The 57,671-nt window shown below is 64.6% G+C and carries 47 protein-coding genes and 2 pseudogenes (2 of these 49 running past the window's edge); 15 read left to right on the top strand and 34 right to left on the bottom strand.

The genetic code is table 11. The features are described from left to right. The 3 genes from CFB39_RS02320 to CFB39_RS02310 form a co-directional block, all read right to left on the bottom strand. Positions 1–17, bottom strand: partial view of an SAM-dependent methyltransferase gene (locus tag CFB39_RS02320; RefSeq protein ID WP_089424408.1) — the start only. Its footprint begins 874 nt before the window's first position; the window shows 17 of its 891 coding nt (coding positions 1–17); it begins with the start codon at positions 15–17; its stop codon lies beyond the left edge, outside the window. An 89-nt stretch (positions 18–106) separates the two neighbouring features. Continuing rightward, positions 107–1,240, bottom strand: a complete 1,134-nt coding sequence (locus CFB39_RS02315; protein ID WP_089472060.1) for a class I SAM-dependent methyltransferase — start codon at positions 1,238–1,240, stop codon at positions 107–109. 137 nt (positions 1,241–1,377) lie between these two features. Further along, entirely contained in the window at positions 1,378–1,872 is a 495-nt protein-coding gene (locus CFB39_RS02310; protein WP_089424371.1) for an LEA type 2 family protein, read from the bottom strand. A 643-nt stretch (positions 1,873–2,515) separates the two neighbouring features. Between CFB39_RS02310 and CFB39_RS02300 the strand changes: the two genes are divergently transcribed. After that, positions 2,516–4,684: a M1 family metallopeptidase gene (locus CFB39_RS02300; protein WP_089472059.1), complete on the top strand. Its 2,169-nt coding sequence runs from the start codon at positions 2,516–2,518 to the stop codon at positions 4,682–4,684. A 123-nt stretch (positions 4,685–4,807) separates the two neighbouring features. Here the strand turns inward: CFB39_RS02300 and CFB39_RS02295 are convergent, their stop codons facing one another. Beyond that, on the bottom strand, positions 4,808–5,728 hold the full coding sequence (locus CFB39_RS02295) for a LysR family transcriptional regulator (protein ID WP_089472058.1): 921 nt from the start codon (positions 5,726–5,728) through the stop codon (positions 4,808–4,810). Between the two features lie 162 nt (positions 5,729–5,890). On the opposite strand from CFB39_RS02295, the gene CFB39_RS02290 reads away from it, so the two are divergent. Then, complete coding sequence (locus CFB39_RS02290) at positions 5,891–6,868, top strand: zinc-binding alcohol dehydrogenase family protein (protein ID WP_089472057.1); 978 nt, start codon at positions 5,891–5,893, stop codon at positions 6,866–6,868. 27 nt (positions 6,869–6,895) lie between these two features. Then, positions 6,896–7,045: a DUF1427 family protein gene (locus CFB39_RS02285; protein ID WP_241026249.1), complete on the top strand. Its 150-nt coding sequence runs from the start codon at positions 6,896–6,898 to the stop codon at positions 7,043–7,045. Positions 7,046–7,069: 24 nt separating this feature from the next. Here the strand turns inward: CFB39_RS02285 and CFB39_RS02280 are convergent, their stop codons facing one another. Next, positions 7,070–8,095, bottom strand: a complete 1,026-nt coding sequence (locus CFB39_RS02280; protein ID WP_089472097.1) for a transporter — start codon at positions 8,093–8,095, stop codon at positions 7,070–7,072. Positions 8,096–8,303: 208 nt separating this feature from the next. After that, a complete protein-coding gene (locus tag CFB39_RS02275) occupies positions 8,304–9,275 on the bottom strand; it encodes a phage tail protein (RefSeq protein WP_089472055.1) in 972 nt (323 codons plus the stop codon). Between the two features lie 121 nt (positions 9,276–9,396). Here CFB39_RS02275 and CFB39_RS02270 point away from each other — a divergent pair, with 121 nt between their 5' ends. From CFB39_RS02270 to CFB39_RS02255, 4 genes are all read left to right on the top strand, one after another. Then, entirely contained in the window at positions 9,397–10,242 is an 846-nt protein-coding gene (locus CFB39_RS02270) for a M15 family metallopeptidase (RefSeq protein ID WP_069247001.1), read from the top strand. Positions 10,243–10,543: 301 nt separating this feature from the next. Next, a complete protein-coding gene (gene tssM, locus CFB39_RS02265) occupies positions 10,544–14,488 on the top strand; it encodes a type VI secretion system membrane subunit TssM (protein WP_089424365.1) in 3,945 nt (1,314 codons plus the stop codon). After that, positions 14,485–15,474 carry a type VI secretion system-associated protein TagF gene (gene tagF, locus CFB39_RS02260; protein WP_069246999.1) on the top strand — a complete coding sequence of 330 codons (990 nt, stop codon included), beginning with the start codon at positions 14,485–14,487 and terminating at the stop codon, positions 15,472–15,474. Before tssM ends, tagF begins: the two co-directional genes overlap by 4 nt. 4 nt (positions 15,475–15,478) lie before the next feature. Next, positions 15,479–16,441 (top strand): OmpA family protein, encoded by a 963-nt coding sequence (locus CFB39_RS02255; protein ID WP_089472054.1) that lies wholly within the window; start codon positions 15,479–15,481, stop codon positions 16,439–16,441. Positions 16,442–16,546: 105 nt separating this feature from the next. On the opposite strand, the gene CFB39_RS02250 is transcribed toward CFB39_RS02255, so the two are convergent. The 15 genes and pseudogenes from CFB39_RS02250 to CFB39_RS02185 form a co-directional block, all read right to left on the bottom strand. Further along, entirely contained in the window at positions 16,547–18,841 is a 2,295-nt protein-coding gene (locus tag CFB39_RS02250; protein WP_089472053.1) for a DUF2235 domain-containing protein, read from the bottom strand. Then, positions 18,834–19,685 (bottom strand): DUF3304 domain-containing protein, encoded by an 852-nt coding sequence (locus tag CFB39_RS02245; protein ID WP_089472052.1) that lies wholly within the window; start codon positions 19,683–19,685, stop codon positions 18,834–18,836. Before CFB39_RS02245 ends, CFB39_RS02250 begins: the two co-directional genes overlap by 8 nt. Positions 19,686–19,843: 158 nt before the next feature. After that, positions 19,844–20,674, bottom strand: coding sequence for a hypothetical protein (locus tag CFB39_RS02240; protein ID WP_179257637.1), 831 nt, complete (start codon positions 20,672–20,674; stop codon positions 19,844–19,846). 360 nt (positions 20,675–21,034) lie between these two features. After that, positions 21,035–21,238, bottom strand: a complete 204-nt coding sequence (locus tag CFB39_RS41240; RefSeq protein ID WP_373452717.1) for a hypothetical protein — start codon at positions 21,236–21,238, stop codon at positions 21,035–21,037. Then, positions 21,213–21,548: pseudogene (locus tag CFB39_RS41235) on the bottom strand (DUF4123 domain-containing protein); the annotation flags it as partial. The pseudogene CFB39_RS41235 and the gene CFB39_RS41240, both read right to left, overlap by 26 nt. Before the next feature lie 161 nt (positions 21,549–21,709). Next, positions 21,710–24,268, bottom strand: a complete 2,559-nt coding sequence (locus tag CFB39_RS02230; protein ID WP_089472049.1) for a type VI secretion system Vgr family protein — start codon at positions 24,266–24,268, stop codon at positions 21,710–21,712. 122 nt (positions 24,269–24,390) lie between these two features. Further along, positions 24,391–25,512 (bottom strand): type VI secretion system protein TssA, encoded by a 1,122-nt coding sequence (tssA, locus tag CFB39_RS02225; RefSeq protein ID WP_089472048.1) that lies wholly within the window; start codon positions 25,510–25,512, stop codon positions 24,391–24,393. Positions 25,513–25,554: 42 nt separating this feature from the next. Then, complete coding sequence (gene tssH / locus CFB39_RS02220; RefSeq protein ID WP_089472047.1) at positions 25,555–28,224, bottom strand: type VI secretion system ATPase TssH; 2,670 nt, start codon at positions 28,222–28,224, stop codon at positions 25,555–25,557. A gap of 44 nt (positions 28,225–28,268) precedes the next feature. Next, positions 28,269–29,369 carry a type VI secretion system baseplate subunit TssG gene (gene tssG, locus CFB39_RS02215; protein WP_089424358.1) on the bottom strand — a complete coding sequence of 367 codons (1,101 nt, stop codon included), beginning with the start codon at positions 29,367–29,369 and terminating at the stop codon, positions 28,269–28,271. Further along, complete coding sequence (gene tssF, locus CFB39_RS02210; protein WP_089472046.1) at positions 29,333–31,168, bottom strand: type VI secretion system baseplate subunit TssF; 1,836 nt, start codon at positions 31,166–31,168, stop codon at positions 29,333–29,335. Before tssF ends, tssG begins: the two co-directional genes overlap by 37 nt. Before the next feature lie 77 nt (positions 31,169–31,245). Then, a complete protein-coding gene (tssE, locus tag CFB39_RS02205; RefSeq protein WP_021161818.1) occupies positions 31,246–31,731 on the bottom strand; it encodes a type VI secretion system baseplate subunit TssE in 486 nt (161 codons plus the stop codon). A gap of 63 nt (positions 31,732–31,794) precedes the next feature. Next, positions 31,795–32,298, bottom strand: coding sequence for a type VI secretion system tube protein Hcp (locus tag CFB39_RS02200; RefSeq protein ID WP_006477093.1), 504 nt, complete (start codon positions 32,296–32,298; stop codon positions 31,795–31,797). 70 nt (positions 32,299–32,368) lie between these two features. Further along, positions 32,369–33,859 (bottom strand): type VI secretion system contractile sheath large subunit, encoded by a 1,491-nt coding sequence (gene tssC, locus CFB39_RS02195; RefSeq protein WP_011350759.1) that lies wholly within the window; start codon positions 33,857–33,859, stop codon positions 32,369–32,371. A gap of 15 nt (positions 33,860–33,874) precedes the next feature. Continuing rightward, positions 33,875–34,390, bottom strand: coding sequence for a type VI secretion system contractile sheath small subunit (gene tssB, locus CFB39_RS02190; RefSeq protein ID WP_006484395.1), 516 nt, complete (start codon positions 34,388–34,390; stop codon positions 33,875–33,877). A gap of 46 nt (positions 34,391–34,436) precedes the next feature. After that, entirely contained in the window at positions 34,437–35,066 is a 630-nt protein-coding gene (locus CFB39_RS02185; protein WP_089472045.1) for a M48 family metallopeptidase, read from the bottom strand. A gap of 374 nt (positions 35,067–35,440) precedes the next feature. On the opposite strand from CFB39_RS02185, the gene tssJ reads away from it, so the two are divergent. The 3 genes from tssJ to icmH all read left to right on the top strand — a co-directional run bounded on the left by tssJ (position 35,441) and on the right by icmH (position 38,281). Further along, the gene (gene tssJ / locus CFB39_RS02180) at positions 35,441–36,052 is read left to right on the top strand and encodes a type VI secretion system lipoprotein TssJ (RefSeq protein ID WP_089424355.1); all 612 of its coding nucleotides are present in this window, start codon (positions 35,441–35,443) and stop codon (positions 36,050–36,052) included. Between the two features lie 103 nt (positions 36,053–36,155). Continuing rightward, positions 36,156–37,502 (top strand): type VI secretion system baseplate subunit TssK, encoded by a 1,347-nt coding sequence (tssK, locus tag CFB39_RS02175; protein ID WP_039352024.1) that lies wholly within the window; start codon positions 36,156–36,158, stop codon positions 37,500–37,502. After that, complete coding sequence (icmH, locus tag CFB39_RS02170; protein ID WP_089424354.1) at positions 37,499–38,281, top strand: type IVB secretion system protein IcmH/DotU; 783 nt, start codon at positions 37,499–37,501, stop codon at positions 38,279–38,281. The genes tssK and icmH overlap by 4 nt, the downstream gene beginning before the upstream one ends. 89 nt (positions 38,282–38,370) lie before the next feature. Here icmH and CFB39_RS02165 read toward each other — a convergent pair whose 3' ends face one another. From CFB39_RS02165 to tssI, 8 genes are all read right to left on the bottom strand, one after another. Continuing rightward, on the bottom strand, positions 38,371–38,688 hold the full coding sequence (locus CFB39_RS02165; RefSeq protein WP_089472044.1) for a hypothetical protein: 318 nt from the start codon (positions 38,686–38,688) through the stop codon (positions 38,371–38,373). A 66-nt stretch (positions 38,689–38,754) separates the two neighbouring features. Further along, the gene (locus CFB39_RS40090; RefSeq protein ID WP_157644956.1) at positions 38,755–38,907 is read right to left on the bottom strand and encodes a hypothetical protein; all 153 of its coding nucleotides are present in this window, start codon (positions 38,905–38,907) and stop codon (positions 38,755–38,757) included. 77 nt (positions 38,908–38,984) lie between these two features. Beyond that, a complete protein-coding gene (locus CFB39_RS40685; protein WP_256991348.1) occupies positions 38,985–39,707 on the bottom strand; it encodes a hypothetical protein in 723 nt (240 codons plus the stop codon). Positions 39,708–40,416: 709 nt separating this feature from the next. Then, a complete protein-coding gene (locus CFB39_RS02155) occupies positions 40,417–40,758 on the bottom strand; it encodes a hypothetical protein (RefSeq protein WP_256991347.1) in 342 nt (113 codons plus the stop codon). A 58-nt stretch (positions 40,759–40,816) separates the two neighbouring features. Further along, the gene (locus CFB39_RS39180; protein WP_144030225.1) at positions 40,817–41,146 is read right to left on the bottom strand and encodes a hypothetical protein; all 330 of its coding nucleotides are present in this window, start codon (positions 41,144–41,146) and stop codon (positions 40,817–40,819) included. A gap of 185 nt (positions 41,147–41,331) precedes the next feature. Continuing rightward, a complete protein-coding gene (locus CFB39_RS02150) occupies positions 41,332–41,703 on the bottom strand; it encodes a hypothetical protein (RefSeq protein WP_089472043.1) in 372 nt (123 codons plus the stop codon). 4 nt (positions 41,704–41,707) lie between these two features. After that, the gene (locus CFB39_RS02145; RefSeq protein WP_218829801.1) at positions 41,708–46,375 is read right to left on the bottom strand and encodes an RHS repeat-associated core domain-containing protein; all 4,668 of its coding nucleotides are present in this window, start codon (positions 46,373–46,375) and stop codon (positions 41,708–41,710) included. 56 nt (positions 46,376–46,431) lie between these two features. Beyond that, positions 46,432–49,611 carry a type VI secretion system Vgr family protein gene (gene tssI, locus CFB39_RS02140; RefSeq protein WP_089472042.1) on the bottom strand — a complete coding sequence of 1,060 codons (3,180 nt, stop codon included), beginning with the start codon at positions 49,609–49,611 and terminating at the stop codon, positions 46,432–46,434. A gap of 320 nt (positions 49,612–49,931) precedes the next feature. Here tssI and CFB39_RS02135 point away from each other — a divergent pair, with 320 nt between their 5' ends. Then, on the top strand, positions 49,932–50,732 hold the full coding sequence (locus tag CFB39_RS02135) for a transporter substrate-binding domain-containing protein (RefSeq protein ID WP_089455481.1): 801 nt from the start codon (positions 49,932–49,934) through the stop codon (positions 50,730–50,732). A 59-nt stretch (positions 50,733–50,791) separates the two neighbouring features. Here the strand turns inward: CFB39_RS02135 and CFB39_RS02130 are convergent, their stop codons facing one another. Then, positions 50,792–50,995, bottom strand: coding sequence for a hypothetical protein (locus CFB39_RS02130; RefSeq protein WP_011350748.1), 204 nt, complete (start codon positions 50,993–50,995; stop codon positions 50,792–50,794). A 355-nt stretch (positions 50,996–51,350) separates the two neighbouring features. After that, a complete protein-coding gene (locus tag CFB39_RS02125) occupies positions 51,351–51,893 on the bottom strand; it encodes a hypothetical protein (protein WP_089472041.1) in 543 nt (180 codons plus the stop codon). A 460-nt stretch (positions 51,894–52,353) separates the two neighbouring features. On the opposite strand from CFB39_RS02125, the gene CFB39_RS02120 reads away from it, so the two are divergent. Together CFB39_RS02120 and CFB39_RS02115 are read left to right on the top strand one after the other, a co-directional pair. Continuing rightward, a complete protein-coding gene (locus CFB39_RS02120) occupies positions 52,354–53,376 on the top strand; it encodes a sensor histidine kinase (RefSeq protein ID WP_373452716.1) in 1,023 nt (340 codons plus the stop codon). 1 nt (position 53,377) lies between these two features. Further along, a complete protein-coding gene (locus CFB39_RS02115) occupies positions 53,378–54,112 on the top strand; it encodes a LytTR family DNA-binding domain-containing protein (protein ID WP_089472039.1) in 735 nt (244 codons plus the stop codon). A 69-nt stretch (positions 54,113–54,181) separates the two neighbouring features. Here CFB39_RS02115 and CFB39_RS02110 read toward each other — a convergent pair whose 3' ends face one another. From CFB39_RS02110 to CFB39_RS02100, 3 genes are read right to left on the bottom strand one after another with little or no spacing between them, the layout of a single operon-like run. Next, complete coding sequence (locus CFB39_RS02110; protein ID WP_089472038.1) at positions 54,182–54,772, bottom strand: hypothetical protein; 591 nt, start codon at positions 54,770–54,772, stop codon at positions 54,182–54,184. Beyond that, on the bottom strand, positions 54,720–56,618 hold the full coding sequence (locus tag CFB39_RS02105; protein ID WP_089472037.1) for a TIGR02594 family protein: 1,899 nt from the start codon (positions 56,616–56,618) through the stop codon (positions 54,720–54,722). The genes CFB39_RS02110 and CFB39_RS02105 overlap by 53 nt, the downstream gene beginning before the upstream one ends. Positions 56,619–56,642: 24 nt before the next feature. Next, complete coding sequence (locus CFB39_RS02100) at positions 56,643–57,017, bottom strand: hypothetical protein (protein WP_179257636.1); 375 nt, start codon at positions 57,015–57,017, stop codon at positions 56,643–56,645. 13 nt (positions 57,018–57,030) lie between these two features. On the opposite strand from CFB39_RS02100, the pseudogene CFB39_RS39175 reads away from it, so the two are divergent. Then, positions 57,031–57,129: pseudogene (locus CFB39_RS39175) on the top strand (IS5/IS1182 family transposase); the annotation flags it as partial. 196 nt (positions 57,130–57,325) lie between these two features. Then, positions 57,326–57,671 carry the 5' portion of a hypothetical protein gene (locus CFB39_RS39170; RefSeq protein WP_144030224.1) on the top strand. It continues 128 nt past the right edge of the window, so only the first 346 of its 474 coding nucleotides appear in the window; it begins with the start codon at positions 57,326–57,328; the stop codon falls past the right edge of the window.

The raw sequence follows: 57,671 nt of genomic DNA, 5'->3' as shown, positions 1-57,671 counted from the left end.
TGGGTCTTGTTCGACATCGTGATGCGGCGCCGGGCCACGGTCGGTCGACCACGGCCCGGCGGCGGGAATTCGTGAGGAATGGCGACAGTTTACCGAAAATGCGCGGTCAGGCTCGTGCGCCGAGCCGCCAGAGCGACGTGACCTCGGCCTGGCGGGCCGCGTGCAGCGGATCGTCGGCATCCATCGCCTTCGGGTGAGCGGGACGGATGTCGTCGCGGCCAAGCACGACGAGGCCGGCTTCGTCGATCCATTGCAGCAGCGTGTCGCGCGGCCGCAGGCCGAGATGCTCGGCGAAATCGGACAGGATCAGCCAGCCTTCGCCGCCCGGTTCGAGGTGCGCGGCAAGCCCCGCGAGGAAACCGCGCAGCATGCGGCTGTCCGGATCGTAGACCGCGTATTCGATCGGCGCGCTCGGCCGGGCCGGCACCCACGGCGGGTTGCAGACCACGAGCGGCGCACGGCCGGCCGGGAACAGATCCGCCTCGACGACTTCGACGCGATCCGCGTGGCCCAGCCGTTCGACGTTCTCGCGCGCACAGGCGAGCGCCCGTGCGTCCTGGTCGGTCGCGACGACACGCTCGACGCCGCGCGACGCCAGCACGGCCGCCAGCACGCCGGTGCCGGTGCCGATGTCGAACGCGAGCGACGTCGCCGGCAGCGGCGCGCGCGCGACGAGTTCGACGTATTCGCCGCGCACCGGCGAGAACACGCCGTAGTGCGGATGGATCGGCGCGCCGCCGAGCGCCGGGATCGGCACCCCTTTCTTGCGCCATTCGTGCGCACCGACGAGGCCGAGCAGTTCGCGCAGCGACACGACCGACGGCGCGCCGCCGGGCCCGTACGCCTCTTCGCATGCGGCACGCACGTCGGGCGCGCGGCGCAGCGGAATCGTGTAGTCGGCCTCGAGCGGGATCAGCAGCATGCCGAGCGTGCGGGCGCGCTGCGACTGCGCGAGACGATGCAGGTTGAACGCGTCGACGCCGGCCGCGGCTTTCGCCTTCTTCGGCTTGCGCTCGACACGGCGCGCCATCGCCTGCACGAGCTGGCGCGCATTCTGGAAATCGCCCTGCCAGACGAGCGCGGTGCCCTCGCAGGCGAGACGGTAGGCCGCGTCGGCGGTGAGGCGGTCGTCGGCAGGCACCGCGCGCTTCGGCGGTTGCACGCCGGCTTCGGAGCGCCAGCGCACGGCATGTTCGGCGCCGTCGGCGTCGGTCCAGTGGAAAACAGGGAAATCGGTCACGCGAACTCGGTTACGGTTGGCTTCAACGGGCGGCGCGACTCTATTGCGGGCGCCGCGCGGCTCACACCTTACCGCGCTTTGCCCGCGCGGCAAAGCGCGGGGCCGGCCCGCGCCGCGCGCCGCCGTGCTCGCCGGGTTCAGCCGCCCCACCCCGGCATCGCGGGCAGGCGCAGCGTGCCGGCATCGTTGAAGTGCACGGTGCCGAGCACGCCGCCCGCAAGCCGGCCGCGCAGCGCATACGGCAGCGCGCCGTTCGCGGCCGCGCCGGGCAGGTTCCACGCCTGCCGCGCGGCGGCGAAGGCCGACACGGAAACCGGCACGTCGAGCACGGCCTCGCCGAAGCGCGGCACGGTGCCCGAGCGATCGCTGACGCCGCTCGCGAACGGCGTGCCGTTCAGGTCGAGCGCGACCGAGATGCCGTCGTAGTCGATCGGCGCGTCGTTCGGGTTCTGCACGCGCAGCTTCAGGCTGAAACGCATCTCGAGGCCCTGCCCGACGAGCGGGTCGAGCCCGGCGACCGTCACGCGCACCGGGTCGCGCGTCAGCCCCGCGCAGCCGCCGAGCAGGAGCACGGCGGCGAACAGCAGCAGCACGGCGCGCAGCGGCGCGATACGGAACAAGGTGCGTGGCATGGGAGAACCTCCTCGCGGCAATCGGTGAGCGGATCGTCGCTGCATTGTACCGAGCACGCCCCGGTACGCCGGGTTTCGTAGTTTTCGCAGCCACGCGAGATCGTTAATAGATTAAAACTACGAAAACAAATGCCAAACGGAAAGCGCATTAATGCCTCCCAGCATTCAATGACGCACGGCGAATTCAATAGATGCAATTTCTAAATTTTTCGTTTCCTTTACCTAAAACCATCAAGTATATTTACGCATCCTTCGAGCAAGCCGACAAACCTTGAAGCCGCATGACGGTGATTTTACGGAACGGCGACACGCCTTCCTGCCATCCTGCGACGAGGCCCGGCCAGCCCCGTAGGTCGTCTGTTCAAAGGGGAAAGCACGCCCGCCCAGGGCGTGCGGCTCCGTGTCGTGCGCGCGAAATCAATTCAGTACAACACGCGCCCGGCCATTTTGAACCGGCAAGTTAACCGACATCCGGAAATCCAGAGGGGGCAGTAAACCATGATTACCTTCACGTAGTCGGCCGCCGTCTTTTCGAATAATCCGTCATTGGCATTTTCATCGCTGTTGATTAACGGCGAGGGGATTGTTTTTGCCGGCGTTTTCGCAGCACTGAACGATTCTTTCAACAATCGAGGTTTCAGTCATGTCGATCAACATTCGCAAGATGCGTTATCTGCCGATCGTCGCCGCGCTCGCGCTAGCCGGGTGCGGCGGCGACGACGGCGGCGCGGGCTCGGCGTCCGCGCTCAGCTCCGCCGGCGCGCCGCACTCGGGCTCGTCGCCCACCGTCACCGCGCCGCCGAGCGCATCCAACGTCGACAAGAGCGTCTCGCCTGTCGAGTTGCCGGACACCGTGGTACCCGTGAACTACCGGCTGTGGTTCCGCCCGAACGACGCGCTGAACGCGTTCGACGGCCGTGCCGACGTCGAGATCAAGGTGCTGAAGCCGGTCAACAACATCGTGATCGCCGGCCACCGGATAAAGTTCACGAACGGCCGCATCACGCTGCAGCCGGGCAACATCCAGCTGATCGCGACGCCGCAGGACAAGGGCGACTTCTACCAGTTGCGCCCCGTGAGCGGCACGATCTCGCCGGGCAACTATTCGCTGCACATGGAATGGTCGGGCATCATCAACTTCAAGTCGTATGACGATCCGGTCAACCACACCGGCGGCAGCTGCGGCAACGATCCGTACCCGGGCTGCTCGGCCGCGGAAGGCGTCTTCCGCGTCGACCTGAAGGGCACCGACGGCAAGACGAGCGGCGCGATCCTCACGCAAGGCGAAACCAACCTGTCGCGCCAGTGGTTCCCGGGCTGGGACGAACCGGCATTCCGGCCGACCTATGAAGTGACGGCCGAAGTGCCGCAAAGCTGGCGGGTCGTGTCGAACGCGGCCGAGAAACCGTCGACCAACGTCGGCGGCGGCTACAAGCTCGTGCAGTTCGAGAAGACCCCGCCGATGCCGTCGTACCTGCTGTTCTTCGGCGGCGGCCTGTTCGACACCTACGAGGACGACTTCACGAGCCCGCTGCCGGGCGGCAAGGGCGGCCTGCACCTGCGCGTGTTCACGCCGCCGGGCATGAGCGACTGGGCGAAGCCGGCGATGGACCGCACCAAGCAGGCGCTCGACTTCTACTACCGCTACACGGGCATCGCGCTGCCGCTCACGAAGTTCGACACGGTGGCCGCGAACGACGCGTTCAAGGAGCAGAAGGACCTGAACTTCGGCGGGATGGAGAACTGGGGATCGATCCTCGAGTTCGCCGACGACATCCTGCCGCAGCCGGGCCAGCCGATGTCGCACTACGGCAACGAGGTGCTGACGCACGAAGTCGCGCACCAGTGGTTCGGCGATCTGGTCACGGCCGACTGGTGGGACAACGTGTGGCTCAACGAGTCGTTCGCGACGTTCTTCGAGACGAAGACGACGATCCAGTTCTTCCCCGACGAGTTCAGCTGGCTCGACCAGGTGAAGAACAAGTACCGCGTGATCAATCGTGACATCGGCCCGAACGCGTTCCCGGTCGCACCGAACTTCAACGGCTGGGCGTCGAACGACTTCGTGCTGAGCGCCAGCGCGTTCACGTACGACAAGGGCGGCCACGTGCTGAAGACGCTCGAGAACTATCTCGGCGAACAGACGCTGCGTAAGGGTCTGCAGCAGTACCTGGTCGACTACTCGTTCGGCAACGGTACGCCGAAGCGTCTGTGGGATGCGCTGTCGAAGGAAAGCGGCCAGGCGATCGGCGCGATCGGCGACAGCTACGTCCGCCAGACCGGCGTGCCGCTGATCTCGCTCGACACGCAGTGCGACCTGACGAAGAACCAGACGGTCATCACGCTGAAACAGCAGCCGTTCCCGAACAAGAACGCGTATCCGGGCCTGCAATGGACGGTGCCGATCACGCTCGCGTACGGCCAGGGTCTCGCGAAACGCACGACGCTCGCGCTGAAGGACACGCAGACGCAAACGCGCGTCGACGGCTGCACGGGCGTGGTCGCCGACCCGAGCGGGCTCGACTACTACGTCGTGAACTACAGCGACGCGGCCTGGAGCGGGCTGCTCACGCAGGTCAACGGCTCGACCGATCCGGTCCTGCTCGCGAACCTGAAGAGCGAGGCCGCACTGCTCGTCGCGAACAACCTCGCGCCGGCCTCGCGCTCGACGTCGATCGGCTCGGTCGCTTCGCCGGCCGCGATGAAGCTGCGCCAGACGCCGACCTTCGGCGGCCTCGAGCCGGTGACGAAGGAACGCCCGGCACTTCACTACCAGGGCATCTTCAAGCCGCGCAAGGTAGTGACGCAGTAACGGTGCGCCTCCGGCCGGCGCCGCGCAGCCTGCGGCTGCCGGCCGGCGTACCGGTTTCTCCGACCTTTGACGGGCCTCGCATGCGAGGCCCTTTTTTCTTTCGGCACGGGCACCCGCCCGCCGTCATGCCCACGCGGCATCCCATGCCGGCTGCGCGAACCACGTCGCGAGAAACGCAACGAGCCGCGACGCGCGCGCGGTGCCGCGCGCCTGCTGGCGCAACACGTGGATCGTCGCCGGCTCCGGCGCCGCCGCGAACCGCGGCAGCACCGCGCGCAAGCGCCCGTCGCGCAGCGCGTCACCCGCGAGCCAGGTCGGCAGGTGCGCGAGACCGAGCCCGTCGATCGCGGCTTCGAGCAACGCTTCCGAATGATTGCTGCGAAACCGCGGCTGCGCCGGCACGTGGCGACGCTCGCCGAAGCGCCATGCGCCCGGCGGCGGCGCACCGTGCCAGGCGAGGCAATCGTGGCCGGCGAGCGCGTCGGGCGACTCGGGTTCGCCGCGCCGCGCGAGATACGCCGCGCTCGCGCACAGCACGCGCCGCTGCGGCGCCAGCACGGTCGCGACGAAGCGCGTGTCCTCGAGCGGGCCGATGCGCACCGCGAGATCGACGTCGGAGCCGAGCCGCGCGCCTTGCAGGTCGACCATGCTGTCGGTCAGCACCAGGTCGACCTGCAGCGCCGGATGACGCTGCATGAAGGCAGCCAGCGCGGCCATCAGATGCCGGCGGCCGAACGGCGCCGGACAGTCGACGCGCAGCAGCCCGCTCGGCTCGTCGTGCTGGCTGTGCAGGTCTTCCTGCAGGCCGCGCAGCTCGGCCAGCATCCGCGTCGCGCGCCCGTACAGCAACTGCCCGGCCTCGGTCGGCCGCAGCGCATGCGTGGTGCGATGCAGGAGGCGAATGCCGAGCTGCGTCTCGAGCCGGTCGATGCGCCGCGTGACCGACGACGCGGCGACACCCAGCCGGCGCGCGGCCGCCGAGAAGCTCTGCTGGTCGACCACGTCGACGAACAGCGCCAGATGCGGGGAAAGAAAGTCGTCCATTCGGTGCCTTCGAAATTGGCTATGCGTTTAACGCAAAGCAATCATCCGCCTTTGCGCGTTTCCGCGTCAAACCGGGCCGACTAGACTGCATGCATCCTTTCCACTCGCTGCACGCACCGCCCCCATCGGGCCGCGCGACAGCCATCCGCCACGGAGATCATCATGCGCAGCATCCGCTTCGACGCCCCCGCCGCCGACATCGAGTCGCTCGACGCGCGCGTCAGGGAAATCGACCCGCCCGTCCCGGCCGACGGCCAGATGCTGATCGAGGTGCGCGCGGCCGGCGTGAACCCGAGCGACGTGAAAGCCGCGCTCGGCCGCATGCCGCACGCGGTATGGCCGCGCACGCCCGGGCGCGACTGGGCCGGCATCGTGCGCAGCGGCCCGGACGGCTGGATCGGCGCGCCGGTGTGGGGCTCGGGTGGCGATCTCGGCGTGCATCGCGACGGCTCGCATGCAGAATGGCTCGTGCTCGACGCGGCCCTGGTGCGCCGCAAGCCCGCCGTGCTGACGCTCGACGAAGCGGCCGGCGTCGGCGTGCCGTTCGTCACCGCGTACGAAGGCTTGCGCCGCGCCGGCATGCCGACGGCCGGCGACGTCGTGCTCGTGTTCGGTGCGAACGGGAAGGTCGGCCAGGCGGCGATCCAGCTCGCGAGCGCGCACGGCGCGACCGTGATCGGCGTCGAGCGCAGCGCCGGCGGCTATCGCGGCCACGCATCGGGCGACGTGCACATGATCGACGCGTCGAAAGAACCGGTGGCCGACGCGGTACGTGCGGCAACCGGCGGCCACGGCGCGGACATCGTCTACAACACGGTGGGCAGCCCGTACTTCGAAGCGGCGAACGCGTCGATGGCGATCGGTGCGCGGCAGATCTTCATCTCGACGATCGACCGCAGCGTGCCGTTCGACATCTTCGCGTTCTATCGCGGCCAGCACACGTTCGTGGGCGTCGATTCGCTGCAGCTCGGCGGCGCCACGGTCGCGCAGATCCTCGACACGCTCGCGCCCGGCTTCGGCAACGGCACGCTGCGCCCGTTCCCGATCGGCGACGACTACGTGTACCCGCTCGAGCGCGCACACGACGCGTATCGCGCGGTGCTGGCCGGTGCGCGCGAGCGCGTCATCCTCAAGCCCTGACGCCGGACCACACGGGAGACCGCCATGATGGATTACGTGACTTCGCTCGCGGTGGGCCTCGGCGTCGGCGTGGTGTACGCACTGCTGCACGTGCGCTCGCCCGCCCCGCCGCTCGTCGCGCTCGTGGGCCTGCTCGGGATGGTGATCGGCGAACGCGTGATCGCGCTGCTGCGCTGACGTGTCGATGCGGCGCCGGTGGCACTAGCGATCATCGCGCCGGCGGAACGCCCACCACGCGGCGAGCGCCGTGAAACCCGCGACGAGCAGCACCATCAGCCAGAAGCCGTGCTTGTTCTCCGAGAACGGCACGCCGCCGACGTTCATCCCGAAGAAGCCGGCGACGATGTTGATCGGCAGCGCGATCACGGTCACGAGCGTCAGCGTGAACAGCGTCCGGTTGTTCTGTTCGTCGAGACGCGAACCGATCTCTTCCTGCAACAGCTTGATCCGCTCGTTGAGCCCGGCCAGATCGGCGAGCACCAGCGAGAACTCTTCGGTGGATTCGCGCAGCTCCTGCACGTCTTCCAGATGCAGCCACGCGGGCGGTTTCGCGAGCAGCCGGAAGATCGACCCGGGCTCGGGCGCGAGCATGCGCTGCAGGCGCGTCAGCGTGCGGCGCATCGCGCCGAGCTCGATGCGGCTCGACGTGAGCCGCTGCGACAGGAAGCGATCCTCGATGCGGTCGACGTCGACGCTCGTGCGCCGCATGATCTGGATCAGCAGGTCGGCCTGGTCGCGCAGCAGGTGCACGAGCAGTTCCGCGGGCGACCTGAACTGCTCGCCGTCGCGCACGCACGCGCGCAGCGTGTCGACCGAGCGCAGCGGCTTGAGCCGCGCGGTGACCATGATGCGCCGCTCGACGTGGACGAACAGCGTCGCGATCTCCGACGGCGTCAGTTCGAGGTTGAACATCACGTCGTTGACGATCGCGCGCAGCGCGCCGTCTTCCTGCTCGATGCGCGTCGAGCGCGAGCCTTCGTGGAGGAATTCGAAGAAGCTGTCGGGCAGCTCGAGATGCGTGCGCATCCAGCGCTCGCTCGCGCCGTGCGCGAGATTGAAGTGCAGCCAGACGAAATCGTCCGACGCCGCAGCATGCTCGCGGCACGTGCGCAGCCACGCGGCAGCCGAGTCCGCATCGAGCGTCGCGCCGGAGCCGCCGGGAACGAAGCGGAATCCGCACACCATGCCGGACGTATCGGCGCCGTAAGTCTGTACGATCAGGTCCATCGTGTCGAAGGTCGTGCTGCGCACGGCGCGCCGCGCAAAACGGGTCGCGCGCCCGCGCCGGAAATGGAAAGGAGACGTATGCCCGACGGGCATGACGCGCCGGTGACAGCGTCACGCCGCATCATACCGTCCGATTCCGCGGCCCCCAAAAGCAACGCGCCGCCCAACGGGCGGCGCAGGTGCGGCGGGTCGACACGCGCAGGACGCGTTACTGCCGCGTCTCCGACTGCGCGGCGCTCGGGCACGCGGGGTCCTTGCCCCAGTGACCATCGCAGACGCGCCAGCGGCACAGTTGATCCTCGAAGAAACCGCGCTCCGAACACTCCTTCACACGCGACGCCAGCGAGCCGGTCGTCGCGGCCGTCTTGGTCGGCACGGCCTGCGCCTTCTGCGCGGCGAGCTTCTTGTCGGCCGGCTTCGTGCGCGCGACGAGCGCCGCGAGCAGATCCGCATCCGGATCGTCCTTGCCGCCCGCCTTCGCGGTACGGGCCGGCGTCGCGTCGCGATGCTTCTTCGCCTGCGCGAGCTCGGCCTGCTGTTCCTTGTGACGCTTGCGGGCCTCGGCTTTCGTGTCGGCCTTCGTATCGGTCTTGCCGTGCGCGGCGACCTTCGCGCCCTTCGCGGCGTCGGGCTTGGCGGCGTCGGCCTTCGCGGTTTTGGTCGTCGCGGCAGCGGCGGCGGCCGCCGCACCGGCCGTGGCCGCACCCGATGCGTCGTCGGCGCCATTGGCGAGCGCTCGCGACAGGCGGCTGTTGTCCGCGGCGGACGCGGACGATGCGGATGCAACGGTTCGGGAAGCTGCGTCGTCGTTGACGATCGTGGCCGGTTGCGCGGCGGATGCGGCGGACGCGGCATTCTGCGCGACTTGCACGGCGGCATCGCTGGCCGCCGCGGCCTTCGCCGGTGCGGCGGCTGCCGGCGCAGCCTCGGCCGTGACGGCGGGGGCCTGCTCGCCCGCATGCTGCATGCGCCATGCGCCCCAGCCGCCGACGGCGACCACCAAGGCCACGACGGCGGCGATCGGCGCCTTCAGCGAACGGCGCGGCGCCTCGGCCGGCGGCGTGACACGTCCTTCCAGATTCGCGAGAATGCGCGACTGCTGAGCTCCGTCGCCTGCCGGTTTGGTATCGGACAGCAGGCTGGGCGGAGATTTCGAATTTGAATTTTCCGGCGCACTCATTCAGCGTCTCATTGAATCCTGGTTTAATTCACCGCGATAATATAGCCCGGCCTCTCGAAGCAGCCTGATTCTAAGAGCAAGCATTGCAAAACACAATCAATTCCAATTTCCGGGGATTTCTTTGATTGCCGTCGCACTCGTCGCCTATTTCGCCCTTGCCGTAGCGGTTGCGGCACTGTTGCTTTTACCGGGTATCCGCGCGACCGTATTCGAATCCGTCGCCCAGTTTCACGGCCGTCTAACGCGCCGCGCGAACGATCGCGCCTCGCGTACGCGAAGTCAGATTGTTAAATCGGCAAGCGCTACGCGCGGCGCTTTAAACGACGTGCAAAATTTACTGGTTCGCCGGCGCTTGATGATTATGGTATCGGCAGGTATTCTTGCGACGCCGCCATTGGTCGCCATTGCGTTACGCGGCCGGCAATTGTTCCAGTACGACGACACGGCGCGCGTGCCCGACGAGAAGATCGCCGCGCTGCTGCAGGGCGAACAACTCGTGCCGCCCCCGCCGCTGCCGCCGGAAGTCTTCGCCACCAAGGAAGTCGAACAGGTACGCCCGGCGCTGAAGGATGCGAGCCGCGACTGGAACTTGCTGGATCCGGATTTCCGTACGCGTTTGCTGCTGGTCTACAAGATCATGCACGAACAATATGGTTATGAAATGGCGTTGCTGGAAGGTTATCGGAGCCCGGAACGGCAGAACCGGCTGGCGCAGATGGGCACCAACGTGACCAACGCGGCCGCCTTCCAGAGTTATCACCAATTCGGGCTGGCGGCCGACAACGCATTCCTGCGCGACGGCAAGCTGGTCATCTCCGAGAAAGATCCGTGGGCGATGCGCGGCTACCAGTTGTATGGCCAGGTCGCCGAACAGGTTGGCCTGACCTGGGGGGGCCGCTGGAAAATGATGGATCTCGGGCACGTGGAATACCATAAACCCGGTTTTAAACTGGGACGCGGCAGCTAGCCAGGGCTGCCGGACAGGAAATAATGAGGGCGGCATGGGGCTTTTTAATATCCCGGCAGGAAACGATATGGGCGGCGCAAAAAATCATGCATTCCGGTGCGCGATTTTTTCCGGCCGCCGCTTCCGTTTTAAATCTCACAGCGTCCTTTCGTTAATGCGCGCGCCTTCTCCGATGCCGCGGGCGCATTGATGCCAGCCCCCTTCATCCCGTTTGACAGCATGGCGACACATCGCGGCGCCACCCTTGCCGCTCGGCGCGCCTGCGTCGCCTCATCGAATCGCACCGGAACCTGAACGTCCTATGCAACGCATCCTCAACGTGCTGACTCATCCGCGTACGCTCTCGATCGTCGGGATCGTCGCGCTAGCGGCCATCCTCTTCATCGTCGCCGACATGCTGCAGCTGCCGCTCCTGTGGGCGGCGATCGCCTTCGCGGCGATCCTCGCGCTGTGGCTCGTCGTCGCGCTGTGGCGCCGCTGGCGCGTGAAGCGCGCGAACCAGCAGCTCGGCCAGGTGCTGGAAGAGCAGGCGGAAACCGGCAAGATCGCCGCGCCCGCCGCCGCCGCGCTCGCCCCCGACGCGAAGACGGCCGACCTCGACGTGCTGCGCACGCGCCTGTCGGATGCGGTGAAGACGATCAAGACGTCGAAGATCGGCCAGGTGTCGGGCGGCTCCGCGCTGTACGAACTGCCGTGGTACATCGTGATCGGCAACCCGGCCGCGGGCAAGAGCAGCGCCGTGCTCAATTCCGGCCTGCAGTTCCCGTTCGCGGACAAGAACAGCGCCGTGATCCACGGCATCGGCGGTACGCGTAACTGCGACTGGTTCTTCACGACCGAGGGGATCCTGCTCGATACGGCCGGCCGCTATTCGGTGCATGAAGAAGACCGCAGCGAGTGGCTCGGCTTCCTCGGCCTGCTCAAGCGCTACCGCCCGAAGGCGCCGATCAACGGCATCATCGTCACCGCGAGCATCGCCGAACTCACCGGCAACCGCCCCGAATTCGCGATCAACCTCGCGAAAAACCTCCGCCAGCGCGTTCAGGAGCTGACGGAGAAGCTCGAAGTGTTCGCGCCGGTCTACGTGATGTTCACGAAGGCCGACCTCATCACCGGCTTCACCGAATTCTTCAGCAGCAGCGACAAGCACGAGTACGACCGCGTGTGGGGCGCCACCCTGCCCTACGAACCCGACGACAAGCGTGACGTCGTCGCGCAGTTCGACACGCACTTCGAGGAACTCTACGAAGGGCTGAAGGAGATCAGCGTCGCGCAGCTGTCGCTGTCGCGCGGCAACCAGCTGTCGCCGGGCCAGTTGAGCTTCCCGCTCGAATTCTCGACGATCAAGCCGTCGCTGCGCGCATTCCTCGCGACGCTGTTCGAGAACAACCCGTTCCAGTACAAGCCGATCTTCCGCGGCTTCTACTTCACCAGCGCGCTGCAGGAAGGCGAAACCAACAGCGCGGCCGCGCAGCGCATCGCGCATCGCTTCGGCCTCGACGGCGCCGCGCTGCCGAAGCCGCACAGTGCGTTCTCGAAGAACGGCTTCTTCCTGCGCGACCTGTTCTCGAAGGTGATCTTCGCGGACCGCCAGACGGTGCGGCAGTTCGCGAGCCCGACCAAGACGCGGCTGCGCTACGCGACCTTCTTCGGCTTCGTCGCGGCGCTCGCGCTCGCGCTGGGCGGCTGGACCTGGTCGACGATCGGCAACCAGCAGCTCGTCGCGAACGTGCAGGCCGACCTCGACAACGTCACGCGCCTGCAGCAGGGCCGCAATGACCTGCAGTCGCGCCTGCAGGCGATGGACATCCTCGAGGACCGGATCGAGCAACTCGAGCAGTTCCGCCGCGACAAGCCGATTTCGGTGTCGCTCGGCCTGTACCAGGGCGACCGTCTCGAGCAGCACCTGCTGACCGAGTACTACAACGGCGTGCGCCAGATCCTGCTGGCCCCGGTGTCGCAGAACCTCGCGTCGTTCATGAAGGACGTGAACGCGCACCCCGAGCAGCTCGTGCCGATGACGCGCCCGCCCGAATCGGGCGCCGTGCAGGGCGGCACGATGCCGGTCTCGACGAACGCGGCGGGCGCCGCGCCGCAGGCCGGTGCCGCACTGGCCGCGTCCGGCGCCGCGCCGGCCGCGGCGCAGCAGCCGGCCGCACCGCAGGGCGGCCTCTACAGCGATGCGTCGCCGACCAACGTGCAGGACGCGTACAACGCGCTCAAGACGTACCTGATGCTGTCCGACAAGCGCCACGTCGAGCAGGCGCACCTGACCGACCAGCTCGCCCGCTTCTGGCGCGGCTGGCTCGAGACGAATCGCGGCAACATGCCGCGCGACGAGATGATCAAGAGCGCGGAGCGCATGATCTCGTTCTACCTCGCCCGCGTGAACGACAACGACTGGCCAATGATCGACGCGAACCTCGCGCTCGTCGACCAGACCCGCGAGAACCTGCGCCACGTCGTGCGCGGGATGCCGGCCCGCCAGCGCGTCTATGAGGAAATCAAGGCACGCGCGTCGACCCGCTTCGCGCCGATGACCATCGCGCGCATCGTCGGCGACGGCAACCAGGGGCTCGTGGCCGGCAGCTACGCGATCCCGGGCACGTTCACGCGCGAAGCGTGGTTCGACTACGTGCAGCCGGCGATCCGCGACGCGGCGACCAAGGAACTGCAGGCGAAGGACTGGGTGCTGAACACGTCGACGCAGGATGACCTGACGCTCGAGGGCAGCCCCGAGCAGATCCAGAAGACGCTGGTCGGCATGTACAAGACCGAGTACGCGCAGCACTGGCAGAAGTTCATGCAGGGCATCGCGGTGCAGGGCTTCAGCAGCTTCGGCCAGGCCGTCGACGGGATGAACCGCCTCGGCGACCCGCAGGATTCGCCGATCCGCAAGATCCTCGAGACCGCGTACGACCAGACCTCGTGGGACAACCCGTCGCTCGCGAACGTGACGATCAAGAAGGCGCAGACAGGCGTCGTGAACTGGGTCAAGCAACTGTTCTCGCGCTCGCCGGCCGGCCAGGTGGCGGCCGCCAACATCGACATCAACGGCAATCCGGCCGAGGTGCCGATGGGTCCGATCGGCCAGGAGTTCATCGGGCTCGCGCGGATCGTCGCGTTGCATGACGGCACGTCGATGCTCAAGGGCTACATGGAATCGCTGTCGAAGGTTCGCACGCGCTTCAACGTGATCAAGAACCAGGGCGACCCGGGCCCGGGCGCACGCCAGCTGATGCAGCAGACGCTCGACGGCAACGGGTCGGAACTCGCCGATTCGCTGAAGCTCGTCGACGAGCAGATGCTGACGGGTCTCACCGATTCGCAACGCAAGTCGCTGCGTCCGCTGCTGGTGCGGCCGCTGATGCAGGCGTTCGCGGTCGTGATCCAGCCGGCCAGCGCCGAAGTCAACAAGGTGTGGAACGCGCAGGTCTACCAGCCGTTCCAGAACTCGCTCGCGACGAAGTACCCGTTCGCGGCGAGCGCGAAGGTCGAGGCCGGCGCCGGTGAAATCGCGCAGGTGTTCGGTCCGGACGGCTCGATCGCGAAGTTCGTCGGCACGACGCTCGGGCCGCTCGCGGTGCGCCGCGGCGACACCCTCGCCGCCCGCACGTGGGGCGACATGGGCATCGGCCTCACGCCGGACTTCACGAACGGCTTCGCACGCTGGGTCGCGCCGCTCGCCGGCGGTGCGGCAGGCAGCGCCGCCGCTTCGTCCGAGCCGCAGACCGTGTTCCAGATCCTGCCGCAGCCGAGCACGGGCACGACGGAATACACGATCGCGATCGACGGCCAGCAGCTGCGCTACCGCAACACACCGCCGCAGTGGACGAACTTCGTGTGGCCGAACCCGCAGGGCTCGCCGGGCGCGACGCTGTCCGCGACGACCTTCGACGGCCGCACGGTGCAGCTCGTCAACGAGCCGGGCCGCTACGGTCTCGAGAAGCTGATCAACTCGGCGCAACGCAAGCGCCGTCCGGACGGCACCTTCGACCTGACGTGGGCGCAGGGCAGCGTGAACGTGTCGGTGACGATGCGCATCATCAGCACGTCGCAACCGTCCGGCGGCGGCGGTGACCAGCCGCAGCAGCAGAGCCTGCGCGGCCTGCAACTGCCGTCTTCGGTCGCCGACGCGAGCGCGGGCGCCGCGCAGAACGCAACCCAGACCGCCGGCACGGGCACGCCGGCCGCAGCGCCGGCCGTCGCGGCCGCCAACGCAACGCATGCCCAGGGGGCGCAATGACGCAAACCGTACAGGCGCAGATCGCCTACTTCGGCAAGATTCCGTCGCGCGGCGACTTCGTGAAGAGCCCGCACAACCCGCAGTTGCTGCAGACGCTCGACCGCTGGATCGCGCAGGCGCTCGAGCTGCTCGCGGAAGATCCGCGCTGGAAGCTCGTCTACGAGGATGCGAAGCCGATGCATTTCGCGTTCCTCGGCTCGCGCAGCAAGCTCGCGATCGCGGGCCACATGGTCGCGAGCCACGACGTGTCGATGCGCCGCTTCCCGTTCCTCGGCGCAACGGCGCTCGAGGTCGACCGGCCGCTCGCGTTCCTCGCGCGCAGCCCGCTCGCGTTCGCGCGGCTGTGGTCGCGCGTCGCCACGCAGATCCCGCCGCTGCTCGGCAAGGACGAGCCGCCCGGCGCGCTGCAGGCGCTCGGCGACACGCAGGTGCCGATCGACATCGGCGGCCCCGGCACGTCGCATGACGGCACCTTCAACGATTTCGTCGAGCACCAGACGCTGCACGGCCTCCAGGAGATGCTGCTGGAAAGCGGTCATCCAGTGCGGCTGCGCGGCGCGATGCTCGCGCTCGGCTCGCTGCTGCGGCCGGTGATGCAGAGCGGCTCGTCGCACATCGAGCGCGGCCTCACGCTGCCGCTGCCGGTCGATCCGTTCTATCGCAGCCTCGTCGCCGCGTTCTGGCTCGAACTGATCGCGCCGTTCGTCGCGCAGGCCGACTTCGAGCTCGCGATCTTCATCGGCACGATCGCCGAGCGCGAACGGCTCATCATCGGCTTCAACGGCGCGTCGGCGAAGACGCTGCTGAGCGTCGTCGACCCGCAGACCTACGCCGCCCACAACATCGACATCGACGATCCCGAGTGGATCGACGCCCATGCGCAAAACGATCACCAGATCAGCAAGCTCGTCAGCTACCTCGACCAACCGCAACTCTCGCTGCGTGTCGCCATCGACGCGTTCCGCGAAGCGTTCATCGGAGGCTGACGGGATGCATCGCACGATTCAAGCCCGGCGCGCATGCTTTTCGGCCGCGCGCTCGCCCGCCGTCGCCGCCCTCCTCGCTGCCGGGCTCTTCGCCGGCGGCGCGGCCTTCGCGCAGAACACCGGCGCGACCGTCACGCCGGTCGGCAACGGCACGGTCGCGACCACCGCGCTGTCCGCGAACCCCGGCGCCGCGCCGGGGACGGCGTCCGGCGCCGTCGTGCACGGCACGGCCGGCACCGCGAACACCGTCACGCCGCCGCCCGCGACCGCGACGCCCGGCCAGGTGGTCGTCGGCGGCAAGGTGCCCGACGAGGCGACCAAGGCCGCCGTGCTGCAGAAGCTGCGCGATACCTACGGCGCGACGAACGTCGTCGACCAGATCGAGGTGGGCGACGTCGCCACGCCGCCGAACTGGAGCGCGAACGTGCAGAAGCTGCTCGGCACGCAGCTCAAGCAGATCAGCAAGGGGCAGCTGAAGATCAACGGCACGCAGATCGAGATGAAGGGCGAGGTGCACAACGAGGCACAACGCCAGCAGCTCGCGAGCGACATGGCGAACACGCTGAACCCGACGTATACGATCAAGAACGGGCTGCGCGTGTCGGCGTCCGAACAGGGCGTGCTCGACCAGACGCTCGCGAACCGGACGATCGAGTTCGAGACGGGCAGCGCGACGCTCACGCCGCAGGGCAAGCTGATCCTCGACCAGATGGCGGCCGCACTCGCGAAGATGCAGAACCGCACGGTCGACATCATCGGCCACACCGACAACTCGGGGAACCGCACGTCGAACATCGCGCTGAGCCAGGCGCGCGCGGATTCGGTGAAGGGCTACCTGATCACGAAGAGCATTCCGCCGCAGCAGATGACGACGACGGGCGTCGGGCCGGATCAGCCGATCGCGCCGAACGATACGGCGGATGGGCGGGCACGGAATCGGCGGATCGAGTTTCGGGTGGGGCAGTAAATTTGCGGGGGGCGGCCGGCTCCATCGCGAGCCGGCGGGCGATCACCCGATGCGGGCGGCGACGGGAATTGTCGCCGCCCGTTTTTCATGGGCGACTACCGGCCGTCAATGAACGGGAGGCGTCGCGCCGCCCTTGTACCTTTTCGCCCATTCCTGGCTCTGCTTGGCGGCCTGGTCGATACGGGCGGCGGCGAGGTCGTCCTTCTTGCGCTGTTTCGCTTCCTTGTCGAGATCACTCGACCCGAACGTATCCTTGTCGCGTGTCCGGAAGTACAGTGACGGCGCCAGCACATGGTCCTGCCAGCTCGTCAGCAGTGTGTCGTGGACGAGCATGTCGAACAGTGCTATGACTTCCGCCGGAAGCGGATGCTTGCCTTCGATACCCTCCTTCCAGGCTGACACGAGCTCCATTTCAGCTTCGGGCAGCATAGCGGCCTCGACCGTAGCCGCGCTGACCTTGTTATCAGAATCCCACGTTTCCGGCAGATTTCGGATGTGCTCCGCGGATTGCTTCCAGCCGTCCTGGTACGACGCGCTGCGCAGCTTCTTTGCCGCTTCCTTTTCGAGACGCTCCCACACCGTCGAATAGTCATTCGGCGCCTCCGCGATCAACTTCTCATAGCGTTTTTGCGCCGCGTCGCTCGCCGCCTTCATTCCCCGAAGCTTCGCCTGATCATCCGGGCTGCGGCTGGCCAGCATGCTCATGTTGATGCCTTGTCGCTGCAGTTCCCAGTCGAGTTGCGACTTCGCGGTCTTGCGCTGCAGGTCGGCGTCGCTCATGTTGCGCTTCCAGTCGGCGACGGGGTCAGCGATCGTGCGACGGAATTCGGGGTCCATATAGCGGGCCGAGATCCAGCGCATGAAGACTTTCGAATGCTCCATGAAGTCGGCGCCGGGTTTGCGGGGGACGAGGGCGTAGTACGCATCGACGAGTTGCTTGATGCGATATTGCTTGCCGTCTGCATTGATCGGCTGTGCAATCGTGAATTTCCGGAAGGTGTCCGGCTTCTTATCTCGCAGATCCTCCATCGTATCCATGACGGCCCCTGCCTTCAACGCCTCCAGCAGCATGTCTCGCAGAGGAATCCGCATCAACTCGGCGTTGAAGCCAAGCGAACCCTTTGGGGCGCCGCCAACGACGTCGCAACTCGTACCCGGATAAAGGAATTGCTCGCCGCGGGTCTTCTCGAGACTGTCGAGACGCTGATAAAAGCGCATCTCGTGCGCCGCGGCAAAATGAACACAGCGCTGCACACTGGCTGGTATGCCCAGGGCTCGATCCTTGTAGCTGGTCTTGATCATCCCCAGATACGGGACCATGCCGATCAGTTCGCCGGCCTCTTCCGACATGGCCGACGAAACAGCATCGAGCAGGCCGACAAACTTGATCTGAATCGATACGCCGTCGATGGCAAGATCCATGTCGTCCCTGCGCTTGTATTTCTCCGCCAGGTCGTTGATGAACGCGCGCGCGAGCACGCACCCGCGGTCCGCGCCGAACACCGATACCTCGATGGCCCGAACCTTCGGCATCTGCTTCTTGACCGCGTGGTACGCCTCTTCGAACTGATCTTTGGCTGCGATCAACCGCGTATCGACACCCGTCCCAAAAGCCTTGGCCATGACGGAATTGTCACGCACGATCGGCACGTTCTCCATCGCTATGCCGACAAACAGACTTCGCGCAACCGCCCAGCCCGCCTTCATCGGGGCGCCTTTGACGTTGTTCTTGAAATCGTTCTTCGCGTTGCGCCACAACAGCGTTCCGGTCGCCTTGGTGCGCTCCCAATATCGCTCCGGCGACGCATTCACCACATTCATGACGCGCCGCGCCTGAGCGGGAATGCGCTCGATATCCTTCCGAAGATCCTGGAAGGCCTTATCGATTGGCCGAAGCGAAAAATCCCCCTCGAGAAAGTTCTCGATGAACTGCTTCTTCACATCGTCGACACGCGTTTTCACGCTGGCCTGTTTGATTGGCGTATTGACGCGCGTGAACGACTTGGCGACCGACTCCGCTCCGCTCAACGCCTTCTTGCCTCCCATCTTGGCCGCGGCTACGCCCGCATTGATCCATTCATTGGCCTTGGCTGACTCATTGAGCGGCGTGCCCAGTCCCGAATAATAGAAACGGAACCAGAACTGATTGACCGGCCGATGCCTGTCATCGTTGTCGCGGTGCGCTTCCCACAAACGGCAGATGTTCGAATATTGCGAGCTCGACTTGTCGTCAATATCGCGACTTCTGCCAAACGCATCGAAGAAAAATCCCATGCGGATCGTCGCGCCACATGGCAAACAGTCCCCTTTCGGATACATGTTTGCGTCCTGGCAGACAAGCTGCATGTATGTGGACATCGGTGTCGCGTCATCCGGATCGAGCTTGATTCTCTCAGCCATGCTGCTTCTCCTCTACGCGCGGCGGCGGCACCAGGCCGTCGGGAATCGTCGGTACGTTCAACGGCTTGAACTTGCCGCTTGCCAGTTCGGCCAATACGTTCTTCGGCAGCGATTGCATCGACTTGGCGAACGCACCAGGCTTTCCGGCCGCAGCCCGCAAGATCCGCTGCACTTCCGGATGCGCATCGAATCGACTGTTCACGAGCAAACTGAAATACGCGTACTGCTCGAGGTCGTTCCGATCGGTCAGCTGGTATTTGAGCCACGCCGTCGCAACGGCACGCGCAATGCGCCGATGCGACTGTCCATCCGTATCGTCGAATTTCTTGTCCAATTGCTCCTGATAGTGCGTCGCCATCCATCGGGAAACATCCACGACCGGAATGCGCGATTCGTCCAGCAGTTGGCCGGGGAACTGAAACTCGACGTGACGATCCGGATAGAAATGAACTTCGAGAATCCGGCTGCCGACTTTCTCGGGAACGGCCGACGACGGCATCACGACCTTGGTCTCGACTTGCTGCGCATGCGAGTCGTCCATCGTCCATCGATCTGCGTCGTAGTACTTCCACTTGACCGTAAATTCGGTGCCCTTGAGCGTGTAGCAACACGCGACGCTGCCGCCACCTGCGCCCGGCGGATCGTCTCCGCCACCGCTTGCCTTGTTGCCGTATGCGTCGGTGATGGTGAAACCATTCATGTTGTACGGCAGATAGTTCCGGCCCATGACCGAAATCCCGCTGTAGGTCGGCTCGGATTTACCACAGGCCGTCACTGCGGCGAACAACAAGCAAGTCGCCAGAACACGGCCCGTCATACGAACCAATTTCGTTCCTCTATGCATCGATGCTTCCCTTCTGAATGACACCTCGCCCGCCGTTCCGTGGCAAGCAAGCGCCTGTCTTACATCTGTGATCGATCGCCTTCGCGCACGGCTCGAAGGTCGTCCAGCGTGCGATGCCGATGGGCGACTGCTCGCAACCCTGATCGAACGTAGCCGACTTACCCATGCTGCACCTCCGGCACGCGCGCCGGCGGCAACAACCCGTCCGAAATGACCGGGACAGCCACTGGCTTGAAGTTATCGCTTGCCAGCGCCAACCTCACGCTCTTTGGCAGAGACTGCATCGATTTCGCGAACACCCCCGGCTTACCGGCAGCCGTCTGCAGCACACGCTGAACCTCGGGATGTGCATCGAATCGGCCATTCACGAGCAAGTCGTAGTAGGCGTACTGCTCCAGATCGTCGAGATCCGTGAGTCGGTATTTCAGCCATGCCGTTGCTACGACACGAACGATGCGTCGAAACTGCTGATCCTCGCGTTCGTCGTACTTCCTGTTCAACTGATCCTGGTAGTGGCTGGACATCCAGCGCGACACATCGATCATCGGAATGCGCGATGTATCCGCCAGCGCACCGGGAAATTGCAGCTCGACATGACGATCCGGGTAAAAATGCACTTCGAGAATTCGATCGCCGATCTTTTCCGGAACCCGGGCCGATGGCATCACAACCCTTGCCTCGGCGTGCAGCGTTTCTTCGTTACCTTTGTGCCACTGGTCAACGTCGACATAACTCCATTTGACGATGAATTCCGTGCCTTCGAGTTTGTAGCAGCAGGCCACCCCGCCCCCGCCGCCCGGCAAGCTGTTTCCCCCGCCGGCCTTGTTTCCACGTGCGTCAGTGATCGCAAATCCGTCGAGGTTGTACGGCAGATAGTTGTGGGCAATAACCGATATCCCGCTATACACCGGTCCCGACTTGCCGGACGCGCTCAAGCTCAAAGCCACCGCAAGCAGGCCCACCGCCCCCGCAGACCTACGCCACGTCACTACGCGCCTCCAGCAACGCGCGCTCATGCGCGTCGCGAATCGCATCCCAGGTCGCATCGTCGATCGTCGCCAGCGCATCGTTGAGCGTCGTCTCGCCTTGCGCCACGGCCTCGAGGCACGCCTGTACCGCCGGATACTCGTCGAACCGCGGCGAGACCAGCACGCCGGTCATCACGTAGCACTGCAATTCCGCTTCATCGGCAATCCCGTGCGCGGCAGCGCGATCGAGTTGCTCGACGACGTCGTCATACAGTTGCGCATCCGACAAGTGATCGACCACCGCCCCCATCGTCTCGCGAAACTTCAGCACGAGCTTGTCCGGATACCCGAGCTCGATCAACCGAGCGTGCTGCTGCTCGCTCAGGCCCGGCGCATCGCCTGCCGGCGCCGCGCCTTCGATCGCCGGCGCATCGTTGCGCCACACGACCTCGTCGAGCCGACGCTCGCGATACCGGATCTCGGTGAACGGCGCAACGAACTGCCGCGCCTGCGCATCGCTCCACACCTGCCGCAGACGTTCGAATACGTGGTTGTCGAAGAAGAACAGGTAGTACGAACGACCATTGGGCAGCTTGTACTGCACATACCGGCGCAGATGCGCGTCGAGCGCATCGAACGTCCACGTCGACCAAAGCCATGTCACCGCATGCAAATCGACTGCATCGAGCCAAAGCTGGCGCAGCAGCCGATGCTGCCCGCCATGCTCGTCGTCGAGCGCGTCGCGCTCGAACGCGATCAGGTACGGCGCGATATCGGTATAGGCATCGAGCCCGGTATCGATCCAGAGCGACGCATAGCGCAGGCCGCGCACCGTCGCGAGCTGTACATCCAGCTCCTGATAGCCGCGCGTATCGACGAGCACGTAAAGCCGCATCGCCCTGCCGTCGTCGTCCGCATGCGCCAGCGAAGCTTTCAGTGTTTCCAGGAACGCCAGCCACGCCGGCTCGCGCGGATTCGGCACGGTGTCGACGGCTTCGCCTGGCTCGACGGCGTCGTCCCGATCGACCACGTCGCCCGTGTCGTTGACTTCGTCCATCAATCCGCCTCGACCATCGATTCGCGCCCGCTATGCGCGTTCAGCACGCATTGCTTGCACGTGCCGCCCGGCATCGCGGGCAGCGGATACGGCATGCTCGTCGGCCCGCTGAACTGGTGCTGCGCGCCCTTGAAATCGATCTTCCCCGGCGCGTGAATCTCGATGTTGCCGCCCTTGATCCGGATATAGGCGCCGCCCGACGTCAGCAGGACCTCCTGCTTCGCAGCCACATCGACTGCCTCGGTCGCCGCCACCAGCTTCACGGTCTTCTGCGCGGTAAGCTCGATGTTGTCCGCGTGCGCCTGGACCTCGACGTTGCCCTTCGCGGCGAACAGCTTCATTCCGGCGTTCTGCGCGAACAGGCTGATGCGGTCGCGGATGCCGGCGATCAGCGACTTGCCGCTCGTGATGAAGGTGCTTTGACCGCTGACGATATTGGTCTGCCGGTCGCTCGCCACGTGCACCGACTGCTGCGACGCCATCCCGATCCCCGCCGGGCTCGCGAACAGCATCACCGGCTCCTTGAACGCATTCGCGTTCCCCGTCCCGCCGCCGCCGGTCCGGCCGCCCGACGACGCGCCCGCCAAGCTCTCCTGCGTCGCGTCGGTGAACGTCTTCAGCGCGTCTTGACCGTTGCCGAGGCTTTCGGCCTGATGCGCTTCGCTGACCTGCGACAGCGATTCGATCAGCCCCTCGGCATCGACGAGCTGCTGTTGCGCCTCGCGCACGTCGAGCGGCTGGCTATTCGCCTGCTTCGGATGCGTCGTCACGTACAACCCCTGCCCGGCGCGCACGGCGCCGTATGCATCCGTGCGCAAGTCGAACCCCGAGCCGAGATACGCGCCCCGCGTGTTGCCGTTCTGCTCGATCAGGTAGCCGAGATGCAACAGCGAATTCGCGCTGCTGCTGAACAGGCGTGCACGGTTCTGGCCGGTCGCGTCGTCGAGCACCATCTCGTTGTGCCCCGACCCCGCGTACTCCTTCGACCGGAAGCCCGACAGGATGCCGTCGCTATGCCACTGCGGCCTGGTTGCCCCGTTGTAGACCCGATGCATCACGATCGGCCGGTCGCAGTCTCCGCCGATATAGCCGATCAGCACTTCCTCGCCGACCCGCGGAATATGAACGGCCCCGTAGCCGCCGCCGGTATCCGACTGCACGACACGCATCCAGCACGATGCGGTTTCGGTGCCCTCGTTCTGCCGGTCCCAGACGAACATGACCTTGATGCGGTTCAGCGCGTCCGTATACACCTCTTCGCCCTTCGGCCCGACGACGACGGCCGTCTCGAGCTGCATCACGGGCTTCTTGTGTTCGAACGGGCTGCGATACGGCACCGCCGCTCGTTGCGCTTCGACCTCGACGAGATAGAACCCGGCCGAGCCGTCTTCGTGCCCGACTTCGAACGCAGCCGCCGCACCGTGCCCGGCTTTGGCCTGCGCGAGGCGGTCCTGCAGGCTGTGCGGGAAGTGCGCCTCGTGGTCCGACAGCGGCAAGTTGTTCTCGATGTAGCGTGTCACGCCGATCGCCGCGAACTCACGATCGCGCTCCGGATCGCGGTCGTGCTCCGGATGATCGACCAGCGCGAAGCGCCGGCCCGCATCGATCCCGCGCACGCCGCCCACGCCGAAGAAACGCTTCGCGCGCGACTCCCATTCCTCGAGACGGATCTTCGACAGATGTTCGCCGCGGTCCTGGCCCGGATACGTGTAGGCGCCCGTGTATTCGTAGATTTCCGCCTGATCCGGCAGGTCGCCCTGGCCGGCCTTGGTCGGCAGCGTCGTGCCGTTCGGATTGCCCGCGGACGACGGTGACTTGTAGTCGAACGTGCGCGTCGTGTGCAGCGTGCTCTGCAGGGTCCTCGACGCAGCCCATTGCGTAAAACCGGTCGTTTCCGCGCCGGTTCCCGAGCGATCGAAGCCGACGGCCTTCGGCGCCAGCTCGTCGACCGCATGCAGATCGTCGGTAATGACGAGCGTATGGGTCTTGCCGTCGTCGGCATGCCGCCAGAAGCCGAACAGCCCTTCATCCTCCATCAGGCGATGCACGAAGTTCCAGTCGGTTTCGCTCTGGCGGCAGTACGAGCGCGACGGCAGCGGCTTCGACAGCGCGAACTGATACCGGCCCTTGGCCTGGGGATGCGCGTCGAACACATCGGCGAGGATCGCATCGACGCTCTGATCCTGCCAATACCGCATGTCGCTGCGGAACTTGAGGAAGTGCATCCACGACGCGAAGGTGAGCTGGTAGCTCGACAGGCTGCCGTCCGCGCCGAGCCGGCGCGCCGTATGGACATAGCCGTTGATCGGGCGATACGACCGGTCCGCCTGCTGGATCCATAGCGTGATCGGCTGTGCGATCAGCGTCTTGAGTTCGACGTCGCTCGCGGTGGACACGAGATCGAGCGTCACGCTGAAATCGCGCCCCAGTTCGGAACGGGTCATGGCCCGGCGCGGTACGAGCGCATGGTCCGGCAACGACGGGATGTCCGTCTTCAGCAGGCGATCCTGCTGAATCAGGCCGCCGCGAATCGCCTGCGCCAGTTCTGTCGCGTTCATGCGTCACTCACCTTCTTGTTTGCCGCGAACCCGCCGGGGCCCGCGCTCTCAGGAAAGAGCCCTTCCCTCACCACACGACGGCGTCCGGGCACGCGTCACGCGCGTCGCCGCGGCATCGTCGCTCACGCCTGCTCGTCCGGCCTCACGCCCAGCAACTCACGAATATGCGACAGCGAGCCGTCGTCCTTCACGACGCTCTCGAGCCACTTGTGCAGCGGCATGTCGGCCCATTCGGCGGCCTTGTCGGCGAGATACGCGACCGGGCTGTGCGGCTCGGTCTGGCGGAAATAGCGGGCGACCGCACGCAACTGGTCGACGGCCTGCGCACGGTTCTGGATGCCGGCGATCATCTGCGTCACCGGGGCGCGCGGAACGGGCTGCGGCTGCACGTGAGTCTCCTCCGTCTGGATCGGGTTGCCGAACACCGGCTCGATACGCTCGGGCTGCGCCTGCTGCGCCCCGGGCGTGTGCGGCGCGCTGCCCGTATAGCCCTGCTCGCGCGCAAAGCGCTCGGCGAGCCGGTACACGGTCTCGAACGCGTCGCGCGCCTGCCGGAAGCTCGGCGCCGAATCGCCCGCGCGCTCGACGAGCCGCTCCTCGAACGCATCGAGCGCGAACTCGAACGCCTTCAGGTTCGCGAGCAACGCGGTGTAGAACGCGATCGACGTCACGCGCCGCGACGAATCGATCTGCTCGATCGACGGCTTGCCGCGTGCGATGTCGTCCGCGTGTTCGGGGTCGCGCTTGATGGCCTGCGCGACGTGCTGCGCCACTTCCCAGTCGAGCGTGCTGAACGCGTTCGACGCGCCGTCCGTCATCGGCACCGCGCGCAGCAGCTCGGCCGTGCGGCCGGACAGCCACGCGACGTTGCCGAGCCGGTGCTCGGTGTCGTCGTCCTCGGGCAACGGATGCACGGTGTCCCAGAAGTCGCGGCACAGGCCCTCGAGCAGCGCATAACCTTCGGTGAGGCCGGTGATGCCGTCCTCGAGCGCGAGCGCCTCGGTCAGCCACACGGCGAGCCTCAGGTCCTTCGTGCGCGTGCACAGCAGCTCGCCCGCATGATCGACCACGAAGCCCCAGTCGGCCTCCTTGATCTCGGTCACCCACTCGCCCTGGTCGAGCGTCGGATCGTCGTAACGCCGCGCATCCTGGATCGCGTCGAATTCGTTCGAAAACAGCAGGTCGTCGCCGCTGGGCGACGCATCGCTGATCGGCGTCAGCAGCTCGGGGAGATTGATCGGCATGATTCTGTCAGTTCATCAAATGCTTGCGTTGCACGGCCGCGCTCATTCGACGGTGTACGTGAATTCGCCGGCCTCGTCCGCGCGCACCGCGATGCGCGCGATGGCCTCGCCGTCGGCGATCCGGCCGAGCACGTGGCCCGCGATCTCCGGCAGCAGCGTGCCGTTCAGGATGTGGTCGACGTTGCGGGCGCCCGAATCGACCTCGGTGCAGCGCGCGAGCACCGCCTCGACGAGCGACTCGTCCCATTCGAACGCGGCCTTGTGGTTCGCCTCGATCCGGCGGCGGATCCGCTCGAGCTTCAGCTCGATGATCTCGGCCAGCACGTCGTCGGAAATCGGGTAGTACGGCACGACCTTCATCCGCCCGAGGAAGGCGGGCTTGAAGGTCTTGTACAGCTGCGGGCGCAGCGTCTCGGCGAGCGCGTCCGGATCGGGCAATTCCTCGGCCGGCTTGTTCAGGCACGCCTGCATCACCGCGGATGAACCGACGTTCGACGTCAGGATGATCAGCGTGTTGCGGAAGTCGATCTCGCGCCCTTCCGCATCGTCCATCGCGCCCTTGTCGAATACCTGGAAGAACATCTCGAGCACGTCGGGGTGCGCCTTCTCGACCTCGTCGAGCAGCACGACGGAATACGGGTTGCGGCGCACGGCCTCGGTCAGCACGCCGCCTTCGCCGTAGCCGACGTAGCCCGGCGGCGAGCCTTTCAGGCCCGACACGCTGTGCGCTTCCTGGTACTCGCTCATGTTGATCGTGACCATCTTGCGCTCGCCGCCGTACAGGATGTCGGCCAGCGCGAGCGCCGTCTCGGTCTTGCCGACGCCCGACGGCCCGACGAACATGAACACGCCGCGCGGCTTGTTCGGATCCTCGAGGCTCGCGGTCGCGGTGCGCACGCGCTGCGCGATCGCTTCCAGCGCGTGATCCTGACCGATCACGCGCGCGGCGAGCAGCGGCTGCAGGTTCAGCACGGTGTCGATCTCGTCCTTCACCATCCGGCCGAGCGGAATGCCCGTCCACGCGGCGACGATCTCGGCCACCACGTGGCCGTCGACCTGCAGCGGCACCATCGGCTCGCCGCCCTGCAGCGCGTGCAGCGCCGCGACGCGTTCGGCGAGCGTGTCGCGGGTGGCCTGCACGTCGACCGGCTGGCCGTCTTCCGACGGGCCGCGTGCCTTGTCGAGCGCTTCGCGCAGTTCGGTGATCTCGGCGACGATCACGCGCTCGGCTTCATAGCGCGCCTCGTCCTTCGCCAGTTGCTCGAGCGCCGTGTCGCGCGTGCCGCGCAGCTCGCCGAGCCGCTCGTCGTGCGACGCGCCGCCCGCTGCCTCGCGCTCCAGCGACGCGATTTCCGCGTCGATCCGTTCGATGCGCTTCTTCGTGTCGTCGATCGCCGCCGGCGTCGCGCTGTGCGCGAGCGCGACCTTCGCGCACGCGGTGTCGAGCACGCTGATCGCCTTGTCCGGCAGCTGGCGGCCGCTGATGTAGCGGTGCGACAGGCGCACGGCCTCGGTGATCGCGTCGTCGAGGATCCGCACGTTGAAGTGCTTCTCCATCAGGCCGGACATCCCGCGCAGCATCGCGGCCGCGAGCGGCTCGCTCGGCTCCTCGACCTTCACGACCTGGAAGCGCCGCGCGAGCGCCGCGTCCTTTTCGAAGTACTTCTTGTATTCGCTCCACGTCGTCGCGGCGATCGTGCGCAGCTCGCCGCGCGCGAGCGCCGGCTTCAGCAGGTTCGCCGCGTCGTTCTGGCCGGCCTGGCCGCCCGCGCCGATGATCGTGTGCGCTTCGTCGATGAACAGGATGATCGGGTGCGCACTCTTCTTCACCTCGTCGATCACGCTCTTCAGGCGGTTCTCGAACTCGCCCTTCACGCTCGCGCCGGCCTGCAGCAGGCCCATGTCGAGCACGTGCAGCGCGACGCCGCGCAGCGGCGGCGGCACGTCGTCGGCCGCGATGCGCAGCGCGAGGCCCTCGACGACCGCCGTTTTGCCGACGCCGGCCTCGCCGGTCATGATCGGGTTGTTCTGGCGGCGGCGCATCAGGATGTCGATCGCCTGGCGGATCTCGGCTTCGCGGCCGATCACCGGGTCGATCTTGCCGTCGCGTGCGCGCTGCGTGAGGTTGGTCGTGTACGTGTCGAGCGCGGGTGTCTTCGACGGGCCGGCAGCAGGGGCGAAACCGTCGGCGGCCGGCGCGACGTCGCTCCCTTCGTCGTCCGCCTGACGCGGCTCGGCTTCGCTCGAGCCGGCCGTGATCTCGTCGAACTTGTGCTTCAGGTCCGTCACGTTCATTTCCGCGAACTGCGACGACATCCGTTGCGCGAATTGCGCGAGATCGGGCGCGGTCAGCAGCGCGAGCAGCAGGTGCCCCGAACGGATGCGGCCGAGCTGCGAGTCGAGCGACGCGATCAGCCACGCCTGTTCGAACAGCGCGATCAGGTGCACGGAGAACACCGGCGTGCGCGTGTTGCCCGTCTTCAGGCGCGTCAGTTCGCGCTCGAGATCGGCGTGCAGCGCGTGCGGATCGACGCGGCTCGCGCGCAGTGCGAGCGGCAGGTCGCCCGTCGCTTCGTCAAGTAGCGCGAGGAACAGGTGCTCGAGATCGACCTCGTAGTGGCCGCGCGCCAGGCACGCGCTTGCCGCCCGCTCGGTCGCGTGGCGGCACAGCGGGTTCAGTTTCGTGATCAGGGTCTTCAGAGGCGTGCTCATGGCGTCGATCTCAGGTTCGATTGCGTGTTTGTTGTCGTTCGGAATCAGTGAATCACGTGCAGTTCGTAGCGGGCGTCGGAGCGGTCCTCGACCGCGTCGCGCGTGCAGAGGAACGCGTCCCAGCCGAGCCGCGAGCCCGCGCCGAGCACGCTCGCGCCGACTTCGGTGCGCTTGAGCACGAGCTTCACTTCGTATTCGAGCGTGACGCCGGCGAGCAGCGTCAGCATCCGCTCCAGTGCGATGGCGTGCGCGCCGCCGGGCAGGAACGCCTCGTAGTCGCGCTTGGACAGCGGCCCGACGACGATCCGCGCGCGCATGTCGCGCTGCCACACGCGTTCGCCGACGAGCGCCGTCGCGCCGAGCACCGCGTTGACTTCGCCGAGCACGCTCAGCTGGTCGGGCGGCACGTCGTACCACTTGCCGACGAACTGGTCGATCTTCACCGGCACGCGGAAATAGTCGGACAGCGTGCGCTGCAGGTAGGCGGCCGACATCGGCCGGTGCCGCGCGGCGAGCGCATAGCCGGCCACGGCCTCGTCGAGCACGCCGCCCACGCCGGCCGCGAGGCTGTCGCGCACCTCGTCGCTCGGCACGCCCGCGATCGCGAGCAGCAGCGGCAGATAGCGCTCGTCACGGTCGAGCTCGTAGTGGAACGGCAGCCGGTATTTCTTCCACGCGGCATAGAACAGCGCGGTCGCGCGGTTCGAGAACACGTCGAAGAAGGCACGCGCCGCATGATCGCGCTTCAGGTGCTCGCGCGCAACGATCTGCTCGGTGTAATGCAGCGGCAGCGCGCCCTGCCCGCCGAGCAGCCCGAAGAACGCGGGCGTCAGCTCGACGTGGCCGAGCTCACCGGCCGCGAGCGCGGCGCCGCGCGCCTCGCCCGTGTCGAGGTGGGTGCCGTCGTCGTCGAACGAACGCGCACCTTCGATCTCGCTCGGCGGAAAGCCGAGCGACAGCGTGTTGCGGAATTCGATGCGCTGCGCGACCACGTCGCCCTGCCGCCACGCGCCGGGCGCGTCCGACGCCTGCCGCGCGAACAGCCCTTCGAGCACGCGCACCGCCTGGAAGAACTCGAAGCGGTGCGGTTCGTCGAGCAGCGCGTCGACTACGCCAGGATCGATTCGCCGGTCCGGGGCTTGCATCGGATGATCTCCTCGCCGGTGCGCTTCGACACGACGACTAGTTGAACGAAACTGTTGAGGTGCACGTACAGCCCGAAGAAGCTGTCGAGCACGCGCACGAACGAGGCCAGGCTCGCGCCGACGAAGTGTTCCTCGTCGATCGTCAGGCGGATCTCGATGCCGCGCACGAAGGTCGCGAACGGCTTGCCGGGCAGCCACTGCACGGCGCCGCGCTGCTCGATGCCGGCCAGGCCGTCGATCTGGCGCATCGACACGGCGGTGCGCCGCAGATCGTACAGCGTCAGCATTTCCTTCAGCGGCGCGAGGCCGTGCGCGACCAGCGACACGTGATTGAGCGCGAGGTGCGACACGAGCCGCCAGTGCGCGGCGCGGCCACGCTCGAAGCGCACGCTCTGCGTCGGGCGGCGCAGCAGCGAGATGCCGCTCGTCTGCGCGCCGCCTTCCTGGAACAGGTCGCCGCCTTCGAGCCCGAACGCGAGCATCGCCGGCAGGTCGCGGTTCGTGCAGGTGAGGTCGAGGCTCAGCGTGTCGGTCTGCGGCGACGTCGGCTCGAAATCGATGTCGACGATCGAGATCTCGGTTTCGTAGCCGGGGCTCTTCTGCGCGACCCAGTCGTTGCGGCGCGCGAACCAGTAATGGCCGATCCGCGCCGATTCACCGTGGTGCAGCGAATAGAACGGCCGGAACTCGATCACCGACTCCTCGTGCGCCTGCTGCCTCACGAGCTTCACCGAATCGATCGAATACACCTCGTACGCGAACGCGCGCCGCGCCTCGGCGATCACCGGATAGGACACCGCGCGGTGCGTGATGCGGATCGGTTCGCCGTGCTGGCGGAACAGGTTGACGATCGGGGTGCAGAACAGCCGGAAGTGGCTCGCCGTCAGCAGTTCGAGCAGCCGCGCGACGTGCGAATCGCTGCGCACGTCCTGCAGCACGAGATGCAGCGTCGCGCGCTGGCAGCGGCCGCTCGCGCGCGCGATCGCCGCGATGTCGAAGTCGACGAAATCGAACTTGTCGGGGAACGCGAAGTATTCGGTGAGCAGGCGATACGCGGGATGCGATTTCGCCGGATAGTCGATCAGCGCGTCGTCCTCGTCGAAGCCGGCATGCGCGATCGGCAGCTTGCGCAGCGCGGTCCAGCGGCCGTTGCGCTCGGGCTCGACATACGCGCCGAGCACGTTGACGAACAGGCAGTCGGTCAGCGCGGCGACGAACGACTGCTCGCCGTGCAGGTGCGCGCGCAGCGTCGGCAGCTTCAGCGCGCCGAGATCGAGCTGCGCGGCGAGCGACTCGAACGTGATCGAGATCACGCCCGTCGCATTCGACGGCAGCACCGTCGCGCTCGGCGCGAGCGCGACCGGCGTATAGCGGGCTTCCGAGATGCGGATCGGCGCGAGCGTCACGTCATAGGCGGTGCGGAACCGGCACTGCACGCCGCGGATCGGGCGGCTCTTCAGCTCGGTGCCGCGACCGACCACGACCGGTTCGGTCTGCTGGCCGGGCGACGCCGGCGTGAACTGCGCGATCGAGCACGACGGGAACGGCCGCAGGTAGTGCGGATACAGCACTTCCAGCAGCGCTTCGGTGAATTCCGGGTAATCGTCGTCGAGCTTCTTGTTGATGCGCGCGCCGAGCAGCGCGAACGACTCGATCATCCGCTCGACGTGCGGATCCTCGCAATGCTCGCCCGACAGCGCGAGCCGCGCCGCGATCTTCGGATAGCGTTCGGCGAAATCTCGCGAATAGCGCCGCAAAAACGATAATTCGCGCTCGTAATACGGCAGCAATTCTTCCATCGACGACCCCGAACCTCAATATTTCCTGCCGGACCCTGATCCACCACCGGGCGGTCCGGCCCGCTCGGCGGCTTGATTTACTGCATTCTTGCGGCGCGTGCGCGCGTGACCGAATACTGCAGCGTCGAGGGCTGCAGCATCGCGTCGAAACTCACCGGCTCCTCGGCCGGGTGCACGACGAGCAGCGCCTGGATCGCGAAGTAAAGCGCGTTGGTGGCCTGCTCGTTCAGCTCGAACGTCACCTGCACCTGCTGCAGGCGCGGCTCGTGGCGCGCGATGGCCTGCTGGATCGACTTGCAGATGAACGCGCGATCGTAGTGACTCGCGAGGCTCAGCCCCGCGAAATCGTTCAGCCCGTAGGTCAGCACCGACTTCTGGCACTCCGGCAGCGTGGCCAGCTCGTTCTCGGTGTGGGCGATACGGGTGTTGAGGATCGCCTCGACGTCGCGGGCGACCGTGTTCTTGAGCTCGTCCAGCGACAATTGCCGCATCGCTGCCGAGGCCGGCAGGTGCGGTTCGTCGTCGAACAGCTTGTCGAGAAAACTGGGTTCGAATCGTTTCATCGGCCGGTATGTACAGCGAAAACGGCAACGGGGACGCCGAGCGCCCCGTTGCCGCAACCGACCTTAGACCGCGTAGGTCTTGTCGTTCTTCGTCAGACTCCAGGCGCCTTGCGTGTTGCCGCCCTGGTTGCCGCCGATCTTCTGCTGGGTTTGCTTCCACTGCACAGCTGCGTACTTCAGCGAGAACGTCTCGAGCGGCAGACCTTCTTCGCGAACGCTCGGGGCGATGCTCGAGATGATCACGTACTTGAGCTTGACTTCCAGATACTGCACGCGCTTGCCTTCACCGTCAGCGCGCGAGAAATGGACCGTCACCTCGTCGAACGTGGTGCCGCCCGAAGCGTGTTGGTACAGCAGCGGGCTCGACGAATCGATTTCCTTCGTGAAGATCATGTCGCCGTGTTCGCAACGCGTCATCGTGTGACCGCCAGCGGTCGATGCGGTTGCCGAACGCGGCTGAACGATCGAGTGATCCCACGATTTCAGCTCGATCCAGCCCTGGTGGTCCTTGTCCGCGGATTCGCCCTTCACCGCGGGACTACCAAACTGCAAGTGCATATGTAACATGGCCCTTCGACTCCCCAAAGAGGTGGTTTTAACGTCCTACCCAGGCGGCCCGCCCGGGCGATTTACTCGCTTATGAATTTGCCGGTTTGGGCAGATCAGCGACAAGTCGCAGAGAAATCGAGAGTTCGTCGAGCTGAAAGTGCGGGCGCAGGAACGCGACCGAACGATACGAGCCCGGCTTGCCCGGAATCTCCGACACTTGTATGGATGCCTCGCGCAGCGGAAATTGCGCTTTCTGTTCCTGCGAGGCGTTGTCGTCGAGCAGGACGTATTGCGAAATCCACCGGTTGAGGAAAGTCTCCACGTTCTGCGCCGATGCGAAGCTGCCGATCTTGTCCCGCATCATCGCCTTCAGGTAGTGCGCGACGCGCGATACCGAGAAGATGTACTGAAGCTGGGCGGACAGGACGGCGTTCGCATTCGCGCTGTCGGTGCTGTATTTCTTGGGTTTCTGCACCGACTGCGCAGCGAAGAACGCGGCGTAATCTGAGTTCTTGCAATGGACGAGCGGGATGAAGCCGAGGTCGCTCAGCTCCTTCTCGCGGCGATCGGTGATCGCGATTTCGGTCGGGCACTTCAGCGCGACTTCACCGTCGTCGGTCTTGAACGTGTGGGTCGGCAGGTCCTCGACGAGGCCGCCGCCTTCGACGCCGCGGATCGCCGCGCACCAGCCGAAGTCGTCGAATGCGGCCGTCAGGCGCGCAGCGAACGCCCACGCGGCGTTGCACCACAGGTACTTGTCGTGGTCGGTGCCGTCGACGTCCTCGACGAAGTTGAAGTTCTCCGCGGTCTGGCCGTCCTTCGGATTGAACGGCAGGCGGCCGAGGAAGCGCGGCAGCGTCAGGCCGACGTAGCGCGAATCTTCGGCGTCGCGGAACGACTTCCACTTCGCATATTCGACCGTATCGAACACCTTGCCCAGGTCGCGCGGCTTGCCGAGGTCGGAGAACGACTCGAGGCCGAGCAGCTCGGGCGATGCCGACGCGATGAACGGCGCATGCGCGGCCGCCGCGACGTGCGACATCTGCTCGATGAAGTACATGTCTTCCGGCTGGCGCGAGATCTCGTAATCGCCGATCAGCGCACCGAACGGCGAGCCGCCGAACGTGCCGAATTCTTCTTCGTAGACCTTCTTGAACAGCGCGCTCTGGTCGAACTCGCTCGCGCCCTTGAAATCGCGCACGAGGTCGCGCTTCGGCGCGTGCAGCGCCTTGATCTTGATCGTCTGGCCGGTGTTGCTTTCCTTGACCAGGTAGTCCATCCCGCGCCACGTGCTTTCGAGGCGCTGGAATTCCGGCGCGTGCATCACTGCGGAAAGCTGCGTGGAAATCAGGCGGTCCAGTTCCGCGACGCGCGCGTCGATCGTGGCCGACAGGTTGTCCGACACGATCACCGTGCCGTCGAGCACCTGGTGCACGAGTTCGCCGATCAGGTCCTTCGCACGCGCATGCTCGGAATCGGATTTCGCGACCTTGCTCTTCTCGACGATGTCGTCGAGCAGCGAGGTCCCGGCGGCGTAATCCGCGCCGCTCGCTTGGGCCGCAGCCGTTTGCTGGTTCATCTCAACACTCCGTCGTCATTCGCCGTCTTTGTCGCCGCCCGTGCCCTTCGCGAGCTCCTGCAGCTGCTGCGTGTTCTTCAGCACCTCGGACAGCAGATCCTCGAGCTTGTCGTTGCCGGCGAGCTTGTTGCGCAGGTCGGCGAGCTTCGAGCGCGCCTCGAGCAGGCGGCGCAGCGGCTCGACCTGTTCGACGACTTCGTCCGGGCTGAAATCCGACAGCGAACGGAACTTCAGGTCGACCGCAAACTTGCCGCCTTCCGGGCTCAGGCGGTTTTCCACCTGGAACGCGGCACGCGGCTCGATCGCCTTCATCACGTCGTCGAAATTGTCGCGATCGATGTTGACGAATTTACGGTCGCGCAGCTTCGGCTGCTCGATTTCGGACTGGCCCGCCAGATCGCCGACGACCCCGACGACGAACGGCAGTTCCTTCACCTCGATCGCATCGCCCTTCTCGACCTCATAGGTCAATTGGACGCGCGGCGGCCGTATTTTCTGCAAGCTTTTCTGAATGCTTTCTTTCTTGGCCATCTCGACGGCTCCCAGGTTAGTTGTGGTTATCGCGTCAGTCTTGCGGTCAGTTGCGCAGTGCGCCGAACGGGTCGGCGCCGCCCTTTTGCGGCGTGGTGGGCGGCGTCGGCGTGCTGGTCGCCGCTGCTTCGGCCGCCGGTGCAGCGCCGGTCTTCGCACGATGAACGACGCGGCGCGTCTGCCGCGGCTTCACGACCTTCGTTTCCGGCGGGAACAGCGCCGATTCGCCCAGCGTGTCGCGCAGCTGCTTCGCGAGCGCCTGCGCATCCGACTTCGCGTCACCCGCGAGCGAGGAATCCTGGCGCAGCTCGCCGAGCGACTGCGTCGCGATCCGCAGGCCGGCCACGGCCAGCACGCTCTTCGCCTGACGGTCGGTCGCGTCGCGCTGCAGCGCTTCCTGCGCGGCAACGATTGCCTGGCCGTAATGGTTCTGGGCGAACTGGATTTGCGCGATGCGCGACCACGGCTCTTCGCGCGTCGGATCCGACTTCGCGAGCTGCTGGTACAGGCCGAGCGCCTTGTCCTGGTCCCCCGCCTTCGCAACTGCGTCCGCATCCGCCAGCGACTTGTTGAACACTTCGGCAGTCGGCGGCGCCGGAGGCTGGCTCGCACAACCTGCGATCACGCCGCAAGCCACTACTACCCCAGACAGTTTTGCGAAGAGACGGTCTTTCATCGTTATATCCACCGGCGCGTGAGTTTTAAATCGTTGAGAATCTGGTTCTTTTGCTTTGCAAGAAGCGCGCGGGTATAGTACCGATCAATTTTTCATAATTCAATCGTCGTGTGAAGAGTAATTCCTTTTAAAACCGGGCGCTACCCCCTCCAATGGCCTCTCGCAGCGGGCTCGCAGCGATTTTTCTTTGGGCCGGAACGGGCAAGTTTTACTGGTTTCGCGACGCGCCGCCCGGACGGTGGCAAAAATTTCCGGGCGCCTGCCTCGACGCGGGCGTGCTTAATAGTTGAACAGTGCAATGCCGGGGACACGCAGCGAACGCGGAAATACCCGGCAGATTTGACAGGGATAAAAGGCAGCCCGCCGGAAATACGATGAGATCGTTGATGATTCGCTACGCGCTGCCACTGGTTGCCTGCGCGCTTCTGGCCGGATGCGCGGCCGCCCCGCTGCTCGGCTCGGCCGCGAGCGCCGTGATGTCCGCGGCCGGCATCGGCAAGCCCGAGGTGCCCGACGCGCAGAAGCCGCCGCGCAACCTCGGCATCACCCTCGCCGCGGCGCCGAACCTGAATGCCGCGACCGACCACAAGCCGCTCGCGCTCGTCGTGCGGCTCTATACGCTGAAGGACCCGACGTCGTTCCAGCAGGCGCCGTTCGACGCATTCACGGATCCGACCAAGGAAAAGGCCGCACTGGGCGCGGATCTGCTGAACGTGCGTGAAATCACGCTGATTCCGGGCCAGCGCTATACGGCGACCGAGAAGGTTTCGCGCGAGGCGCAGGCATTCGGCATCGTCGCCCTGTTCCGCGATCCCGCACTCCAACGATGGAAACTGACGTTCGACCCGGTGAAGTCGGAGAAATCCGGCATAATCATCGGCCTGCATAATTGCGCGATGACGGTCACCGACGGCACTGTCATCGCACCGCAACAGGGTGCGCCTTCACAACCGCTGAATTTGCTTTCTTCGGTCTCCTGCGGTTAAACAATGACGCACGAATGTCAATTAACAAGAGTTAACAATTGGCGATTTAATTCGGGCACGAACAAATCGATTACATCGCAACGCGACATTAACCGGATTTGACATGAGTTATTCGGCCAAGGTGCTGTGGGGGGAAGGGCTGTTCCTCCGGCCTCAACACTTTCAGCGACAGGACGCGTACCACGAAGCGCGCCTGTTCGAATCGATCCAGGCGATCCAGCCGTACAACTGGGGCGTGCGCTCGGTGCGCATCGACCGCGATGCGCTCGGCAGCAACGTGCTGCGGGTGGCCGAGCTTGCGCTCGTGTTCCCGGACGGCGCGCTGTATGCCGCGCCGCAGGCCGACGACCTGCCGCCGCCGATCGCGCTGGACACGCTGCCTGACGGCATCAACGAATTCGTGTTCTATCTCGCGCTGCACCCGCTGCGCGAGAACGGCACCAACTACAGCGACGATCCGGCCGCCGGCTTCATGACGCGCTTCGTCAGCGAGCAGACGAGCGTCGGCGACAACTTCACCGACGCCGCCGAAGCCGACATCACGTTCCTGAAGACGCAGGTCAAGCTGATCGCGCACAGCGAACCGCGCGACCAGCTGCTGTCGGTGCCGCTCGTGCGCGTGCGCCGCACCGCGACGTCCGGTTTCGAGATCGACGACAGCTTCGTGCCGCCGTGCCTCGCGATCGACGCGTCGCCGATCCTCCACCAGCGGCTGCGCCAGCTCGTCGACGCGCTGCAGGCGAAGGTGAACGCGCTGTACGGCTTCCACCGCGAGCCGTCGAAGAACATCATCGAATTCCGCTCGGGCGACATCGCGTCGTTCTGGCTGCTGCACACCGCGAACGCCGCGTTCGCGACGCTCGCGCACCTGCACCAGCATTCGGCGCTGCATCCGGAGCGGCTGTTCCAGGAACTGCTGCGCCTCGCAGGCCAGCTGATGACGTTCTCGAAGGGCTATACGCTGGCTGATTTGCCGGTGTACCGCCATGACGACCCGGGCCCGAGCTTCGCGCGTCTCGACCTGATGCTGCGCGAGCTGCTCGACACCGTGATCTCGACGCGCTACTTCGCGATCACGCTCGACGAGGTGCGCCCGTCGTTCCACCTCGGCCGCCTCGATTCCGGCAAGATCGACGACAAGACCGAGTTCTACCTGGCGGTGTCCGCGGACATGCCGAGCGTCGAGCTCGTCGATGCGGTGCCGGCCCGCTTCAAGGTCGGCGCGCCCGACGACGTCGACAAGCTCGTGCTGTCGGCCATGCCCGGCGTGCGGCTCTCGTACACGCCGCAGGTGCCGCCCGCGATTCCGGTGCGCCCCGGCGCATGCTACTTCGCGCTCGATTCGCGTAGCCCGCTGTACGAGCGCATGCTGCAGGCCCAGTCCGCGATGATCTACGCGCCGACTGGCATCAATGACCTGAAATTCGAACTGATCGCGGTCACATCATGAGCTACGCGCCTTCCCTGTTCGGCGACAACGCGCCGGCCCCGCTGCATACGCCGGCGTCGACGGACGCCTCGTTCCAGGCCCGTTCGCTGCTCGACCTGCTGTACGACGGGTTCTTCATGCTGTTCCTGCTCAAGAACGGGCGGGAGCCGGAGAGCGCGGGCGAGTTCAGCACGCGCATCCAGGAATTCCTGTCGGACTTCGAGCGCGGCGCGAAGAAGCTGAATATCGCGGCTGAAGACGTGTACGGCGCGAAGTTCGCGTTCTGCGCGGCGATCGACGAGATGGTGCTGTCGTCGCAGTTCAAGATCCGCACGGAGTGGGAGCGCCGGCCGCTGCAGCTCGTGCTGTTCGGCGAGCAGCTCGCGGGCGAGAAGTTCTTCCAGTATCTCGAGGAATGTCGCGCGCAGGGCGCGGCGCGGCTGCAGTCGCTCGAGGTGTTTCATATGTGCCTGCTGCTTGGGTTCCAGGGGAAGTATCTGCTCGAGGGGCCGGAGAAGCTGGCTTACCTCACCGCACGGCTGGGGGACGAGATCGCGCATATGAAGGGTAAGCGGGCCGCATTTGCGCCGCATTGGCCGCTGCCGGATCAGATCGCGCATCGACTCAAGCGTGAGGTGCCGGTTTGGGCGATCGGGGCGGTTTTTGCGCTGGTTGCGCTGCTTGGGTATCTCGGGCTGAATACGTATCTGAAGGACAAGACGCTGCAGGCGCTGGCGCCTTATTCGCAAGTCATCAAGGTCGGGCCGGAGTCGGCTAATTTGACGATTTCGTTGCCTTGAGGGGTGGGCGTCGTTCCGGCGCTGATGCTTCATGAAAAAAGGACCGCTTGGCGGTCCTTTTTTGTTTGTGGCGTGCTCGCGGTGTGACGTCAGAACAGGATGAACGCGTCGTTGTCGACGTAGAACACAAATGCGTCGAATAATTGCGCGAGCGTCGGTTCGTCGATCTGGTCGTGCGCGTTGATCACGATGTCCTCGATCGTCGCGCTATCCAACGTCACGTGCCAGCCGGGCTGCCGGGCAATGGCCGGCACGGCTTCGTCTCCGGCGTCGTTGGTGTCTTCGGAGAATGCCCCCTCCGTGTCGAGCGTCCATGGCGTCGGCGGGAGATAGAGCCATCCGGAGAAATCGCCCGGGTGTTCGAGAATGTGTTTCAGCGACACGACGGTCGCGACGGTGGTCGACATGGGTATTGCGGTTGTATCGAAGTGAATGCGGCATGGCCGCCGCAAGATCGCAGCGGCCGCGCGTGATTATGCCAATTCCACGCCAGCGTGATTGGCAAGTTGTCGTCGCAGGTCGATCTGCTGGTTACTGGATGGCGGGTCGTGATCTGCGAGACCGACGATATGCACGCCGTCTTCGGACGTGCCAGTCACGACGTCCGCAACGAATCCGGTGTCCATTTCGCTCGGCTCCTGACGGACGTTGTGCGCACTCGATGTAACAGGTTCCAGGCCGAATTCCGGCGAATTCAAACCCGCTATGTCGGTTTCCCGAAATACACGATATCGAATGCTTCGATCCAGCCCGACCATTCAACGGGTAGCGCATCACGCCACATCCGGTTCGTGTCGATGCGACTATCGGACGCGAACAGAACCACGTCCCGCATCGAAGCAACGTCGATGGTCAACACGATCAGATTGCCAGCCCGCCCGGTAAACGCGGCACGCCGGCAGGTTCCGGGATCTTCGACATCATCGAAGAACACCACGCCGGACGCAGCGAGGTCAGCCTCTCGGCAACGCATGTATCCCCAGTCCGCTATCCGCACCGAGTGTGCCTGAAATGCAGCGGCAAGTGACGGGTACTGAACCGTCGTCACGATCGGGATTACCTCGATCCGCTCAGGATCGTGGAAAGCTGACGCTGCGTGCCTGCCGGGTCGAGCCGGTAACGCGGTCCTGTTCAGATATTCATCAAAGCACTTTTCGCAAACAGGGACAAACCCGTCAAAGACAGTCGCATGCGCTTCTTCGAAATCCGGGCCAAATGGTGTGTCACCAGGCTCGGGCAACCCGGACTGCTTCGCAATATCCGCCGAAACGAAGTACGAGATGTCGGGGAGCCCATCTCCAAGCCAGTCGATGTCATAGCGGAACATCTGCAATCGCCCCGCGTCTTTTTTCATATCGGCCGCGATATCACTTGAAACATGCACCACGCCGGAAGCGCGGTGCGTTTTGCACAATACCCTGCCCATGTCTCGTCCTATTGACGTCGCGCGTTCGCAAGTAACCATTTGATGGCTCCCCGGATCGCAAGGCAACCTCGCTAACCGCCAGGGCCGCAACTGCGGCTCTTGCGGTTACTGAAGCCAATCCATAGCAAGCTTCAGAATTTCCTGCAAATTACCAGGACCGCCGGACCGATGAACTCCGTTTCAGTGGCACTTGTCCTGATCCATTCCTCATCATCACGCTCAATGTTGATATCGGTCGGTATCCTGACTGAAGCACCATTTATCTTGCCCCTCGAGGCCGCACAGCAGACGGCCGGGCGAGCGGGGCTAACTTTCTCTTTCTGGCCGCTTCGCAGCCCCGGACTTCATCCCGGCGAAGCCCACTCTTGGGAACGGTGGCCGCCGACATAACGACAATTAGCGTAGGCCGGAAGCGCCGGACTTCGCTAATTGCCCGCGCATATTTACCCCCGCCCCCTCCTCACCCTCGCCCCGCAGGGGCGCTGACCTTTACGACTGACCATCCTCTTCCGACTCCGCATCGATGGTCGCCAACAACTCGGCCGCCGCGCCTCGATCCAGCGTCGCCGGGTGCGTCTCCATCAATCATATCGCCTGCGAGATCTCTATCTCTTCCGATCTCGGATGACCACATACATCAAGGGCCGCGTTAGCGGCCCTTGATGTATCGCTCGCCTGTTCCGGACACTTTCGTCCGAATTTTCCCTCATCACTGGACCATCCACACGTCTTCGTACCCTTGATCATCAATGATGAACTTTGATCCTGGCGGAAGTCGCAAATATTTCAATACGGAAGGGAGCAGTTCTGACAGGTGCTCTGCATGCACAGGCTGATAAAAATCATCCCCGTCAGAGTATTCGCCGCAGTGAAAGAACCAACTGATGTTCCCTCCTTCCGACAATACTATCCGTGTCCCATACACTGGCATTTTCCCTAGCGTCGAGATTGCGACAGCAACCATCTCCTCGGAGGCCGCCTCTGGAAGAGCCAGCCGTTTGCATGTGTCTTGCTGAAGCTTGAGCAAGTCCTGCGAATTCCACTGTTCCATTATCAAAGTCCCAACTTACCTTTCATGCATTTCGAGAAGAGTATGCATGGCCCCTTGCCTAAGGCGACGCCCTGGAAACCTGAACGTCATTAGCAATTATCGTTAGTAACGGCTCATCGGTCCAGGCCGATATAAAGCCAAATTCCCTGTACCCATCGACTGGCTCCTCAGCCGCTTCACATGTGGCAACAAGATAACCTCCCCCCTTGCTCTCTGCCAAATGAGACAAATCTTGTCCTTCTGGAGAAATTGCTTTCATGCCAAGAACAGCGTGGAAGATAACTTCAAACACCCTATCATTGGCCTGCACAAGCACCGACAGACGCGCATCTCGATAAGAAAAGGACTTAATCCGTGCATCCGCGACACAAAGACCACTACTTTTCATTTATCAACTTCCCGCGAAATTCGACACCTCCCACACCACATCCCCCATATTCATCCGTGAGAAGCTGCGGCGTGACGATCTGGTCACCGTGGTAGTCCGGGTTCGGCACATGCTGGAAAACAATAAGGGCCGCTTACGCGACCCCATCAACTCTAAACGTTGATTGCGTGCAACACAATTATCGACTACGAACCGATATATTTATACCGCAATCCTAGGCTCCCACCCTTATCGAATAATTCGACATGTAAAATCGGCTCAGCCGCCTTCCCATCAACCCAAATAACGCACTCCACACCCCAGGTTTTGGCGTCGTTCATTTCATAGACATCGATGTATGGCCTAGACCCGATCTTACCGGAAAATGCCACATCCGCAGGAGCAGGGCTGATGTCAAGTTTCCGCCCGAAATAGTCACCCAGACATTCGACCATTTCGTCCAATACGGGCGCAGTCACGCCAAATTTTTCCTGCAACGCCCTCGCGTCCATAGAATTCACTGAAATCATAAATTCCGAGATAACAGCGTAAACCTTTCCCTCAAACTCTTTATCCATTTCATCATCCTCGCTTTGATGGAGTTACTGTGCGACTTCCCGCACTAGCCCCAATTCCGGAGAAATAACTCCGAGCCTTAAGTACCGCGCATTTCGCAGCCTTCGGACTCAATCCAGCCGCTTTAAGTGAATTGTATGCCACAACGGTCTCACTACCCAGTGTTCCAGCCGCCGACGCATTATCCTGCGTACGGTTCGCCATATAATGCGGTGTTCCGCGTGTCGTACCATCCTCATTTCTACCTTGCAAGCTGATTGCCGGCGCAGCATTGTAGTTATAGTCTGGCAATTTATTTACCGCAGCATCTTGGTAAATGTGGTGTGAATCTTGTAGACCACCAATTTTCTTCAGATCACCGTGCCTTCCAGTTACAACACCTTCGTCAGCGAGAACTTTCTCGCAATCGTCCGCACAGGGGCATCTCGCAAGCCCAAGGGGATCGATCCAGCTAACTGGATTCGGCGCGTACTGATACACGTTGATGCCGCCGGCGAGCCCGATCGGGTCTTTCGATACGAACCGCCCACTATTCGGATCGTAGTACCGATACCGGTTGTAAGCGAGCCCCGACTCCTCATCAACCTGCTGCCCCTGAAACCGCAACGGATTCTTCGGCGTCATCCCCGCCGCCTTCGAGGCCCGGGCAATCACCTCCCGCGCTTCCCCCCACGCCTTGTACGACGCCTCCCACACCACATCCCCGTAGTCATCCGTGAGAAGCTGCGGCGTGCCGATCTGGTCACAGTGGTAATAGAACAGCTTCGCGCCGGCCCGCCGTTCCGGTACCTTCTGCAGCGGATCCTCCTCCGGCACATACCGGTCGGTACCCTTCCACTCCGGTGTCTCGATCCCTTCGACCGGCTCGGCCACGTACTGCGCCAGCGGCACGAACGTGCCCGGCTCGTAGATATAGTGCGTCCCGCGCTCGCCATCGCTTTCATACGCCAGCGCGTCGCCGTCCCACCCGAACACCGTACGCTCGCCGTTCACCTCCTTCGCAATCCGGCGGCCGAGCGCGTCGTAGAAATACCGCGCGTGGCTTTGCCTCGACGCCTCGGCGACCCGCGCCGACCGCAGGCGATTGAATTCGTCCCACTCGTATTCCTGCTCACCCGCCGGCGTGTGTTTGCGCACCAGGTTCCCGCGCGCGTCGTACTCGAAGTGCGTCCCCGCATAGGACTTCAACAGGTTGCCGAGCACCTTCGGCACGTCGACCGGCAGCGTGCTCTCCGCCCTCACCGGGCTCGGCCGCGACGCCGGCACCGCTCTCGCCTGCACCGGATCGATGACGTTGCTCGCCGGATCGAACGCAAACCGTTCCTGCGCGACCGGACTGATCGCCTCGATCAATCGGCCGACCGGATCGTATCGATAGTCCGTCCCGCCCTTGCGGCTATCCTCGATGCGCGACAACTGCCCCGCCGCGTCGTAGCGATACCGACGTTCGACCAAAGGCACGGGCGACGTCGACCGCTGAACCGTCTGCTGCAATACTCGCCCCGCCGGATCGTAGGTCGTGCGCTGCCCGACTTCGCTCGACAGCACGCGCACTGTTTCCCGGTGCAGGTCGTCACGCTCGAACTGCACGCGCTCCTCGCCGTCCAGCAGCATTCCATGCACATGCCCCGAGCCATACATCAGCCAGTCGACCGTGTGGCCATCCGGTCGCACGGTCTTCCGCCGGTTGCCGAGTTCGTCGTATTCGTGATGCCACACATAGCTGCGCCGCTCGCCGAACAGATCGTAGGCGTGATGCTCGCGCACCAAATTGCCGACCGGATCGAAGAAGAACTGGACGCGGCTGTATCGATTCACCGCCTCGATCAACCGGCCGCCCGGATCGTAGGCAAAGCGCTCGTCGCGCTCCCCCGCAACCCGCTTCAGCAAGCGGCCGTACGCGTCCGAATCGATCGACGTCACGCACCCCGCCTCGTCGACGGAAGCGAGACTGCCGCTTTCCTGATCGTATCGATAGCGCGTCAACTTCCCGTCGAAGCCGACTTCTTCGATCAGGCGCCCCGCCGGGTCGTAGCGAAACTGATAAGTCGCAAGGTTCGCATCGGTCAGCGCACTCAGCCGGCCCAGTCGATCGTAGCGATACGCCAGCGTCTGCCCGAGCGCATCCACGCGGCTCGCGATCCGGCCTGCGGCATCGTAGCCGTATCCGGTCGACCGGTTGAGCTGATCAGTGTGCCGCAACAGCCGGCCCTCGGCATCGTATTGCAGCCGCTCGACGCCAGCGGGTGAACGAATCTCGGTCAACTGTCCATTCGAACCATAGCCATAGGCAACGACGCCGCCGGACGCGTCCTTTGATTCAGACACGCGGCCAACGTCGTCATACCGCCACTCCGTCTTTTTCCCGGAGCAATCGGTATAGCTCGCCAATTGCCCCGCGTCGGTGTATTCGATCGACTTCGACCCGCCCTTGGCATCGGTGATTTTCACCGGCAGACCCTGGTCGTTGTAGCCGTACTTCGTCACGCGCTCGAGCGGATCCGTTTCCTCTACGAGATTGCCCGCATCGTCATACTTCCGCTGCCACACATACCCGTTCGGATCGACAAGGCGGACCATCTGGTCCTTGTCGTCGTACGCCATCTCGACGACGCTGCCGTCCGCGCGCTCATGCTGAACGAGATTGCCGCGTGCGTCGAACTCCCTCCGTTCGATGCCGCCATCCTGCCGGATGTGGAGCACCAGATTGTGATGGGCATCGCGCCGGAACCACTCCTGGTTGCCGTCCGGATAGACGATCCGGTACACGTAGCCGTGGATGTTGAAGTAGTACCGCGTCATCTGGCCCAGCGCATCGGTCACATAGGTCAGGCGGATATTCGGATTCCACGCGAGCCGGATATCGAGGCTGCCGTCGTCCGCGTATTCGCGGATGCACTTCGCGTCCGCATTGTCGTCCGCATCCGCGCCGTCCCACTCGAACGTCATGCCGCGCCCCGTGCGATCGGTATAGCGCGTCACGAGATGGCGATGGTACTGATAGGTCCGGGCGTTGCGATGGCGATCGACTGCGCGCACGAGATCGCCTTCGCCATCGTATTCGTAGCTCGCCAAAGCGCGGCGCCCGCCGTCCTTCAGCACCTGCTCGATCTGTACGATGCGGCCGTGCTTGTCGTGCTCGAACGCGAGCACGTTGCCGCTCGCGTCGATCAGTCGCGCGAGGCGATCGAGCGTATCGTAGTCGAGCGTGATCGTGTTGCCGGCGCGGTCCTTCTGCATCGCGAGCCGGAACGCGTCGCCGCGGCGCTCGTACACGTGCAGCGCGACGTGACCGTAGGCGATCGTCACCCACGTCTCGTCGAGACATGACAGCGTCAGGTTCTCCGACAGGTCGTCGTGCACCTCGCCGGCCGCGAGCGCCGGATAGTCGATGCTGCGCCCTTCCGCATCGCGATAGGTCCACCGTCCGTTCTCGATATCGATCCGGGTCGTATACGGCGTAATCCAGCGCGCGCCCAGTTCGCCACCGTCATACGCGGAGAGCCGCGATCGATACGTACGCTCCCAGACGAGCGGCAGCGCGCCCGGTAACTCGAAATCCACGTGCGAGAACGTTTCGTCGCCGAACGCGAAATCGATCGAGGCCCGCGACGCACCCAGCCCGCATGCCTTGCATCCGCTCTTTCCCGGCCCCTCCGCCGGCGCCTGACCGTCGATCTTCTCGAGCCCTTCCTGCCCACGCGTCTTCTTCGCCTGGCTCTTCCCGCCCACCTTGACGTCAGCACTCTGCTCGTGAAGCTTCGCGCGTGCCTTGACGCGCCCGACAGCCTCGATCAGTTGCAAAACCAGCCACATCATCTTGCCTTCTTCGCTGCCGGCGAGCGAACGGATCGACGTCGCGATCTTCGGCGCTTCGGTCCGAAGGAAGGTCACCGTGCCGCGAAACGGCTCGAGCCAGGCATCCGGCGCGAGTTTCGCCATCGTGCCCGCAGTCTTGTTCGCGACCTTCTTGCCGAGCGCCTTCGTGCCCTCGTACGCGAACTGGATGCCGTCACCCACCCGACTGGGGCTGTACCAGGGCCGGTTGTCCGCCATCTTCTTCGCGAGCTGCTGCTGGCGTTTCAGATTGGCGTTGGCATCGAAGAGCTGTCCGTGCAGCGCCTTGTCCATGCCGGTCGCCAGCGCAAGCATCAGCTCCTCGCACTTCGATGCGCATCCGTTGAGCAGTTCAACGAGGCCGGTCTTCAGCTTGTTGAGAAAATCCTCGATCTCAGTCGCGCAAGTCGCGTTGATGTGCGTAACCAGCACGGAGATGATCGCCGCGCCGAGATTGTTGCGCGTCATCAGCAATTCGTGGCGAACGAGTGCGAGCAGCGGGCGCGCCGACATCCGGAATGGTGCGAGCGTCGGCGGAATCGGAATGATGCCGAGCAGGTTGATCGCGAGGCTCATGTAATCGAGCACCTGACCGCCGCGCTTCTCGACGATTTCGGCGATATCGCCGAGCGCGTCAACCATTGCCATGATGTTGCCGACAATCGGCACCGCACCGGCAAATGTCTTCACGTCCTCGAATGTGATGTGGTTGCCGCTGATCTTGCGCAACCACGCGTCAAAGCGGTTGCCGACTGCCGCGACGTCCTTGGCCGAAACATCGCTGAGCCAGGTAACGGCCTGTTCCTTCTCAGCGCCAGGTGGAAGCTGTTGTGCCATGTCGTTCTTCGTTCAAGTCACGATCTGGTTGTTCTTGGCGGTCATGCACCGCCCTCTCAGGATTTCAGCGGTCCGCCAAACCCGCTCGTCGGGAGCTTCATGCCGGTGGCGCCGGCAGCGGACGTCACCGTCATGGCGCCCTTGCCGGCGATCCCGGCAACACCCGGCAGCGCACCCTGCAGTGCTCCGGATGCCGCGTTCGCAGCAGGCGCGGCCAGTGCCGCGAGCCCGCCCTGACGCGCAGCCTGCACCATCCCGGCCACCTGCTTCGCGGCGCTGCCCAGGCTCGAAGCCGTCTGCAAGGCAGACACCGCACCTGCCCCGCCCAGCGCACCTGCCGCCGCCGGCAACGCGGAACTCGCCAGTCCGCCCAACGCCGCACCGGCACCACCGCCGCTCACGAGCCCCATCGCAGCGGTCGCCGCGGCAGGCGCCATCCCTTGCAACTGGCTGGCTAGCTGCCCCGTCGCCGCAGCCTGTGCGGCCTCCGGCGACGGCTCGATCGGCTCCGCCGGCCACTTCGCCTGCTTGAAGTAGTTCGCCGGCTGATCCGACTCGCGCGGATCCTTCCCGAACTCGACGCGCACCGCCCCCGGCGGCAGCCCGCTCACGACCGTATACCCGCCGTTGTCGAGCGCCCCCTTCTTGAGCACTGCGCCGTTCACGTCTCTCACCGTGAACAACCCGCCCTTGACCGCCTCGCCGTTCACATACTTGTGGAACAACTCCAGCTGCCCCGGCTGATCCGGCCTCGGACTCGGCAGCGGGTACCCCATGCTCGCCGGCCCCGCGAACGTATGCGACGCGCCCTTCACGTCGATCGCACCGGGTGCATGAATCTCGATGTTTCCACCCTGGATCCGGATATACCCGCCACCGCTCGTCAGCAGAATCCCCTGATCGGCCGCGATCTCGATCCGGTCCGTCGCCGACACCACCTTCACCGCCTTTTGCGCGGTCACCTCGATGTTGTCCGACTGCGCCTGGATCTCCACCTTGCCCTTGCCCGCGAACAGCTTCATCCCCGCGTTCTGCACGAACAGGCTCAGCTTCTGCCCGATGCTCCCGATCAGCGACTTGCCTGCGGCCACATGCACGCTCTGCCCGCTCGCCACGTTCACGTGATCGTTCGCGACCACATGCACCGACTGCTGCGTCGACATCCCGATTCCCGACGGGCTGCCGAACAGCATCACCGGCTCCTTGAACGCGTTCGCGTTACCCGTGCCGCCGCCTGCCGTACGCCCACCGGACGCGCTGCCCGATGCGCTGTCCTGCGTCGCATCCGTGAACGCGCGCATCGTGTCCTGCGCGTCCTTCAGGCTTTCCGCCTGATGCTGCTCGCTCACGCCCGACATCGCCTCGACGAGGCTCTCGCCCGTCACGAGCTGCTGCTGCGCTTCCTTCACGTCGAGCGGCTGGCTGTTCGCCGCCTTCGGGTGCGTCGTCACGTACAGGCCCTGGCTCGCCCGCACCGCGCCATACGCATCCGAGCGCAGGTCGAAGCCGCTGCCGAGATACGACCCGCGCGAATTGCCGCTCTGGTCGATGATGTAGCCCAGATGCAGCAGGCTGTTCGCGCTGCTGCTCATCAGCTGCACGCGGTTCTGCCCGGTCGCGTCGTCCATCACGAGCTGGTTGTAGCCACCGCCCGAATACTCCTTCGACCGATACCCGGACAGGATCCCGTCGGTATGCCATTGCGGCTGGTTCGCGCCGTTGTACACGCGCCCGACCGCGAGCGGCCGGTCGCAATCGCCGCCGACGTAGTCGATCAGCACTTCCTCGCCGATACGCGGCACATGCACGCCGCCGTAGCCGCCGCCCGTATCCGACTGCACGACACGCACCCAGCACGACGCGTTCTCGTTGCCCGAGTTCAACCGGTCCCACACGAACTGCACGCGGATCCGGTTCAACTCGTCGGTATAGACTTCCTCGCCCTGCGGCCCGACGACGATCGCCGTCTCGAGATGCATGTCCGGCTTGTGATGCTCGAACGGGCTGCGATACGGCACGCTCACGCGCTGCGCCTCGACTTCGACGAGATAGAAACCGGCCGATCCGTCGTCGTGCTGCACGCGAAACGCGGGATCGGTACCGTAGTTGTCCTGCGCCTGCGTCAACGCTTCGCGCAGGCTGTACGGAAAGTCCGCGCTGTCGCTCGCGACGGGCAGATTGTTCTCGATCCACCACGCCACCTCGATCGCGGCGAATTCGCGCTGATCGGCGGGATCACGATCGTGCTCGGGATGATCGGCCAGCGTGAAGCGCCGGCCGGCATCGATCGCGCGCACCCCGCCCGCGGCATGGAAACGTTTCGCCCGCGACTCCCACTCTTCCATCTTGACCTTCGTCAGATGGTCGCCGCGCGTCTGGTCGAGATACGTGTAGGCGCCCGTGTACTCGTAGACTTCGAGTTGATCCGGTAGCTCGCCCTGACCGCCCATCGTCGGCAACGACGTGCCTTTCGGGTTCGACGGCTGCGAAGGATTCTTGTAGTCGAACGTGCGCGTCGTACGCGTGACGCTCTGCAGCGTGCGCGTACCCGACCATTGCGTGAACGCGTCGGGTTCGCTGGCCGCGTCGCCGCGATAAAAGCGCACGGTTTCCGGCGACAGCGGCGCGAACGCCTGCAGGTTGTCGGTGATGACGAGCGTATGCGACTTGCCGTCGTCGGCCTGCTGCCATGCGCAATAGAGCCCCTCGTTCTCCATCAGCCGATGCACGAAATGCCAGTCGGTGTCGTGCTGGCGCGTGTACGACCGGTTCGGCAGCGGCTTCGACAGCGCGAAGCGGAAATGGCCCTGCGCCTGCGGGTGCTGGTTCAGCACGTCGCTGATGATCTGGTCGACGGTCGTGTCGTTCCAGAGCCGCTGATCGCGACGGAACTTCAGGAAGTGGGTGAAATCGGCGAACGCGAGCTGATAGGTCGTGAGCCCGCCGTCGGCACCGAGCCGGCGCGCGGTATGCACGTACCCGTTGATCGGCCGGTAACCGAGATCGCCCTGCTGGATCCACAACGTGACCGGCTGTGCGATCAGCTTTTTAAGTTCCACATCGCTGTCGGTCGACAGCACGTCGAGCGTGAACTCGTATGCGCGCCCGATACGTGAGCGGCCGACTGCCCGCTGAACGGTCAGGACGTCGGCCCCCAACGGCGTATCGAGCTTCAGCAACCGGTCCTGCTGAAGCAATCCGCCGCGCAACGCGGCGATTGTGTTCTGCATGTTCATGAACGGCCTTTTTCTTTTGACACGCCCTCGGATGGCGCGAGCATTCGATTTTGCTCGCGCGATTTTACAGACAAAACCTCGCCCGCCCTCAAATCTGACCTGCTTTAAACGAGCAGAATCCGATCAGCCCGCATGCCACGCTGGCGGACGGTAATCACGCCCGCCGTCCCGCACATCGATGAAATCGATTGCAATCAGGGCCAATTCGACTTCCGGCGCGGCCCGGTTGCGAGTAGTGTCTACGTGCCCGTCTTGCGGCCCGCCGCGCCCACCCGACGCCGGCGCTCACCCCACACCACGCTGACCACTGGAGATCTGCGATGAAACGTTCGAAGTTCCTGCTGTCGGGCCTGCTGCTCGCGTCGGCCCTCGGCTTCACGGCCGTTGCCGCGCACGCGGACGACCTGCTCGATTCAGTGAAGAAAGCCGGCGTGCTGCGCGTCGGCCTCGAAGGCACGTATCCGCCGTTCAACTCGCGCGGCACGTCGGGGCAACTCGAAGGTTTCGACGTCGACGTCGCGAACGCGGTCGCCGGCAAGCTCGGCGTGAAGACGCAGTTCGTCCCGACCGAATGGAGCGGCATCATCGCGGGCCTGCAGGCCGGCAAGTTCGACGTGATCGTCAACCAGGTCACGATCACGCCGCAGCGCAAGGAAGCGCTCGACTTCAGCCAGCCGTACACATACTCGGCCGCGCAGTTGATCCAGCGCAAGGACGACACGCGCAACTTCAAGTCGCTCGACGACTTCAAGGGCAAGAAGCTCGGCGTGACGCTCGGCACCAACTATGACCAGATGGCGCGCACCGTGCCGGGCATCGAGGTGCAGACGTATCCGGGCGCGCCGGAGAAACTGCGCGACCTCGCCGCGGGCCGGATCGAGGCGACGCTCGACGACCGCCTGATGCTGCCGTACATGATCAAGACGTCGAACCTGCCGCTGCGCGCGGGCGCGGTGCTGAACGGCGGCAAGCAGGAAATGGCGATCCCGTTCCGCAAGGGCAATCCGAAGTTCGAGAAAGCGATCAACGACGCGCTCGATTCGCTGCACAAGGACGGCACGCTGAAGAAGATCTCGATGCACTGGTTCGGCAGCGACGTGACCGTGCCGGTCGCGCAGTAAGCGGCCCGGCGCTTCAACGCGTCACGCCCTTCGTCTCGACGAAGGCGTGACGCTTCTCCTCAAGCCGCTTCGTCGAAGCGCGCCAGCAGCATCTGGCCGATCGGCGTCAGCGCCGGGCGCGCAGCCACGGCATTCATGCGTACCTGCGTATCGTCGACCAGCCGCTTCTCGACCAGCACGGCGAAGGCAGGATTCGACGGATCGACGCTGTCCGGCGCACGCGCGACGCGCAACAGCATCGAGAATTCATGCGGACTCAGCATGGTCCCTGTCTCCTGATCGTCCGCGGTCCGGTTCGAACCGTCGTCGATCGTATTTTCGAATGAAATGGCGCGATGCAGACCGCTGCGCCGCCGGGAGCGAGATCCCGGTCGGCCCCCACCTGCGACGCGGGCACGTCGTCGCGAGCGGGTTGCGCACGTTCCCGGTCCGGCGGTGCCGCCGCGACGGGAACGTGCAACGTTATGGGCGCCCCATGACGCGACCGTGACAGGAAAACGGGGCGCAAATCCGTGCGCGTCACACGCCGTTTCGGTTCGAGGCCGCCACGATTGACGAAGACGGGCCGCATCGCCTGTCAGGCCGTCAGTTGCCCGCTCGCCGGCCGTTTCGTACCCTTCATCGCGGATCGACCGAATACGGGAAACTCCGCTGCTTCGATCCGTTCGCATGGCGCATGCAGCGCACGACCACGTTCACCGCGCGCCCGAGTGTCATCCCGATGAGCACGCCCCATACCGCGAACGACAGCATCACGAAGCCGCCCGTCGCCGCCCACGGCGCGTGCACGGCGACCGCGTAATGGATGCCGGTTTCGGCGACGAACGTCAGCATCAGCGTGACGAGCAGGCTCGCATCGCCGGGCAAACGCACGCGCAGGCCCGCCGAGGCCGGACGGAACTCGAGCCGCCACCGGCTTGCATGCAGCCAGCCCAGCGCCGCGCCGCCCAGGACAGCCGCCAGCGCGATTGCGTTCGCGTCGATACCCGCATGCGGAAAGCGTCCGTTCAGGCCGACGATGCCGAGCATCCCGAACGCGACCGGCGAGATCAGCGGTCGGACAGCCGGTACCTCGCGCGGGAAACAGCGCTTGATGCCGATATAGAGCAGCACGCAGAACATCACGTACACGTAAGGCTTCAGGTGAAGGAGCGCAGACATGGTCGGAGTCGCCTGATCGGATTGGACACGGCAACACCGTACTGCGCGATTCCGACAGGCGGCGGGGCTTGCGACGGGCGGCCGGAATTCCCGGACGAGTGGCGCGTCGCGGCGATGACCGTTCGGCTGATCGGGCAGACCGATGTGCCCGCGAATCCGGCGGCCGGTGACTTCCGAACCGAACGGCCGGCGCTTCATGCTCGACACGACACCGGCCGCGCCCAGTGTCCTTCCGCAGCCCCTTCCACTACACTCGTGACGGAAACCGGCCAACCGTCGGCAGCCGACGCGCTTTCGTCGCGGCCGCGCACCGTTCGTCGCAATGCGTGCGCAGTCGGCCCGCCCGGCAGTAAGGTCAAGACCATCAGCGCATCGCGCGCCCTCCTCACCCGACACCATGCGAGCCACGTCCGACCCTTCGCCGATTTCGCCGCCCCCCGCCAGCGCGGCGCCGCGATTGTTGCGCGATCCGGCCGCACTGCTCGCGTTCGCGTGCTTCAACTCGGTCGTCGGCCTGGGTTTCTGGGCGCTTCATTTCCAGGAACCGCTATTGCCCGACCTCGTCGTCGCCAACGCGATCGGTTTCTCCGCGCTGCTGCTCAGTCACGCCGCCGACTGGCTTCTGCCGCACAAGCCGGGGCTCGCACTCAAGGCCATCGTGATCACACCGGTCAGCGTGCTCATCGGTTTCGAGATCACGGCAGCGATCATCAGCGGGAACGTGCCGCACGTGTTCGGGCACGCCCACATCGGCACGTGGGACAACTACGGGCCGTCGTTTCTCATCTCGGCGATCCTGTTCGTGTGCGTGTCGCTGTTCCTGCAGTCGATGCGCATGCGCGCGACGCTCGAGACCGAGCGCCGCGAAGCCGCCGAAGCGCGCCAGGCCGAGACGGCCGCACGCCTGGCGCTGCTGCAGGCGCAGATCGAGCCGCACTTCCTGTTCAATACGCTCGCGAACGTGCAGAGCCTGATCGAGCGCGATCCGGCGCGTGCGTCGACGATGCTCGACAGCCTGAACCGCTACCTGCGTGCGAGCCTGCGACGCACGCGCGATGCGACGTCGACGCTCGGCGACGAGGTCGAGCTCGTGGAAGCGTTGCTGAAGATCGCGTCGATCCGGCTCGGCGAGCGGCTTTCCTATGCGATCGACGTGCCGGCGGATCTGCATGCGCTGCCGTTCTCGCCGCTGCTGCTGCAACCGCTCGTCGAGAATGCGCTGCTGCACGGGATCGAGCCGTCGATCGACGGCGGTGTGATCGTGATTCGCGGCAGGATGCGTGGCGACAGCCTGGAACTGAACGTGATCGATACGGGCGTCGGCCTCGGCAAAGGCGACTCGCGCCTGCACGGCGGCGTCGGGCTCGCCAACGTCGCCGCGCGCATCCGGACGCTGCACGGCGAGCGCGGCCGTGTCTCCGTCGAGACGAACGCCGCCGCCGGGCATGGCGTCACCGCTACCCTGCTGATTCCGATCGACTGACATGCCGACCGCTCTCATCGCCGACGACGAACCGAACCTGTCCGCCTCCCTCGCACAGCGGCTGGATCAGCTCTGGCCCGAACTGGATATCGTCGCGATGCCGCGCAACGGCATCGAAACGCTGGCTGCGCTGAACGCGTCGCCGCGCCCGGACATCGCGTTTCTCGACATCCGGATGCCCGGCATCGACGGGCTGAAGCTCGCGGCACTCGCGCCCGACGTGCATGTCGTGTTCGTCACGGCCTACGACGAATATGCGGTCGACGCGTTCGATCGTGCGGCGGTCGACTATCTGCTGAAGCCGGTGACGGACGAGCGGCTGCTGCGCTGTATCGCGAAGCTGCAGCGCGGCGGGCCTGCGCTTGTCCAAGCCGGTGCGCTCACGCAGGCGGCGCAAGCGCGGGACACGGCGCCGATCCGCTGGTTGACGGTAGGCGTCAAGGATGCGACACGGCTCGTCTCGGTCGACGACGTGCTGTACTTCCAGGCGTCGGAGAAATACACGGAAGTCGTCACTGCAGGCGAACGGCTCGTGATTCGCACGCCGCTGAAGGAACTGATGCAGCGACTCGATCCGGCGCGGTTCGCGCAGGTGCATCGCGGCGTGATCGTTGCGTACGCAGCGATCGATCGTGTCGAGCGCGATCTGTTGGGACGGTTGCGGATCCGCGTGCACGGGCAGCGGGAGATGCTGCCGGTCAGTCGTGCTTATGCGGGGTTGTTCAGGCAGATGTGATGCTATCTGCCTCCATGCGCTGTCCCCGGTGGGACGACACTGCCGCCATGCCGTTCGCCGGCGCACGGATCAATTACAGGCGTCGAGCCCGAGCACACCTGTTCGCAGCATCACACGTCCCTTGTCCTTGATGAACGACAGACTGTATGCGCGAATGCGCTGCCCGGCGACGCACTGGGCACGGCTTGTATCGATCGAGTAATTGAATTCGGAAACGCACTGCCCGACGGGGAACGTCGACGACGTACGCACGGCATCGGGGCTGTGGTCGCGTCCGGGATAGTACAGATAGGCCGCGTCATGCGCGTTCTTGAACGATCCGAACACGTCCGGATGCTGCGCAAGGAATGTGGCAACGGCGCGCGCCCGTGCCGGACCGCTCGTCGTGGCCGCAAGCGACCGCGATAGCTCCGTGATGTTCGTGCCGAGCGAAAACTTCGGCGCTGCATACGCGGCGAAACCGTCCGGCGACGGGAATGTCGCCCAGAAGTCGCGATCCATCTGCTGGACCTCGGCTTGCGTCAGGCAGTCTTGCGCCGACGATCGGGATAATGCGGCAGTACTACCACCAGCCAGTACCGAAACCAGGACAGTGACGCACCACGTCTTAACGATCTGCATTTTTCTTTTTCTTGGCAAAGGTAATGTGAAACTCGTCATTGAGGTCTTGCGTTGTGCTCTTTTCGAGCTCGATGCCCTTGGCCAAACGGTCCTGCGCAAACTTCAGATAACTGGCGGGCACGAAGAACCCCTTCAGTTCGGAGGCCTTCTGCATACCGAAGTTGATCGCATCGCTCTGATTTCCGCCAAGCAGGATCGGTGCACCCGTGCTCGTCTGCGCATAGACGAAAGCTGCATGCCCGCCCTTCCGGTGCTTGTATATCGCAACGGCACCGAACACGGGTTTGTCGATTTTCACAAAATTCTTGCTGTGACGGAATGATTGAGAATCTGCCGGTGCAGAGGTCATCGGATACCCGGCCTGATGCAGACACCAGTTTGCAAATGACGCACACCAGGGGTTGCCGTCGCCGACCAGCGTCTTGAGATTGACGCCAACTTCCTCATGATAGTTGATCGTCTGCGTAATCACGTCCTCTTTCTGCCCGTGCCACAACTTGGCCTGTTCGATTGCATACGTCATCCACGGCGCCTCGCCCGAATCCGTGTTCAGCGTTGCAATCGGATGCCCCTGGCCTTGCTTGCTGCGATCGAGCGTGGTGTCGGGCTTGCCCGACTTGTTTGCCGTCGCGGGCGCCGCCGACGCGCCTTCCGCATCCGAACCCGTGACAGGTGCCGCGGCACGTCCCGGCTCGGTGTGTGTCGCGCCGACTCCCGTACTCACCGCAGCAGGCGTGCCCGCCTTCGGACGATCCGTCGTGGTCGCAGGTGCCGCGACGCCCGGGGCCGGCTTCGCGATCTGGCTCAGGTCGACCTTCTGGCCGGCTGCGTCATCGGCCGTTTTGCCCGTGTCGCGTTTGCCACCGTCCGCGTGCGCCGGTGCGGAGTCGGACTTCGAATGTCCATGCGAGCGCGGCGCATGTTCGTCCGCCGGCTTCGTCATGTTGATGTACAGGTAATCGCCGGCAAAGATTCGCGTCGAATGAAGGTGATTGTCCTTCTGCAACTGCTCGACGCTTACTTTGAATTTCGCGGCGATCTTGCCAAGCGTGTCGTGCGAAACGATCTTGTAGCGGAAACCTGCCGGCTTGTCGTGGCGAACGGGGTCCTTCGCAAAGTGCGCACCGGTCGGCGCCGAGACCGTCAGCAGGTCGTGGAAAAACACGTAGGCCGACGATTTCGCCTGCGTCACGATCGTGCCGATCTCCTTCAGCCCCTCCGATCGCTCGATGAACAGCTTGAACTGCTCACCCGCCGCTTCGAACGGCAACAGCGGGAGTTGCCCCGTCCGATCGGTCTTCGTCGACAGGCTCTTGCCCTTGCTCTGCACGACGACCTTCTGGTCGGGAATCGGCTTTGCACCATCCGAAAGCGTCACCGTTGCCGTGCGAATCCACTGCTCATGTCGTGATTTGAGATAAGCGTTGAACCCTTCGTACTTCTCCATCGTCTTCATCATCGAATCGAGTTCGGCGTCGTTCATCGAATCGATCTTGCGCGTGCTGTCAAACCCTGTCCCGTGGCAGATGAACGCGATGTACTTCTCCGTATTGTTCTCCAATGGTGGCGCATAGACATACATCGCATCGTGGATCGACATCGGATTGTATTTCCGGCGCAGCATCGCCTTCTTTTCCGCCAAACCGGTCTCGTAGTCGGGAAAGATCAAAAACTCGCCGCTCTTGGTGTCGCCGACACCGATGTGCGTCTTGATGATGCCGCCGTTCGGGTGCTTCTTGTAGTCGCGTGGCGGACGGATGTTGCCGGGGTTGTTGAATCGCCATGCAATCGCCCCGCCGCTGCGCAGCAGGATATCCCCGTTGTCAGCAACGTACTGGACGGTCAGCGTCGCCTTGTCGTGTGTCGCGGAAATGAACTTCGTCATGTCGGAATGCTCAAGATACCGAAATCAGTGCAGCGCCTTCGCCGTCTCCGACAGCGCGCGCTCGACCGTATAGTCCTGCTTCTCGGAATACTGCGCCTCCGCAACCGGAGCGAAGTAATAAGTCCACTCCACTTCGCCTCCGGCAAATAGACGGTAGGTTCTGGTGCTCACGGCACCGGGCTGGTTATAGCCGTGCGTAGCGTCCTTGTGCGCAGTCACCAGATAGACGTTCTTGCCTTTCACCGAGACCATCGCGTCGGTAATGATGTCGTCGCCGCCATTGAAGGTGCTGAACGACAGCTTGTAGTCGTTGAGCTTCTTCTTGTCGTTGACGATCGGGATCTGGTACAGCGTGTGGTCGCTGCTCTCCATGTAGAACGTGTAGTTCAGGTAGCGCAACGTCCTTTGGTGACGTCGCTTCGGGTTGCAGGCGACCAAGGTTGCGGCTCACGTCGGCGTAATCAACCGTATAGCGGACCTCGCTCGTCCGCAATCGGTTCGCGTCGCCTGAAATCATGACCATGTGGGCCACTCCGTCCTCACACTCGACTTTTGCAACAATACCCTCCGCTCGAAAAATTGGCGGAACAATGATGAAAAAATAATTCTTTCAAACCCTTCAGATTTTCTCAAGCGCACCGATAATTCATCAGACGAATGCGTTTTCGGTTCGTCGGATACTCCATCCAATTATTGAGAAAATCGCTATGCGAAAAATCACGAAAAAATTCGTTTTGGCGGCTCTGCTGTCGTCGGCTGTCGTCGGCGCTTATGCTGGCACCACTTCAATTCAGAAAACGACGTCACCGCCCCAAGCGCTCATTTTTTCGACCGGTGCCGGTTTTGCAGCTGGCGCACATTTCGGGTTGAGCGGTTCTGACTTTCCGGGCTCGCTGCTGCTTGCGAACAAAAAGCTGATTAGCATCGATGTTCAAACTACGTCATATGTCGGCGCAACGACCGATGTCGTCTCTGTTTGCTATTTGCCGCCGTACACGACGCAATCCAATTATTGCCGCAATGAAATCGTTCCGGGGACTAGCGTTAGTCTTA

This window comes from Burkholderia sp. AU6039, assembly GCF_002223365.1.
Classification (GTDB): domain Bacteria; phylum Pseudomonadota; class Gammaproteobacteria; order Burkholderiales; family Burkholderiaceae; genus Burkholderia.
This window is presented reverse-complemented; position numbering and strand designations above follow the sequence as displayed.

Excerpts from the sequence above, each read along its gene's own strand:
- CFB39_RS02300 (WP_089472059.1), top strand. The coding sequence starts at position 2,516 with ATGTCGATCAACATTCGCAAGATGCGTTATCTGCCGATCGTCGCCGCG.
- CFB39_RS02200 (WP_006477093.1), bottom strand. The coding sequence starts at position 32,298 with ATGTTACATATGCACTTGCAGTTTGGTAGTCCCGCGGTGAAGGGCGAA.
- icmH (WP_089424354.1), top strand. The coding sequence starts at position 37,499 with ATGAGCTACGCGCCTTCCCTGTTCGGCGACAACGCGCCGGCCCCGCTG.
- CFB39_RS02135 (WP_089455481.1), top strand. The coding sequence starts at position 49,932 with ATGAAACGTTCGAAGTTCCTGCTGTCGGGCCTGCTGCTCGCGTCGGCC.
- CFB39_RS02165 (WP_089472044.1), bottom strand. The coding sequence starts at position 38,688 with ATGTCGACCACCGTCGCGACCGTCGTGTCGCTGAAACACATTCTCGAA.
- CFB39_RS02275 (WP_089472055.1), bottom strand. The coding sequence starts at position 9,275 with ATGAGTGCGCCGGAAAATTCAAATTCGAAATCTCCGCCCAGCCTGCTG.
- CFB39_RS02285 (WP_241026249.1), top strand. The coding sequence starts at position 6,896 with ATGGATTACGTGACTTCGCTCGCGGTGGGCCTCGGCGTCGGCGTGGTG.
- CFB39_RS02145 (WP_218829801.1), bottom strand. The coding sequence starts at position 46,375 with ATGGCACAACAGCTTCCACCTGGCGCTGAGAAGGAACAGGCCGTTACC.
- tssC (WP_011350759.1), bottom strand. The coding sequence starts at position 33,859 with ATGAACCAGCAAACGGCTGCGGCCCAAGCGAGCGGCGCGGATTACGCC.
- tssE (WP_021161818.1), bottom strand. The coding sequence starts at position 31,731 with ATGAAACGATTCGAACCCAGTTTTCTCGACAAGCTGTTCGACGACGAA.
- CFB39_RS02280 (WP_089472097.1), bottom strand. The coding sequence starts at position 8,095 with ATGGACCTGATCGTACAGACTTACGGCGCCGATACGTCCGGCATGGTG.
- CFB39_RS02250 (WP_089472053.1), bottom strand. The coding sequence starts at position 18,841 with ATGGCTGAGAGAATCAAGCTCGATCCGGATGACGCGACACCGATGTCC.
- tssG (WP_089424358.1), bottom strand. The coding sequence starts at position 29,369 with ATGCAAGCCCCGGACCGGCGAATCGATCCTGGCGTAGTCGACGCGCTG.
- CFB39_RS02185 (WP_089472045.1), bottom strand. The coding sequence starts at position 35,066 with ATGAAAGACCGTCTCTTCGCAAAACTGTCTGGGGTAGTAGTGGCTTGC.
- CFB39_RS02125 (WP_089472041.1), bottom strand. The coding sequence starts at position 51,893 with ATGTCTGCGCTCCTTCACCTGAAGCCTTACGTGTACGTGATGTTCTGC.
- CFB39_RS02255 (WP_089472054.1), top strand. The coding sequence starts at position 15,479 with ATGCATCGCACGATTCAAGCCCGGCGCGCATGCTTTTCGGCCGCGCGC.
- tssJ (WP_089424355.1), top strand. The coding sequence starts at position 35,441 with ATGAGATCGTTGATGATTCGCTACGCGCTGCCACTGGTTGCCTGCGCG.
- CFB39_RS02155 (WP_256991347.1), bottom strand. The coding sequence starts at position 40,758 with ATGGAACAGTGGAATTCGCAGGACTTGCTCAAGCTTCAGCAAGACACA.
- tssM (WP_089424365.1), top strand. The coding sequence starts at position 10,544 with ATGCAACGCATCCTCAACGTGCTGACTCATCCGCGTACGCTCTCGATC.
- CFB39_RS02150 (WP_089472043.1), bottom strand. The coding sequence starts at position 41,703 with ATGGATAAAGAGTTTGAGGGAAAGGTTTACGCTGTTATCTCGGAATTT.
- CFB39_RS40090 (WP_157644956.1), bottom strand. The coding sequence starts at position 38,907 with ATGGACACCGGATTCGTTGCGGACGTCGTGACTGGCACGTCCGAAGAC.
- CFB39_RS02110 (WP_089472038.1), bottom strand. The coding sequence starts at position 54,772 with ATGACGAGTTTCACATTACCTTTGCCAAGAAAAAGAAAAATGCAGATC.
- CFB39_RS02130 (WP_011350748.1), bottom strand. The coding sequence starts at position 50,995 with ATGCTGAGTCCGCATGAATTCTCGATGCTGTTGCGCGTCGCGCGTGCG.
- tssI (WP_089472042.1), bottom strand. The coding sequence starts at position 49,611 with ATGAACATGCAGAACACAATCGCCGCGTTGCGCGGCGGATTGCTTCAG.
- CFB39_RS02310 (WP_089424371.1), bottom strand. The coding sequence starts at position 1,872 with ATGCCACGCACCTTGTTCCGTATCGCGCCGCTGCGCGCCGTGCTGCTG.
- CFB39_RS02105 (WP_089472037.1), bottom strand. The coding sequence starts at position 56,618 with ATGACGAAGTTCATTTCCGCGACACACGACAAGGCGACGCTGACCGTC.
- CFB39_RS02290 (WP_089472057.1), top strand. The coding sequence starts at position 5,891 with ATGCGCAGCATCCGCTTCGACGCCCCCGCCGCCGACATCGAGTCGCTC.
- tagF (WP_069246999.1), top strand. The coding sequence starts at position 14,485 with ATGACGCAAACCGTACAGGCGCAGATCGCCTACTTCGGCAAGATTCCG.
- CFB39_RS02245 (WP_089472052.1), bottom strand. The coding sequence starts at position 19,685 with ATGCATAGAGGAACGAAATTGGTTCGTATGACGGGCCGTGTTCTGGCG.
- tssK (WP_039352024.1), top strand. The coding sequence starts at position 36,156 with ATGAGTTATTCGGCCAAGGTGCTGTGGGGGGAAGGGCTGTTCCTCCGG.
- tssF (WP_089472046.1), bottom strand. The coding sequence starts at position 31,168 with ATGGAAGAATTGCTGCCGTATTACGAGCGCGAATTATCGTTTTTGCGG.
- CFB39_RS41240 (WP_373452717.1), bottom strand. The coding sequence starts at position 21,238 with ATGGTCGTTCGTACTACCTGTTCTTCTTCGACAACCACGTATTCGAAC.
- CFB39_RS02230 (WP_089472049.1), bottom strand. The coding sequence starts at position 24,268 with ATGAACGCGACAGAACTGGCGCAGGCGATTCGCGGCGGCCTGATTCAG.
- CFB39_RS02295 (WP_089472058.1), bottom strand. The coding sequence starts at position 5,728 with ATGGACGACTTTCTTTCCCCGCATCTGGCGCTGTTCGTCGACGTGGTC.
- tssB (WP_006484395.1), bottom strand. The coding sequence starts at position 34,390 with ATGGCCAAGAAAGAAAGCATTCAGAAAAGCTTGCAGAAAATACGGCCG.
- CFB39_RS02115 (WP_089472039.1), top strand. The coding sequence starts at position 53,378 with ATGCCGACCGCTCTCATCGCCGACGACGAACCGAACCTGTCCGCCTCC.
- CFB39_RS39180 (WP_144030225.1), bottom strand. The coding sequence starts at position 41,146 with ATGAAAAGTAGTGGTCTTTGTGTCGCGGATGCACGGATTAAGTCCTTT.
- tssA (WP_089472048.1), bottom strand. The coding sequence starts at position 25,512 with ATGCCGATCAATCTCCCCGAGCTGCTGACGCCGATCAGCGATGCGTCG.
- CFB39_RS40685 (WP_256991348.1), bottom strand. The coding sequence starts at position 39,707 with ATGGGCAGGGTATTGTGCAAAACGCACCGCGCTTCCGGCGTGGTGCAT.
- tssH (WP_089472047.1), bottom strand. The coding sequence starts at position 28,224 with ATGAGCACGCCTCTGAAGACCCTGATCACGAAACTGAACCCGCTGTGC.